The 57671-nt window shown below is 45.6% G+C and carries 33 protein-coding genes and 1 pseudogene (1 of these 34 running past the window's edge); 6 read left to right on the top strand and 28 right to left on the bottom strand.

Annotated features, from left to right (window positions below; all coding sequences use genetic code 11):
- On the bottom strand, nt 1-3218 hold the 5' portion of the coding sequence (locus tag DW896_RS12045; protein ID WP_119993284.1) for a glycoside hydrolase family 38 C-terminal domain-containing protein. The gene continues 412 nt to the left of window position 1, outside the view; 3218 of the gene's 3630 nt are visible here — the first part of the coding sequence; it begins with the start codon at nt 3216-3218; its stop codon lies beyond the left edge, outside the window.
- Nucleotides 3219-3549: 331 nt separating this feature from the next.
- On the opposite strand from DW896_RS12045, the gene DW896_RS12040 reads away from it, so the two are divergent.
- From DW896_RS12040 to DW896_RS12030, 3 genes and pseudogenes are all read left to right on the top strand, one after another.
- Entirely contained in the window at nt 3550-5499 is a 1950-nt protein-coding gene (locus DW896_RS12040; protein ID WP_005824831.1) for a glycoside hydrolase family 97 protein, read from the top strand.
- Between the two features lie 160 nt (nt 5500-5659).
- A complete protein-coding gene (locus DW896_RS12035; protein WP_117719963.1) occupies nt 5660-9727 on the top strand; it encodes a hybrid sensor histidine kinase/response regulator transcription factor in 4068 nt (1355 codons plus the stop codon).
- 22 nt (nt 9728-9749) lie between these two features.
- Nucleotides 9750-14006: pseudogene (locus tag DW896_RS12030) on the top strand (glycoside hydrolase family 2 TIM barrel-domain containing protein).
- Nucleotides 14007-14100: 94 nt separating this feature from the next.
- Here DW896_RS12030 and mutS read toward each other — a convergent pair.
- The 6 genes from mutS to DW896_RS12005 all read right to left on the bottom strand — a co-directional run bounded on the left by mutS (nt 14101) and on the right by DW896_RS12005 (nt 20132).
- The gene (gene mutS, locus DW896_RS12025; protein ID WP_009037481.1) at nt 14101-16716 is read right to left on the bottom strand and encodes a DNA mismatch repair protein MutS; all 2616 of its coding nucleotides are present in this window, start codon (nt 16714-16716) and stop codon (nt 14101-14103) included.
- A 708-nt stretch (nt 16717-17424) separates the two neighbouring features.
- The gene (locus DW896_RS12015) at nt 17425-18057 is read right to left on the bottom strand and encodes an SPFH domain-containing protein (protein ID WP_009037483.1); all 633 of its coding nucleotides are present in this window, start codon (nt 18055-18057) and stop codon (nt 17425-17427) included.
- Nucleotides 17994-18236, bottom strand: a complete 243-nt coding sequence (locus DW896_RS21715; RefSeq protein WP_227740984.1) for a hypothetical protein — start codon at nt 18234-18236, stop codon at nt 17994-17996. Before DW896_RS21715 ends, DW896_RS12015 begins: the two co-directional genes overlap by 64 nt.
- A 421-nt stretch (nt 18237-18657) precedes the next feature.
- Entirely contained in the window at nt 18658-19179 is a 522-nt protein-coding gene (locus DW896_RS12010) for a DUF3836 domain-containing protein (RefSeq protein ID WP_005824811.1), read from the bottom strand.
- A 184-nt stretch (nt 19180-19363) separates the two neighbouring features.
- Nucleotides 19364-19504, bottom strand: coding sequence for a hypothetical protein (locus DW896_RS21485; RefSeq protein ID WP_165852974.1), 141 nt, complete (start codon nt 19502-19504; stop codon nt 19364-19366).
- A 271-nt stretch (nt 19505-19775) separates the two neighbouring features.
- Nucleotides 19776-20132 carry a cupin domain-containing protein gene (locus tag DW896_RS12005; RefSeq protein ID WP_005824807.1) on the bottom strand — a complete coding sequence of 119 codons (357 nt, stop codon included), beginning with the start codon at nt 20130-20132 and terminating at the stop codon, nt 19776-19778.
- A 199-nt stretch (nt 20133-20331) separates the two neighbouring features.
- Here DW896_RS12005 and DW896_RS12000 point away from each other — a divergent pair, with 199 nt between their 5' ends.
- Entirely contained in the window at nt 20332-21597 is a 1266-nt protein-coding gene (locus DW896_RS12000) for a S41 family peptidase (RefSeq protein ID WP_009037484.1), read from the top strand.
- Nucleotides 21598-21682: 85 nt separating this feature from the next.
- On the opposite strand, the gene DW896_RS11995 is transcribed toward DW896_RS12000, so the two are convergent.
- The 3 genes from DW896_RS11995 to DW896_RS11985 form a co-directional block, all read right to left on the bottom strand.
- A complete protein-coding gene (locus tag DW896_RS11995; RefSeq protein WP_009037485.1) occupies nt 21683-22108 on the bottom strand; it encodes a DUF3836 domain-containing protein in 426 nt (141 codons plus the stop codon).
- Nucleotides 22109-22398: 290 nt separating this feature from the next.
- Complete coding sequence (locus DW896_RS11990) at nt 22399-23265, bottom strand: hypothetical protein (RefSeq protein ID WP_117964353.1); 867 nt, start codon at nt 23263-23265, stop codon at nt 22399-22401.
- A gap of 110 nt (nt 23266-23375) precedes the next feature.
- Nucleotides 23376-24074, bottom strand: coding sequence for a response regulator transcription factor (locus DW896_RS11985; RefSeq protein WP_009037487.1), 699 nt, complete (start codon nt 24072-24074; stop codon nt 23376-23378).
- Between the two features lie 171 nt (nt 24075-24245).
- Between DW896_RS11985 and DW896_RS11980 the strand changes: the two genes are divergently transcribed.
- Nucleotides 24246-24719: a metalloprotease family protein gene (locus DW896_RS11980; protein WP_227187434.1), complete on the top strand. Its 474-nt coding sequence runs from the start codon at nt 24246-24248 to the stop codon at nt 24717-24719.
- Nucleotides 24720-24721: 2 nt separating this feature from the next.
- Here the strand turns inward: DW896_RS11980 and DW896_RS11975 are convergent, their stop codons facing one another.
- The 18 genes from DW896_RS11975 to DW896_RS11885 form a co-directional block, all read right to left on the bottom strand.
- The gene (locus DW896_RS11975) at nt 24722-26947 is read right to left on the bottom strand and encodes a sensor histidine kinase KdpD (RefSeq protein WP_009037489.1); all 2226 of its coding nucleotides are present in this window, start codon (nt 26945-26947) and stop codon (nt 24722-24724) included.
- 136 nt (nt 26948-27083) lie between these two features.
- Nucleotides 27084-29168, bottom strand: coding sequence for a DUF2961 domain-containing protein (locus DW896_RS11970; protein ID WP_034529202.1), 2085 nt, complete (start codon nt 29166-29168; stop codon nt 27084-27086).
- Between the two features lie 11 nt (nt 29169-29179).
- Complete coding sequence (locus tag DW896_RS11965) at nt 29180-32791, bottom strand: glycoside hydrolase family 38 C-terminal domain-containing protein (RefSeq protein ID WP_009037491.1); 3612 nt, start codon at nt 32789-32791, stop codon at nt 29180-29182.
- 93 nt (nt 32792-32884) lie between these two features.
- Nucleotides 32885-34030 carry a DUF4185 domain-containing protein gene (locus DW896_RS11960; protein ID WP_005833955.1) on the bottom strand — a complete coding sequence of 382 codons (1146 nt, stop codon included), beginning with the start codon at nt 34028-34030 and terminating at the stop codon, nt 32885-32887.
- A 22-nt stretch (nt 34031-34052) separates the two neighbouring features.
- Nucleotides 34053-35996, bottom strand: coding sequence for a glycoside hydrolase family 172 protein (locus DW896_RS11955; RefSeq protein WP_005824777.1), 1944 nt, complete (start codon nt 35994-35996; stop codon nt 34053-34055).
- Nucleotides 35997-36118: 122 nt separating this feature from the next.
- Nucleotides 36119-36997 (bottom strand): Ig-like domain-containing protein, encoded by an 879-nt coding sequence (locus tag DW896_RS11950; protein ID WP_005824774.1) that lies wholly within the window; start codon nt 36995-36997, stop codon nt 36119-36121.
- 20 nt (nt 36998-37017) lie between these two features.
- Nucleotides 37018-38940, bottom strand: a complete 1923-nt coding sequence (locus tag DW896_RS11945) for a RagB/SusD family nutrient uptake outer membrane protein (RefSeq protein WP_005824772.1) — start codon at nt 38938-38940, stop codon at nt 37018-37020.
- 16 nt (nt 38941-38956) lie between these two features.
- Nucleotides 38957-42043 (bottom strand): TonB-dependent receptor, encoded by a 3087-nt coding sequence (locus tag DW896_RS11940; RefSeq protein WP_005824769.1) that lies wholly within the window; start codon nt 42041-42043, stop codon nt 38957-38959.
- A gap of 179 nt (nt 42044-42222) precedes the next feature.
- Nucleotides 42223-43416, bottom strand: a complete 1194-nt coding sequence (locus DW896_RS11935) for a glycoside hydrolase family 172 protein (protein WP_022400938.1) — start codon at nt 43414-43416, stop codon at nt 42223-42225.
- 31 nt (nt 43417-43447) lie between these two features.
- Nucleotides 43448-44896 (bottom strand): glycoside hydrolase family 125 protein, encoded by a 1449-nt coding sequence (locus tag DW896_RS11930; protein ID WP_117652553.1) that lies wholly within the window; start codon nt 44894-44896, stop codon nt 43448-43450.
- 101 nt (nt 44897-44997) lie between these two features.
- On the bottom strand, nt 44998-45423 hold the full coding sequence (locus DW896_RS11925) for a glycoside hydrolase family 97 C-terminal domain-containing protein (protein ID WP_229098466.1): 426 nt from the start codon (nt 45421-45423) through the stop codon (nt 44998-45000).
- A gap of 599 nt (nt 45424-46022) precedes the next feature.
- A complete protein-coding gene (locus DW896_RS11915) occupies nt 46023-47429 on the bottom strand; it encodes a DUF4185 domain-containing protein (RefSeq protein WP_117652552.1) in 1407 nt (468 codons plus the stop codon).
- 201 nt (nt 47430-47630) lie between these two features.
- A complete protein-coding gene (locus DW896_RS11910) occupies nt 47631-48812 on the bottom strand; it encodes a glycoside hydrolase family 172 protein (protein WP_117652537.1) in 1182 nt (393 codons plus the stop codon).
- A 28-nt stretch (nt 48813-48840) separates the two neighbouring features.
- A complete protein-coding gene (locus DW896_RS11905) occupies nt 48841-50481 on the bottom strand; it encodes a ribulokinase (protein WP_117652536.1) in 1641 nt (546 codons plus the stop codon).
- A gap of 11 nt (nt 50482-50492) precedes the next feature.
- The gene (fucP, locus tag DW896_RS11900) at nt 50493-51923 is read right to left on the bottom strand and encodes an L-fucose:H+ symporter permease (RefSeq protein ID WP_016272203.1); all 1431 of its coding nucleotides are present in this window, start codon (nt 51921-51923) and stop codon (nt 50493-50495) included.
- A gap of 25 nt (nt 51924-51948) precedes the next feature.
- Nucleotides 51949-53172 (bottom strand): DUF6786 family protein, encoded by a 1224-nt coding sequence (locus DW896_RS11895; protein WP_008662244.1) that lies wholly within the window; start codon nt 53170-53172, stop codon nt 51949-51951.
- Nucleotides 53173-53186: 14 nt separating this feature from the next.
- Nucleotides 53187-54974 carry an L-fucose isomerase gene (locus DW896_RS11890; protein WP_005824683.1) on the bottom strand — a complete coding sequence of 596 codons (1788 nt, stop codon included), beginning with the start codon at nt 54972-54974 and terminating at the stop codon, nt 53187-53189.
- A 77-nt stretch (nt 54975-55051) separates the two neighbouring features.
- Nucleotides 55052-56056, bottom strand: a complete 1005-nt coding sequence (locus DW896_RS11885; RefSeq protein WP_005824684.1) for a LacI family DNA-binding transcriptional regulator — start codon at nt 56054-56056, stop codon at nt 55052-55054.
- 230 nt (nt 56057-56286) lie between these two features.
- Between DW896_RS11885 and DW896_RS11880 the strand changes: the two genes are divergently transcribed.
- On the top strand, nt 56287-57351 hold the full coding sequence (locus DW896_RS11880) for a hypothetical protein (protein WP_117652535.1): 1065 nt from the start codon (nt 56287-56289) through the stop codon (nt 57349-57351).
- Nucleotides 57352-57671: the final 320 nt, after the last annotated feature.

The raw sequence follows: 57671 nt of genomic DNA, 5'->3' as shown, positions 1-57671 counted from the left end.
TTCACTCTCTCTGTGGAGCTTTCCGTCTGATAGCGATTGCACTTGTTTGCCGTACGGAACAGTTCGGAAGCGGGACAAACAGAAGTAGCAGCAACATCAGTCAAAGTGGCGGCAAAAATAACAATATCCTTATTATCGGGCAATACCACCTCAGTAGCCTTTTCTGGCAGGTCTATTGCGAACTTAAACATGTAAGTGAACTCATACGGCTGATCGCCTTCACCGGAATGGCGGTGCGTACCCACATAGGCAACTTCAGCATCTTTCAGATAACCTTCCGTATGTCCGGTGTGCCCCCACTGACCGATGAAGCCAGTATAAGAAGGAACAATGACTTCCTGCACATACTTGCCTACGCGGAATATCCCCTTCACATCTTTATCAGAAGCGGCAGCAGCAAGGATATAGAGTCTGTTATAAGTACAGTCGGCGGGCAGTTTCAGTACATTGCCCTTGCAAGCCATACCATTCAGCTCTTCACGTGTCTCCAATTTGAAAGGCACTCCATGCACATTCATCTCGGCAGGTATCAATTCAGCAGCATAAGAATAACCAGACTCAAAGTTGGCAGCAGCCTTGAACTCGTTCCAACTGAAGCACTTCTTATCATAAACAAGGGGCAATGGTTCGGCCACCGTCTGCACCTTTTTATTGGAAGCAAAACGTACCTTGTAGGTCTTAATGCTGTTTGGATTGACTGACACTTCCAAGCGATTTCCACTGAATGTAGCCTTACCGATGGTCTTTTCCGTACCATCTGCTTCTACAGCAGCCACAAGGTTGTCGGCAAAGACAATCGAGGCTTTCTGCGCCTGCTTGCCTGCGGCTTCATACACGCGTACCACATATTCATCTGAACTTTCGGCTTTCTTTAAGGCTTTAATAAGTACATTCCGGTTATCGGAAAAAGCCAATGAATAGCTCTTACCTAATTCGCCGCGATGCTTTCCAACAACGAACGCCTTGATGCGCTGGTTCAGCAACTCAGCATTCTCGCGGGTTTGAACTACGTCCAAAGCGCCCACATGACCTACCAAGCTGTAAGTAAAGGTATGGTGACCGAAGTCCTGACGATCTTGATAAGCATAGTTCTTTTTTGTCTTCGGAGTGTGCAGCAAAGTGAGACGCAGGGTGTTGTTATCAGGCTTGTCCCAGCCATATTTGCTGTCGTTCATGATGGAAACGCCATAAGAACCGTTAGCGTCCGTTAAATCTGCCCAATATTGAGCATATACTTCGTAAGCGGTCAAGATGTTGTTTCCTCTCTGCACGCTGCCTACGCCCAAGTCGTAAGTGGCCACCTCATTATTCAAATTGAGGGGAAACTCAGCCTTCAACAGAGCGTTGGTAGACTGCCAGTCCACTTCGTTAGTAAAGTCAATGCGGTGGGCCAATACACCTTCATACAAATGGATGTACTGGCGGAAAAAAGAATCATCGTGACGTTTCTCCACGCAGAGAGTCTTACGTAATGCACCGTTTTCGCAAAGAGTCACTTTCACATCCTCGGTGATGGAGATAGGAGTAGCGTCCACAGTCTCTTTCAATATCTCCCATGCCGGCCATTCGAATGACTTGTTTTCAGTGAAGAGGGCTAAACGAATAGCCTTACCAGCCTTTACCAATTCCTTGTTGATTCTCTTGTCGAACAGTGAAGTAATGTCACCGTTCTCATTCAATGTCAGTTTGTAGAACGAATTTTCAACACTTGCAGCTTCAACAGCAGACATCTCTTTTCCTTCGCCGGAGAGGCGGACATCGTAAACTGCGTATCCATTGGCGGGTACAGTGGCTTCTACTAACAAGCGGACCTTTCCATCAGTATATGAAACCAACTGAGAAACCACCAACTTGCCTTGTTCGTTATATACAGCCACACTTTTGGGAAAACGAGAAGCCTCCACTTCGATGGTCACCACATCTGTAGCCTTGAAGCCCGAAGCGTTATAGAGCACTACGGGAATCCCCTTGACACGAGTATCAAGCTTGCCTGCCACACTTCCCACAGAATGAGTCAGGATACAGGAGAACTGTTTCAGAGAGAGAAGTTCATCGTTCCAAGAAAATTCATAGGCACGGGGAATGCTGGTACCAGTCAAATCATCGTGGAATTGGTGGAATATGAAGCGCTGCCAAGACTCCGTCAGACTCTTGCCAGGATATTCGGCAACCCCCAAAAGGGCAGCAGCCACAGAAGCACGTTCAGCGGCATCACCCAAAAGTTCATTTTGACGATTATAGAGTTTCATAGCAGCCTGTGATGTGTAGCAGCCGGTTCCATGAACGTCCATCAGCAATTCACCGTCAAATACGGGGAGCTCGGGATGGCTGCCATAGGGCTGGTAATCCTTGAACAACTGGTCACTGGCTGCACTGATAATCTTCAACGGACCGTCTCCCTTGATACCTTTCTCCACGGAAGCCACAGAAGCGATGGTAGGTGAACCGCCCACATCACCTGTTCCATAGTAGCGGTAAACGGTATTCAGGGGAGTGCATTTGGAGAGTTCCATCAAATATCTATTTTCTGAAAGGTCTTCATTATCCCAACGACGACCGTAATCATATCCGTGAGCCAGCATGACGGACGCTCCATCCACTCCTTTCCACAGTCCGATGGTAAAGGGATGCTTGCTCTTACCGTAGAAAGGATTGTTACGCCAATCCAGCTTCTGTGAAGAGAAACCTATCAGTCCACAATGGGCAGCAACAGTAGGCAATGTCCAACCGAATCCGAAGCAATCGGGAAGGAAGATGTCGGTACTTTCTACCCCCAGCTCCTTACGATAGAACTCCTGCCCCAGCATAATGTTGCGAATAAACGATTCAACAGACGGCACCAAAGTGTCGGTAGCATCCCAACTGGCCCCACTCACATGCCATCGACCTGCCTTTACAAAAGCCTTCATCAGTTCGTATTCACGAGGATAATATTCCTTCATCCAAGCATATTTCACTCCACCTTCAAAATTAAAGATATAGTCGGGGTACTGGTTCAAAAGGAAAAGGTTCTGATTCAAGGTATTCCAAACATAATCCTTAATAGTAGTCTGAATGTCCCAGTTCCACTGCGTGTCCAAGTGGGCATCTGCCACCATGTACGCTTTTGCTTTCTTCGGTGCAACGGTCTGAGCCGATAATTGTCCTCCTGCAACGGCCAACATCACGGCTCCCGCTATCAGATGGGTCTTCCCCATCAGTATTCGTCTCTTTTTCATGGTTTTGTTATTATTGTTTTTTCGTAAAAGATAATGTCAATTCGATATAAACCACCGCATTCTTTGTTATAAATGTGCTGCCTCCTCTAACCGCAAACCGCTCTTTCACCTTCTCTCTTTAGCCTCCATCCGGCAACAATAGTTTTCTGACATGTGGAATGTTGGTAACAAAAATAGCCCATCCTTCACTCTCATACTGTACAGATTCGCGACATAGATATGTAAAAAGTCGTCTGTGGCATGATTTTATATATTTATGTCATAAATAGCATACATTTCCTACAGAATACAAACTACTTTTGTATATTGTAAAAATCCAAAAGCTAAGAACATGAAAAAACAATTCCTACTCTCGGCAGTTCTCTGCCTCTCACTGACCGCTTTCGGACAGAAAGTACATCAACTGGCCTCACCCAGCGGAAACATCCGCATCTCGGTGGAGCTGACCGATCAAATCCAATATGATGTAACCCAAGGAAATCAAACACTGATGGACAACTGTGTCATTGGTCTGGAAACTGCCAACCACCAGCTGGGCATCCATCCTAAACTAAACAAAGTAGTACGCCAAAATGTAAACGAGGAACTGACTCCCATCGTACCCCTGAAATTCTCTACTATAACCAACCGCTACAACCAATTGCTACTGAAGTTTAAAGGAGGCTATTCAGTAGAGTTCCGTGCCTTTGATGACGGATTCGCCTACCGCTTCCTTACTGACCTGAAAGGCGAGCAAGAAATAATGAATGAAATCCTCCGCCTGAACTTTGTGGATGATTGCCTGCTACATCTTCAGCAACCTGACGGCTTTAAGACTTCCTATGAAGAAGAATATCGCCACCAAACAAGCAGCGAGTGGAAAAACTCCAATCGCATGGCTCTGCTTCCCCTTTTAGCCAGCACACCCAAAGGTGACAAAATCCTCATGAGTGAAACCAATCTGACAGACTATCCCGCCATGTTTCTGAAAAACGATGGACAAGGCGGCATTACCGCCGTCTTCCCCCGTCTGCCTCTTGAATTCGGAGAAGACGGTGACCGCAGTCTCAAGATTCTGAAAGAAGCCAACTGCATAGCCCGTACCGCAGGCAAGCGCAGTTATCCATGGCGTTACTTCGTCATTACCGACGATGACCGCAAACTTATAGAAAACACTCTATCCTATCGCCTCGCTGAAAAGAATGTCATAGAAAACACCTCTTGGATTAAACCAGGACTAGCCAGCTGGGAATGGTGGAACGGAGCCACACCCTACGGCCCCGACGTGGACTTCAAAGCAGGTTGCAACCTTGACACCTACAAATACTTCATCGACTTCGCATCCCACTACGGCGTAGAATATATAGTAATGGACGAAGGCTGGGCCATGAACACCCGCAACCCCTATAAACCCAATCCCTCGGTAGACATACACGAACTCATCCGCTACGGCAAAGAAAAAAACGTAGGCATTGTGTTATGGCTCACTTGGCTTACGGTAGAAAACCACTTTGACCTATTCGAAACTTTCGAAAAGTGGGGTGTGAAAGGCGTAAAGATAGATTTCATGGATCGTAGCGACCAATGGATGGTAAACTTCTATGAACGCGTAGCACATGAAGCCGCCAAACACCATCTCTTCGTTGACTTTCACGGTGCTTTCAAACCTGCCGGATTAGAATACAAATACCCAAACGTACTCTCCTACGAAGGCGTAAGAGGTATGGAGCAAATGGGCGGATGCCGTCCCGACAACAGTGTCTATTTCCCCTTCATACGCAACGCAGTAGGAGCCATGGACTATACTCCCGGCGCCATGCTTAGCATGCAGCCTGAAGTCTACCATTCCGAACGTCCCAATTCTGCCAGCATCGGCACACGTGCCTATCAGATGGCACTCTTTGTTCTTTTTGAAACCGGCCTGCAGATGATGGCAGACAATCCTACCCTCTATTATCGCAACGACGAGTGTACACGTTTCATCACCCAAGTACCCCAAACATGGGACGAAACCATCGCTCTCGAAGCCAAAGCAGGAGAATATGCCATCGTGGCCAAACGCAAAGGAGAACAATGGTATATAGGAGGCATGACCAACAACCGCGAACGTGAACGGGTCTTTAACATCTCCCTTGATTTCCTGCAAGAAGGAAAAAATTATCTCATGACCTCTTTTGAAGACGGCATCAACGCTGACCACCAAGCCATGGACTATCGCAAGCAAGAACAATCCTTGAAGAAAGGCAACCATATCACAGTCCGTTTGGCACGCAACGGTGGATTCGCTGCGGTCATTCGCTAATCATATCCATACCTATCTGCTCCGTACAAATACATTTCTAAGGATACGGAGCAGATACAAAGCAAACTGTAAGCCTACAACTAAAGAAATATATTGCAAATATTGACTGTTTCCACCTTAAAATATATCTTTGCAACTTAAAATCAATACAACAAGCCACATGAAAGACATATACTGGAAAGGCCATACGATTTTATTGCTTATCAGCCTCTTATGCTGTTTTCCGGATTTTGTGTACGCTTACAGCCTACGGCAATTCTCCAATAAAAACGGTCTTTCCAATAGTGCCATCCAATCCCTTTACCAAGATAGCCAAGGTGTACTATGGATAGGAACATGCGACGGACTGAACGTGTTTGACGGCAACAATATCCACCTATATACGCCCGTTGATGTGTCACGCAACCTATTGTCAGGCAACATTATCAGCCAGATCGTAGAATCAGAGCCAGGCATACTGTGGTTACAAACCAACTACGGGTTAGACAGATTGGATACATACCGACAGACCTGCCGGACCTTTACCGAATTCAAGGACAACATCTTCTTGGCACGAAGCAAAAACAAGTGCATGTTAGTGCTGAAAGATGACGGAAATCTGTATCACTACCAACAAGAGAACCAGAAATTTCTCCAGTTAAACATCTCTTCCATGGATTTTAATAAAGTACTGTCCATGACCATTGATTCCAACAACCTGCTTTGGATATTCGCAACTGGAAACAACACTCGTTGCTATCGTCTGAACCACACGGGAAAAAGCGTGACACTGATTCCGGAAAAGCCATTTGGACATCACGGCTTGAAGCATGCCTTCATCGGAGAAGATTCAGCCTACTTCATTGATGAAACCTATGCCCTCTACGAATATAGTTTCAGCAACCGACAGTGTTACTACATTGCCGACCTGAAAGACGAAATAGAAAAACGAGGTGAAGTATCTTCCATCATCAAACGAGAAAATGACTTCTGTATCGGTTTCAAAAGCAGCGGCTTGATAGTACTGAAATATGAAGCAAACCAAAAGATTAAATACCGTATAGAATACACTGAAATACAGTCGGGCATCTTCTGTCTGATGAAAGACAAATTTCAAGATATCGTATGGGTAGCTACCGACGGAGAAGGGTTATACATGCTTTACAATGACACATTCACCATGACCAACACCCTGCTCAACACTCCCGCATATCAGGTGAACAACCCGGTACGCAGCCTTTACCTCGACCCACAGCAAACCTTATGGATAGGAACCAAAGGCAGTGGCATATTGCGTATACCGAATTATCTTGTCAACAATACACCCGAAAAACATGATCGTCTCATCACCGGTAACAGCACATTGACTGACAACTCCGTCTACTGTTTTGCACCCGGTGGAAAAGACCGACTTTGGATAGGTACGGAAAACGGAATCAATTATTATTCCTACTCTACCCACCAATTGAAAGAACTGGCGGTACAAGCCAATGGAACCAAAGTGAAATATGTGCACTCCATTGATCAAACCAATGACAGTACACTTTGGATTTCCACCGTGGGCGAAGGAATCGTAAAGGTGACACTAGAAAATCAGAGAAAAGATCCTATTGTGAAGCATGCTACACGGACTTTGGTGAGTAACGGACATATGGCATCAAACTATTTTTTCACCTCCTACCGTGAAAGCAGCTCTACGCTGTGGTTCGGGAACAGAGGGCTCGGAGCCTACCGCATTGATGTACGTACTGGAGAAATGGCACAGTTCCGCTTCAACAACTTGGTAAACAGCCAAACCGCCAACGATGTGTTCGCCATACACAAAAACGAGCAAGGCTACTGGCTGGGCACTGGATCAGGGCTTCTCCGCTTCTACTCAAACGAAGACGGAAACCCAGACAGCATCAGTGCAAAGCTCTACACCAACAGCACCGTACATGGTATCTTGGAGGACAACCGAGGCAATCTCTGGGTGAGTACCAATCAAGGATTAATGAGACTCAATCCCCAAGAACAGACCAAGCAGACCTACAACAACGGAAACGGACTGGCCGTGACCGAATTTAGTGATGGAGCCTTCTACAAAGACAATGCTACGGGAATCCTTTTCTTTGGAGGTGTAAACGGCTTCGTCACCGTGAAGCCCGATTCTTACATCACCACGGACTATATGCCCGAAATCAGCCTGAAAGGACTTTCCATCTTCGGTAAGGAATACAACCTGCATGACTTTTTACATTACAAAAACGGGAAGCCCGTGCTACAACTGGACTACAAACACAACTTCTTCCAGCTCAACTTCCGGATAACAGACTACATTAACGGAAACGACTATTTCTACTCCTATAAACTAAAGGAAGCAAGCGACCAATGGATAGAAAACGGAGTTTCACCCAATGCCATCTTCTCCAACCTTTCCCCCGGAGAATATACTCTGTTTGTGAAATACCGCAACAACATCAACGGTAAAGAAAGCCATCCGCAAGCCTTCACCATTTACATCGCTCCTCCCTGGTATCTCAGTACCTGGGCCTATGTGGGCTACTTTTTGTTAGGGTTACTATTATGTACAGGCATAGTCGCCTATGCATTCTATACCTACCGCCTGAAGCGGCAGCACATGATGAAGAAAATGGAACGACAGAAAAAAGAGGAAGTCTATGAATCAAAACTACGCTTCTTCACCAACATCACCCACGAGTTTTGCACCCCCCTCACCCTGATTCAGGGACCGTGCGAGAAGATACTCACCCACAAGGAGACAGATATCTACACGCACCGCTACGCCAAGATGATTCAGCAAAATGTGGAAAAGCTGAATGGTCTCATTGTGGAATTGCTGGAGTTCAGAAGAGTGGAAACGGAAAACAAAATGCTCTCCATACAGCCGCAACCTGTTTCCGAAAAGTTAAGGGACATCGCCGAATCCTTCGGTGACATGGCGGAAAACAGAGAAATGAACTACTGCCTTGACATAGCCCCCGAACTGACATGGAACACCGACCTGAGCTGCTTCAACAAAATAGCCGGAAACCTCATATCCAACGCTTTCAAGTACACACCCGACAAGGGGAACATCAGCGTAACATTGTACACGAAAAACGAACGTCTTATTTTGAAGATAGCCAATACCGGCAAAGGCATCACACCGGAAAATCTCGGAAAGATATTCGACCGCTATAAGATTCTCGACTCCGTGGAGATGAACGGCAAAAACTCAAGAAACGGACTGGGGTTGGCCATCTGCAAAAACATGGTGACCCTGTTGGAAGGAGACATAAACATCGAAAGCACACCGGGCGAACTGACCACCTTCACTGTAAGCCTTCCCTCGCTCCCCCCAAACGGACAAGAAGTACCGCAAACTGCATACGAAGCGGCTTCTCCAAGCATTCCCACCGAAGAAGTGCAAGAATTGCCCGAAAAATACACCCAAGAATTCGACGCAAACAAGCAGACGGTCATGGTGATAGATGATGACCCTTCCATGCTGTGGTTCGTATCCGAAATATTCACAGAGAAATACAACGTACTCTCTTTCAATAATGCCCAAAAGGCATTAGACAGCCTGGAGCAACGACAGCCAGATCTCATCATCTCAGACGTGATGATGCCCGATATAGATGGGTTATCCTTCACCTCCACCATCAAGCAACACAAGCTGTGGAGCCATATTCCCCTAATCCTGCTCTCAGCACTGCATCACGAAGACGACCAAGTAAAAGGACTGGAATCGGGGGCGGATGCCTATGTCACCAAGCCTTTCAATGTGAAATATTTGGAAAAGATGGTCTATCATCTCATCCGCCGCGAAGAAAACCTGAAGGAATATTATAGTTCGGCACTCAGCACCTTTACCTGGAAAGAAGGAAGCTGCTTGCACAAAGAAGAACAAGAATTCTTAGAGAAAATGACAGAAGTCATTGAAAAGAACTTAGCCAATCCAGACCTGCAAGTAGAACTTTTGAGTAAGGAAATGGGCTACAGCAGCCGGCAGTTCTACCGCAAACTGAAACCACTTACTGACAAATCGCCTGCCGACATCATCAAAGAATACCGCCTCTCCACGGCGGAACGCTTGTTAGTCTCCAGCAACTTCACCATCGAAGAGCTGATGGACCGCACGGGATTCACCAACCGAAGCACTTTCTATAAAGCTTTTTCACAACGTTACGGAATGCCACCCCGTCAATACTGCGAACAGCAAAAGAAGAACGTGAAGGAAGGACAGGAAATCACTAATACTTAATCATCTTATACCATCTGTATTTATGAAAAGAAGCTCTTTTTTGAGTATCGCATTCACCGGGCTGCTTGCTACCGCAACAGCACAAACTCACGAACAACCCGAATGGAATGACCTGAACATTTCGGGAGTGAACAAAGAAACGGCATGCCAAACCGCTATTCCCTTTGCCGACGAAGGACAAGCCCTACGCCTGAGCATCGAGGAATCCCCCTATTATCAAACTCTGAACGGTACATGGAAATTCCATTGGGTGGCCGATCCCGAAAAACGGCCGAAGGATTTCTTCAAGCCCAACTACGACGTAAGTGGCTGGGATAACATCAAAGTGCCCGCCACATGGCAGATAGAGGCTGTACGCCATAATAAGCCCTGGGACAAGCCTTTGTATTGTAATACCATTTACCCTTTCTGTGATTACAGTAAAGGAGTACAATGGCCCAACGTCATCCAACCTCGCCCGGCAGACTATACTTTTGCCAACATGCCCAATCCCGTAGGCAGTTACCGACGTGAATTCACTTTGCCCACATCTTGGAAGGGCAGAGATGTATTTATTCGCTTCAATGGAGTGGAAGCAGGTTTCTATCTTTGGTTGAACGGTAAAAAAGTGGGCTATTCAGAAGACAGCTACTTACCTGCCGAGTTCAATCTGACTCCCTATTTACAAGAAGGAAAAAACACATTGGCAGTTGAAGTGTACCGTTTCACCGATGGAAGTTTTCTTGAATGTCAAGATTTCTGGCGGTTCAGCGGTATCTTCCGCGATGTATTCCTATGGTCAGCACCACACACGCAAATTAGGGACTTCTTCTTCCGAACCGACTTGGACGGAGATTATCGTAATGCTACAGTTTTTTTGGACGTGGAAATCACCGGTAAGAAAAGTTCTGCCGAACTCATAGTGAAGCTCTCCGACACAGAAGGAAAGGAAGTGCTATCACGCACTATCCACGCCACAAAAATAGGTAGTACCCATCTGGAATTCGATGTGAAGAACCCACTGAAATGGACAGCCGAAACACCCAGCCTCTACAACCTGACCCTGACCCTAAAACAGAAAGGAAAAGTGACAGACCTACGTAGTGTAAAGGTAGGCTTCCGCGAAATAGAGTTTGCCAAAAACGGACAACTGCTGATTAACGGCAAACCCACTCTTTTCAAAGGTGTCAACCGCCACGATCACAGCCCATTGAATGGCCGTACCGTCTCCAAAGAAGAGATGGAAAAGGACGTACAACTAATGAAAGCGCTGAACGTAAATGCTGTCCGTACCTCCCATTACCCCAACAACCCTTACTTTTACGACCTATGCGACCGCTATGGCATCTATGTATTGGCAGAAGCCAATGTAGAGTGCCACGGCGAAATGCGTCTCTCACACGAGCCACAGTGGGAAAAATCATTCACCGAGCGCAACGAGAACTAAGTGAAACGTTTCCGTAACCACGCTTCCATCGTAATGTGGTCCATGGGCAACGAATCGGGAAACGGAAACAACTTCTCCACTGCTGAAAAGGCCATCAAACGTTTGGATACTACCCGCCCCACCCACTACGAGGGAAACAGTTCCTTCTGCGACGTGACCAGTTGCATGTACCCAAGTGTGGACTGGCTGGAAAACGTAGGCCGTGAACGATTGGAGAAAATACAAAAGGGCGAGATCGTGAAACCTCACGTAGTATGCGAGTATGCCCATGCCATGGGAAATTCCATAGGAAACTTCAAGGAATACTGGGAAACCTACGAACGCTATCCGGCACTCATCGGAGGTTTCATCTGGGATTGGGTGGACCAAAGCCTGCGTATGCCCACTCCCGACGGCAAAGGCTTCTACATGGCCGTAGGCGGTGACTTTGGTGACAAGCCCAACGACGGTAACTTCTGTACCAACGGCGTCATCTTCTCCGACCGTACATTATCTGCCAAATCCTATGAAATGAAGAAGATACATCAACCCATCCGCATAGAAGCATTAGGGAATGGCAAATATAGAATCAGCAACAAGCGATTCCATGCCAATATGGAAGACCTCTACGGGAGATACGAAATAACGGAAGATGGAAGGACCGTCTGCTCAGGCAATCTGGAAGATTTGAAGCTGGAAGCACAGGCAAGCAAAGTCATCACCCTGCCAGACATACCCGCAACGAAGGTACCCGGAGCAGAATACTTTATCAATTTCAGTTTCTGCCAAAAAAGAGATACCGAATGGGCAAAAGCCGACTACGAGGTAGCCACCGAACAATTCAAGCTATCAAGCAGCGAGAAACCTATATTCGTACCCGAAAAAGGAAACATCAATCTAAACGAAACTGCCGACGCATTGGTGGTGAAAGGTGAACGTTTTGAAGCTGTCTTCTCCAAGGAAGAAGGAACTTTATCGGCATATACATTGAATAATATCCCCCTGATAAGTAAAGGACTCGAACTGAACCTCTTCCGTGCTCCCACCGACAACGATAAACAGGTAAGTGGCGATTGGCAACGCAAAGGCCTTTACCAGCTGCAAGCGGAAACCGGCAAATGGGAAACCCACCAAGAAGAGGACAGAATAACCCTGCACATCCGGAACTGCCACAAAGGTAAACTCGGTTTTGAGTATCGCACAGAAATAGAATACACCGTAAATGCCGACGGTTCCATCATGGTGAACAGCGTCATCATGCCGGTATCCGACGGCGAAATCATTCCGCGCGTGGGCTATCGGATGGAACTGCCCGAAGGCTTCGAGCGTATGCGCTGGTATGGACGTGGCCCATGGGAAAACTACACAGACCGCAAGGACGCCACTCCAATAGGCGTATACGAAAGCACAGTATCGGACCAATGGGTGGACTATGTAAAGCCTCAGGAGATGGGCAACCACGAAGAGGTGCGCTGGATTTCCATCACCAACGCCGACGGTATGGGCTTCGTGTTCGTGGCAGGCGGCCAAATGGCGGCTTCCGCCCTGCATGTCAGAGCGCAAGACATGGCAGACCCCGACCATCTGCAAAAACTGATTCACAAATACGACATCCCGATGCGCAAGGAGACAGTTCTTTGCCTCGATGCCCACAACCGTCCCCTGGGCAACGCAAGCTGCGGCCCTGGCCCGATGAAGAAATACGAACTGCAAGCAGCTCCCGTAGCATTCGGCTTCATCATGATGCCTCTGGAAAGAAGCTACACGCAAAGCGAGCTTACCAGGAAAGCGCGTGTACAGATGCCTGCCTGCATGCCCGTAATGGCAGAGCGCGACAACAACGGCTATCTGCAAATGAGTACCGGAACTCCGGAAGCCACCATCTTCTACAGCCTTGACGGCAACGGATACCGGGAATACACGGCACCGTTCGAGTTCATCGACGGTGGAAAGGTACAGACATACGCTGTTTCCGAAAAGTTGGGCAAGAGCCTTGTCACCACTGTGGAACTACCCATATTCGTAGACCACTCGGCATGGAAGATAGTCTTCTCCAGCAGCGACAGCCAAGGAGAAGAGGCGCAAAACGCCATCGACGGAGACCCTTCCACACATTGGCACACCCGCTGGCACGAACCCGTTCCGGAGTTCCCTCACAGCATTGTGGTAGACATGGCTTCCCTGCTGGTAGTGGACAAGTTCATCTACACGGCGCGACATTCCAATGACAACGGCCACGTCAAAGACTACGAGCTAAGCTTCAGCAAAGACGGAAAGAATTGGGAAGGCACCGTCAAAGGCACATTCTCCAATCTGACGTCCGCCCAAACCATAACATTGGAAACACCCGTCACCGCCCGTTACTTCAAATTCATCCCCTTGTCCGAAATGCACGGCAGGAAGTGGGCTTCGGCAGCCGAACTGGACGTAAGCATCCTGAAAAACATCAGCGGAGCATCCCAGAGACAGACAGTGGTCTCCGCAGACAGCGATGCGGACAACAGCATGAAGCTGGCGGCAGACGGTAACATAAACAGCTATTGGCACACGGTACACAACCAGTTCTACATAGCCCCCTACCCCCATGAGGTGCATCTTGCCCTATCCCAAGAAGCCACAGTAAAAGGCATCCGCTACACTCCGCGGCAAGACAGCGAAGAAGGACGGATAGCTTCCTACGAAGTATATACAAGCAAGGACGGACAGAATTGGGGCAAACCGATTGCTTCCGGCACTTTCGCCACGGGCAAAGCAACGCAAACCGTAGAATTCGCGCCCTGCCGGGCACGCTATGTGAAACTATCGGGATTATCGGCGCATGACAAAGGTCAGAAGGCTGCCGTAGCAGAACTGGAAATAATCCTGGAAGAATAATCTTAGAGAAAAAACTATTAACCATGGAGTTTCAAGGCTTGTGCAAAAACTTGTACAAGTCCTGAAATTCCACGTTTTCTCCTATAAGTAAAAATCACTTTCCCTTCACTATCCGCTTAATATCATTCAGCTTGTTCAGCGCCTCCAGCGGCGTCAAGTTATTCACATCCAGATTCAGTATCTCATCGCGTATCTGGCACAGCACCGGGTCGTCGAGCTGAAAGAAGCTGAGCTGCATACCACCGCGTGTCTCTCCCACTTCCACCATCGGTTTGCTGGAAATCCCCTGCTGGCGGTTGTCTGTTTCCAGTTGTTTCAGAATGTCATTGGCACGCTTCACGATGCTTTTGGGCATACCCGCCATTTTGGCTACATGAATACCGAAGGAGTGTTCGCTGCCACCGCGCTCCAATTTGCGCAGGAAGATGACTTTGTTATCTATCTCCTTCACCGAAACGTTGTAGTTCTTAATACGCTTGAAGCTTTTCTCCATCTCGTTCAACTCATGGTAGTGCGTGGCAAACAAGGTGCGTGCCTTCGCCTTTGGATGCTCATGGATATGCTCCACAATCGCCCAGGCGATGGAAATACCGTCGTACGTAGAAGTACCACGTCCCAGCTCGTCGAACAGCACCAGGCTGCGGGGAGAAAGGTTGTTCAAGATATCCGCCGCCTCGTTCATCTCCACCATAAAGGTAGACTCGCCCACGGAAATATTATCGCTGGCACCCACACGGGTGAATATCTTATCCACCAAACCGATATGGGCACTCTCCGCAGGCACGAAACTGCCGATTTGAGCCAGTAGCGTAATCAGCGCCGTCTGCCTCAGCAAAGCGGACTTACCCGCCATGTTGGGACCCGTAATGATGATAATCTGCTGCGTCTGGCTGTCCAGCATCACATCGTTGGCAATATACTTCTCGCCGATGGGGAGCTGCTTCTCAATGACCGGATGCCGTCCCTGATGGATTTCCAGCACATCGTCGTCGGCAATGACGGGGCGTATATAGTTGTTCTCGCGCGCCGCTGTGGCAAAGGAGAGCAGGCAGTCCAACCGTGCTATCTGGTTCGCATTGATTTGAATGGCAGGAATGAACTCGCTCAAAGATTGTACCAGCTCTGCATAGAGTTGTGTTTCCAGTACCAGTATCTTGTCCTCCGCGCCGAGAATCTTCTCCTCGTATTCCTTCAATTCCTGGGTAATATAGCGCTCGGCATTGGCAAGGGTCTGCTTGCGTATCCACTCTGCCGGCACCTTGTCCTTATGCGTGTTGCGCACCTCGATGTAGTAGCCGAAAACATTGTTGTAGCCTATCTTCAAACTGGGAATCTCTGTCAGTTCGCTCTCGCGCTGCTGTATCTGCAACAGATAATCCTTGCCGGAGTAGGCAATCCGGCGCAACTCGTCCAGCTCGGCACTGACACCGGATTTGATGACACCTCCCTTATTAATCAATAACGGCGGGTCATTGTCTATCTCCCGGTCAATACGGTCGCGGATAGACTGGCAGATATTCAACTGCTCGCCTATATGATTCAAGCTGGCATTATCGGCATCCATGCAAGCTGCCTTGATGGGTTCTATCGCCTGCAAAGCCACCTTCAACGCCACCACCTCACGCGGAGAGACACGCCCTACCGCCACTTTGGAGATGATGCGTTCCAAGTCGCCAATCAAATGCAACTGCTCTTCTATCAACTCTTTGAAATCGGGCTGGCGGAAAAAGTATTCCACCACATTCAGCCGCTCGTTAATCGGCTGCACGTCCTTCAACGGGAATACCAGCCAGCGTTTCAGCAGGCGGGCACCCATCGGGCTGATGGTCTTGTCTATCACATTCAGCAGACTACTGCCACCGTCGTTCATCGACCCCATCAACTCCAGGCTGCGCACCGTGAACTTATCCAGGCGGACATACTTATTCTCCTCGATGCGTGCCAGCGAAGTGACATGCCCTATCTGCGTATGCTGCGTCATGATGAGGTATTGCAGGATGGCTCCCGAAGCGATGATACCGTTCTTGAGATGCTCCACACCGAAGCCTTTCAAGTTCTTCACCTCGAAATGCTTCAGCAGCTTTTCGCGAGCAGATGTCTCGGTAAACACCCAGTCGTCCAACTCGAAGGTGAAGAACTTGCTGCCGAAGTTTCCTTCGAACATCAGCCGCTTGCCACGCTCGAAAAGCACCTCTTTGGGGGCAAAGTTGTTCAGCAGCTTGTCCACATAGTCGAAAGGTCCTTCCGCCGTCAGAAATTCGCCCGTAGATATGTCCAGGAAAGCTACACCGCAGGCACCCTTACCGAAATGCACGGCAGCCAGGAAGTTGTTCTCCCGGTAGTTCAGCACATTGTCGTTGATGGAAACTCCCGGCGTCACCAGCTCCGTGATGCCGCGCTTCACCAGTTTCTTCGTCAGCTTCGGGTCCTCCAACTGGTCGCAGATGGCCACACGCTTGCCGGCACGTATCAGCTTGGGCAGATAGGTGTCGAGCGCATGATGCGGGAAACCCGCCATTTCGATGGTTTTCCCCTTGCCATTGGCACGTTTGGTCAAGGTAATACCGAGGATTTCGGACGCGACGACGGCATCGGTGGAATAGGTTTCATAGAAGTCACCACAACGAAACAGCATGACAGCATCGGGATGCTTTGCCTTCAAGTCGAGGAACTGCTTCATCATCGGGGTAAGGACAATATCTTCGTGCATACAAGTCTTTAATTTTTAATTTCCAAAGCTTTGAGCCAAGAGAGCAGGAAATCGTCAAGTAAGACCCAAAACTTAATGTGACAAAGATAATTCTTTTTTAGAAAACAGCCACGGAGAGGCTTCAAAACCTTAGCAAGCCTTAACAAAGAGACGCATTTTCCTAAAACATGTTATAAAACAGTCTTTTTTATTTGCTTTATTTGGAGATAAGCAAAAAGTTCGTACCTTTGCAATGTGTTTTTCATAGTATTAGATTTAAGGTTAACAAAGGTTGGAGTACAGCGGTACTCCTTTTTTTATGCCCATACCTTTCGTATCTTTCCCCTTTTCCCTTACAAAAGTACATATTCACTCGGCGAAACGCCCTTTATCTTCTTGAAAACCTTGTTCATGCGATCCCAACAAGGATGAGCAACAGTTGTCTCCCATTTACTACATTCCCTATTTAAGCAACAATTCCTGCAATACTGCATTTTAAATTCTTGCTTACTAAAACTTATTCGTCCGACAGCCGTTGAATTATCGTCCGACAATTGTCGGACGATAATTCAACGGCTGTCGGACGATAATTCAACAAGTATCGGACGAATAAATCTTAGCAAATAGAGAGATAGATGGCTTACCGCTTGATTTATTTGTGATTATCCGCGCACACAATCAGTACCTCCCCAAAAGAATCAAGTTGCCAATGGGGTCTCATAGAGATTGTCATTGCAACTTCAGGAATGGCAACGTATTTCCACCGGTAGACAACGGCAATTTCCCGTCCCATTTCTCCACAGCCTTTAGTTGAATCAATTCCGGCGTGATGCTTTGTTGAAGGATACGGTTGGCATCTGCCTTACCCTTGGCGGCAGCTACTACCTTTTCCGCCTCGGCTATAGCGGCTTTCTTTTCATTCTCCACCTTCAAGGCATTCTGCACAGCAGTATTCTTTTCGTCAATGGCAGCTTGCAGCACATCGTTGGGTTTCACGGACGACTGTATGTTGGTAAACGTAAAGCCACGGGTACTGAGACGCTCCTTCAGTAATGCCTCCACCTCCTTCTCGAAAGCCGGACGGTTGTTGATGAGCGAATCCGTCTCATAGAGTCCTGCCACGTCCTTATAAGCGTTCTTCACTTCCGTCAGGATAACACTCTGTTCCAATTCTTCGGTAGTCTTGCGATAGCGTAGAAAAACTACTTTGGCATCCTCCCGCTCAATGAAGTATTCTATAGTAGGGTCTGTCTTGAAGATGGTTCCCTTCTTGTCCTGAATGTCGAAAGGTTCGTAGTCTACAATCTGCGCAATGCAGGATATTCGAATAGCTGCTTGGCAAAACGGTTGTAAACCACCCATCCGGTCTCCACCTTGGCATCATCTACTCCACGCTCACTACCGGCCAGATTGACGATGATGCCCGTCTGTCCCGAATCAATACGCTCCACGGCAAACATGACCAAGAACAATACTATAATTCCAATGACTGCGACTCCTGCCGCGCCTACTCTCACTGTTGATTTGTTTGTGACTTTCATGGTGTTTTCTGTTAGTTTAATGAGTGAATAATGCTCCAAAGATATTTATAATTGTTTGTTCAAGAAAGGCAATCCGTTATTTTTGGAAGAGAAGAAGGCCTCCCTCCCGCACACAGTGTAGAAAGGAGGCCCATAGTCTCTATATTTTCAGAATTTACTCAGTCACGATACGACCTGCCAACAGTGATTTCTTCAGATAACTTTCAGCACACTATAGGAATTACCCTCACTCCCACTGGACATGGTGCTGATTTCCTTTGCCACTTCTTTCAGTCTTGCCGGATTGCTGTATTTATATATAATTGTAGGATATACCTTTTTACAGAATTCTGTGCCAAATTACTTAAACGTTCGTGTTTGCGAAATAATATTGCCATAATGTCTTGGTTTTTAAAATAAATAGAATAGAAATCGTGTTTTCTTATTTCTCTGCCAATAGCTGCACAGATTCATCCGTCATGTGATGGTCTGCTGTCAAGCTCCAGTCATTGTTCTTTTCGTCCCATTCGTAACTGAGGTAGCGCAAGACACTGCTGTCGGTCTGCCGATAGACGGCTTTCTGCTTGATGTCGGTGTAGGCATTGCTTTGCTCGTTCCAGAGGGCGTATTCCACAGTGACGTCGTCCGTATAGAAGAAGTTAAGACTGTGGTGCTTCTCAAAGCTTTGCGTGGATTCGTTCCATTTCAGCACTTCTTTTTGGGAGATGCGACCGGAGTTGTCGTAAATGTAATTGTACTTCAGGTGGCGGTGCAGGAATTTCTGATTCTCCACTTTGAATACGGTTTGTGTTTCCACACGGCCGTCGTTGGTTTCGGTATTATAGGCAAAGTTGTCTGTACGGTTAACGGCTGCTGCGCTTACTACGTTTACTAAAGAGGTCATTGCGATGATTGCTGAAATTACTAAAGTCTTCATAATGGTTCTATTTTTTAAGTTATACATTTTGTTTCAAGTTCTTGTCTTTGGGGGAGTTGTTCCCTTTCGACATTGCAAAGATAGGAGGTGGTAAAAAGCTTTTAGGTTATCGTTACGTTAATGTTAGGTTAACGGAGATATTTATTACTTTTGCGCCCAAAACAAGAACAAAATGAAAACACGTTTCCTCTTATATCTTTCCTTTTCCAATCTATCGGAGACGTAACTGGATAGGCATACAGCAGACTGTCACCACATCTACTATTGAGAAGTACCATCTTTCTTCTATGTCGTCCCAAACGGTTCGGACTTTCTTCGCTTCGAAAAGCTTGATGGCATTATGCTGGGGCATGATATTATGTTTTCAATTCTTAGTTTTAAGCTCTTTGATTGGGTCCTCGTTATGTGACAGAAACAATGCTCTTTCTTCAATTTAATCATAATTTCTGTTTTATTGCATCAGTTGACATAGTCTGTTTTCTTAGGTATAGTACAAAATATATGATTATTTTGACTTAAAACAAATCGCAGTCAATAAATCACTGCACATCATATGACAATAGGGAATAGCCTGCACCACAGACCATCCCCTATCACCTTAATTTTACTTGTGTGACTTCCTCTTACTTCACCACACCGTCCGTCATCGTAAAGCCTTCCAGAGAGCCGGCTTTCACCTGAATACAAATCACACTAATGGCGCTGTCTGCCGCAGCCGACAATTGGCGTTCTCCTGCCGGAGCCACGCGAAGCCAGTCACCCGCCTGCAGTTCTACGGTTTCTCCGTCAACCACCATGGTGCCGCGTCCGGAGAGGACGGCATAAATTTCTTCATTTTGCTTGTGCGAATGCACAAAAGGTACTCCTGCACCAGCCGGCAAATTGCTGATAGATACTTCTGCACCAGTCAGATTCAATGAATCGTGCAACTCGACACGTGCCTCGCCTGCGGGCACATTTACTTTCTGATAGTTCTTCATAATCACTTCTCCTTAGTATGTTTTGATTTACGGCTGCAAAGTTAGCCAACTACCAGACATCGTACAAGAAGGCACTTGAAGCTCAGTTAGTTACCTCCATGTTACCATTATTGGCAAATAAGGAGTTAGAAAAATAAGATTAACAAAAATTATTACTATTTTTGCCGAAAAAGCAAATATCGACTAAACTCTATAAAACATGAAGATTCTGAAAAAAATTTCAAAAGTAATAGTCATCGTAATGGCTGTACTGGCAACCATTTGGTGTGGTTTGTATGTTTATGCCAACTATTTCTATAATGACAAGCAGATTGATGTAGAAAACTTCTACATCGCGGAACTACCGTTAACCCCCTCGCAGTTTGAAGAAGATTTCAAAGAAATACACCAGATTGTCATGGAGAATTATTCATTATACCAAGCCAAGCATCTGAATATGGATTCATTGTATCAAGCTTGTGACGCCCGCGTTCGCCAGGCGCAGACCACCACAGACTACGGACTGATAGTGCAGGAATACATCTCTGCCTTACAATGCGCCCACGCCATTACCTGCTACAAGAGGTACACAGCCAATCAGCGCGTAGCCTTTATAGAGGATTCCTTGTTCGTTGACAAACCCAGTGACTATCTGACAGAATACGGCTTCCAGGACAAAGACCGGATTATAGCTATCAACGGACTCCCCTATAAACAATGGATTGAACAGAACGAAAAATATACCGAAGCATCTACCGTCCCCCACAGACGGCTCCGTACAGCCTATGATGCGTTCCGTAGTTATGCAGACACCCTAAGAAACTATACACTGCTGAGAGGGGGCGATACTCTGACCGTCACCCTTCCCTTGAAACAAAGGGACTATTTTCCGGATAACGAAGAACAAACTGTGGAGAGCAGGATATTACAAGACAGCATTGGTTACCTTACCATCAAAACCATGATGAACCCCGTCATGGAAGATTTCAAGGCGGTCTATCCCAAAGTCAAGGATTTACCATACCTCATTATAGACGTACGTAGAAACGGCGGAGGAAACAGCATGAATGGAGTAGACATCTGCAAGTACTTCATCCGCGAAGCACAACCACACTGCGTCAGCAAGAGCTACATCATGCAGCCCGAAGCCGACGCCTATAAAGGTAAAATCTATCTGCTGACCGACACATATACGCTCTCTGCTGCCGAGAGCTTCACACTCGACATGAAGGAAAGCGGAAATGTCACCCTCATCGGCGAAGCTACCGGAGGGGATACCGGCAATGGCCCCCGTCCTTTCTGTACCAAACAGCGGACCTATTTCCGTATCCCTACCCGCCAGCCGGACGTCTCTTCTAAAGGTTTCCCCATGGAAGGTATAGGCATACTGCCCCATCATCAAGTATCCCAAACCGTAGCAGATTTCATGAAGGATGAAGATACAGTGCTGAATTATGCTGTCGGACTGATAACAGAGAAACAATAATACATTTCCTCAACGAAAAAGAGCCAAGTATCAAAGGAGTGTCACCTCACGATACTTGGCTCTTTTGTATTTGATATATTATCCTTTATTTGGTACTTGCCAACATCAAAGCCGCATTGCTGTCATTCAGTTCGTAAACGGTAGTTTGCGTATAGCTGTCGTAACCATTAGTTCTACTGTTCCAACGGGCATAGCTCAACTCAACTTCACTGTCAGTGTATTCAACATCCAGCTTGAAATAAGGCACCCAGGCTTCCTTTACGCTATCCCACTTGAAAGCTTCCTTGCTCGTCACACGGTTCTCACTGTCATAAGTGTAAGTGTAGCGGAGGTGACGGAAAAGGTGTCCGTCCTCATTGCGGAAGATAGTCTTGGCGGTCATCAGTTCTCCGGTCATCTCCTCGTTTTTCACATAATCGGCAGGAGTTGTCGCGCTTGCAGAAAAGTTCATTACACTTGCCATTACCACTGCCATCATTACCACTGCTTTTGAAAATACTGTTGCTTTCATAATCGTTATTTTTTATTGTTATTACTTCTTTCTCTGAGGAGGTTGTTGTTTCATAACCGCCTTCGCCTATATATAGTCAATCTGCGTGCCAAAGAATTAAATCACTGATTATCAAAGAATAACTATTTTATAGTAATGTCCATTTTCGGACAACTGTCCGCACAAAAACGAACAGCAAAACAAAAAATAAACGAAATATCATGAAAGTATTTCTACATTAGCAATAATATTATGTAACAGTAGTAAATTGTTTGATGATTGTCCCTACAAAAAGCTGATTTATACTTATCTTATCTCAATGGCGGCATCTGAAAACGTGGTGGGGCAATAGTCGCTCCGCCACTGCCCCCTCTATTATCAAAGACGGTGTTACGCAGAATCTCATACAAGATTCCACCTACATCCAGACTTAATTTAAACTTGTCGAAATTATAATAGGGAATCACAACGGGAACCGTCTCCCAACGACCGCGATAAGCATCGTAATAACGTTGTACTCCAACTTCCATACCAAAACGTTCGGACATATCCAAAGACATGGTGGCACCGTAGCGGTGGGTATCCATCCCGTAAGTATTTCCTATGGCATACGAACCGAAAACCTTAAAAGCTACACGGTCCGAAGCCTGATACCGCAAAGCTCCCGAAGTACTGAAAGCCTGCCCGGTGGAATGAATCATATTTATCTTCATGGCATCTACGCCAAGCTGGAGCGTCAGCCTTTGGTTAAAGGCATGCTGATATCCCAGGGAAGCATTGTTGAAACGTCCGATACCCGGTACGCTGGTCTGCCCACCGGAACCGAATAACATGCCGTGAGGAAACTGTCTTAATACACCGCTTGTACTGTAATCTCCCCGAAATAGCAGGGAAGGATTGGTCTGATAAGGCAGACGAAGAGACTCTTTCAGTGAAAAATCGGGCAGGGAATAGGAGTGCTCCGGATGAAACATGGAAGAAGGGGCAGAGTTTTCAGAAGGAAGCTCAAAAGGAGAGAATAGAGATTCATTGAATTCCGGCTGTATCTGTATACTGTCACGAATGAAACATACACTGTCTTCCTGCGCAAAAAGCAATTGCGGCACAAAAGCCAACAGCAGGCAGATTCCCAAACGGCCACCAAGACAAGAGATACTGACTTTCCGTTTTCTACGCATATACCCTCCTTCTTTATATTCATATAATACTGCTATACAAAAATAACGAAAATAAACCAGAAGAACAGTACATGTACTGCTAAATTATTGCAATATAGAAGGATACATTATTAATTTTCTATCAGTATCAATCCTACTCCTTTCACTGTTTTAATGGTTACCGACTCGTCTTCCGAAAGAAATTTCCGAAGTTTCGTCACAAATACATCCAGGCTGCGGGAAGCAAAGTAATCATCTTCCGTATTCCAGAATTTATCCAAGATAGCTTCCCGGCGGATAACGTCTCCCCGCTTCTCACAAAGCATCTGCAACAAACCTGTCTCGCGCACAGTCAAAGTCTTGTTTACACCCGAAGCATGTTTCAAAGTGGCATGTGTGGCATCCAACACATATTCCTTGCCTATCTTGTAGCATTGACTCGTGTCTTTCGATTTTTCGCCTTTGGAAAGCTTCAATAAGGCGTGGACATGTGCATCCAGTTCTTCGGGAATGAACGGTTTCTTTATATAGTTATTGGCACCGATTTCATAACCTTTTACCACATCTTTAGGAGATATCAGGGCAGAGGAGAACAGAATCGGAGTTTCCCCATCTGTCTCGCGGATACGCTTCACCATCTCGTAACCGTTCATAACGGGCATTTCTATATCAGATACTATCACATCAGGATGTTGTTCTTTCCACTGTTTCAAGCCCTCCTCGCCATTGGCGGCAGCAATCACTTCATAACCGCCTATCATATCTTCCAACCCGCCCTGAACTATATATCTCAAGCTTGCATCGTCTTCTACCAACAATAACTTTATCATAATGCGTTTATTATATATTGCAAAAATAAGGAAAAGAATGAATGCAACAGTCATATTGCTATAAAATAAACGAGGAAAACAACGCCTCTTAACCTAATATTAACGTAGCGATAACTTATGAAGCATGTGCCCCACTCTACCTTTGCAACATCAATACAAAAAATCCACACTATGAAAGCAGATATTTCAATAACAAAAAGCCGAAAAGGGACAGAGATAGTAGTTTCGGGCAAGAGGATTAATAAATACGGCATCATAGCTGCCATAGTATTTGCAGTACCAATGCTGATTCTGTTTCAGTCGATACATGGAGAAACAACCAGCCATCTATCGCTGGTCAGATTCTTCATGTGTATATTGGCAGCTGTCCTGGTAAATCTATTCCTACATAAACTGTTGTTCAGATTGTTTTCGCCGATACGCATGTGGCAATATCGCACCACATGCCTGCTGCCCTTCCTGCTACTGGGTATATTGCCCCTTATATATGGTATGACAAGTGGCAATTATGATGTCACACGATTTGGAATATTACTGGCTGTCATGAGTTTCGACGACCTTTACATCCTCTGGCAATTACGCTCATTCGGCGGAGACTCCTATATTACTGACAAATCAGAAGGATTGAATTTCCACGTGTGGTAAATTTATACAGTCTCAATAGGAAAGTAGAGTGTAAATTCACTGAAGCGCCCCTCTTCACTTTCCACTTCTACCCTGCCGCCATGTGCCAGCATCACCTGCTGTACATAATTCAGGCCCAGACCAAAACCTGCAGCACCGCCCCTTCCACTTCGCCCGACTGCTGCAGAACGTTCAAAACGGTTGAAGATAAGAGACTGGTCTTTTAAGGGAATACCCAATCCGTTGTCACACACCTTTATCTTGCAGAAGCCTTTCTCCGATTCGCAAATAATATCTATCTTTACCTCTTCATGGGAATATTTAATGGCATTGTCCAGCAGATTGCCCAACACTTCACGCAAACAGAAGGCATCGGCATACACCATTTCACAACGATGATAAACGGTCGTAAATTCTACCCTTTTGCTGGTTTTCAGAGAAATTTTGGCAATCATATCATCAAGTAAAGGCCGCAAAGGCACCTCTTCCTGATGGAGTTCCAAATGTCCCTCATCCAGCTTGGTAAGTACCAGTACACGATTGGAAAGGGTAAGCAGATGCTCACACTCTTCCATCATCGCCTGCCGGTATTTCTCTTCTTTTCCGGGCTTACCGGACAATTTGCCGCTATTCAGAATATGAGCTCCCATCAGGATGGAACTCAGAGGAGACTTCATGTCGTGTATCATAGCATAAGTAAAATCCTTCTGGAATTGCTCCAAATGCCGCTGTGTACGCAAAACTTTCACCTGGCCGAGAATACAGTCCAACACCACCAAAAACATTACCCAAAGAGGCAGAAACAGATACCATACGGAACTTATGACGTAGCGATACGGATTCTTCACCACACCTTGTATACAAAGGATGCTGTCCTCCTTCAACGGTATAAACCGGGAAGAAATATCCTGATATTTTGCCGAGGCATATCCTGCTTCCACCACTGTACTATCGGAGGGAGCGTAGTACTGGCGGATACCACTCTTATAGGTCATTCCCAAGGCTTCCAACCTGGAAGCAAAAGCAGAATCGAGGTACTGCACGGAGAGAGGAAGTTCCATTCCGCTTTCATTGATGCTGCGCTGCATAATCAAAGCAGAGCGTAGTCGATAATTCAAATCGACCGGATTGTACATATGTACCACTCCAAAGCGGTTCACCTTATACTTCGACTGCTCTTTCTCCAGAAATTCCCTTTGCTCCTTTGCAAAAGGCGATTCAACACTCTCTTCCCATTCATCCTTTCCATCCCTATCAGTCTGTTCGTAGAGCAAAGAAAGGCGGCGTTTCAAGACCTCGTCATAAAAAGCCGCTTCAAAACAATCATTTACCTGATAGGCAGTTTCTTTGAAAGAAGCACGGTACAGATAGACAAACCAGACTACCATCAGCAGACAGCCGGCAATCAACCCGACAATCGAAAAGACTTTAAAAGAATATTGCTTGCGCACCTGCCGCTGCCGTTCGCTTTGCTTAGCTCCCGTAAGCGTATGTTCTGTCATGTCCAGCAAATGTTGCCCCGAGGCTTCTATATCTGCCCACCGGCTCTCCGATATCTGACTACGTACCTCACCTATCGGCAACCTCATCTTCTCTGCCAGCACATAAAAAGCAGACCGCTGCTTCTCAATATCATTACCTTGTTTAAGTATGGAATCCATTTGCCTGGCCCAACTGTACACCAGAAAAACAACCAAGAGAAGCGTAGGAAGGAACAAAAAGACTATATCCTTGACAAGCGGTATAAAAGGAGAAAACATGACAGCTTCAATGGCCTCTCCTTTCTTCTCATTCAACCAGGCTTTTTCCGAAAGAACAGACTTGAACCGTACATATACCGAACGCTTGCTTCTGTCCGTCGCAGGACGGATATTTACAGTCCGGTCTATATTTTTCCATTTCAGTTTCTTCTCTACCAACCTCGCCATCACATCTAATGGAATGGCGACATGATATACATCTTCGAGAAAGGAAGCTGCCTGCTGATAGTTTAAAAACATCTCATCTTCGAAAGACCTGATACTGTCTTTGGATAGATACGAGTAAAAAGGGATAGTCATGTCAGGAAACGGTAAATTATTAATCTCGTTGTCCACCGTTTCGATAAAAGCCAGACGGAAACATTCGTTCAGTGCGCGTTCCGCCTCTTTCTTGGTATTGTCGTAAGCATACATCATACCACCAATCTGCACCACAATTACCAGTAGCAGCCCTACAATAGAAAGGATATAGAGTGAACGAAGTTTCATCTTACCTATTATTTTGAGGACAAAGATAGCATTTTATCATAGAAAAAGAACTGATACAAAAAAGATAGCCTTGGACTTTTATTTATCCAAAGCTATCCATACAAGTACAATCCCTGCGATAGAGACGTCTACAGAATTATTTGCGAAGAGTCAACTTATCAATCCCAAAGAAACCGGTATCATGTCCCGGAGCCAGTGCAATCGACTCAATCTGCAACTCATTCTTTCCTTTTTCCAAATTGACCCGCCCAAGATTCACCAAAAGCAGAGACACTTCTCCATTGGTCAGACTGACTTCCGGAGTAATCACCTTATCATTTACACGAAGGGCAAATGTACCATAATCAGGCGCCACAGTGAACTGTATTTTCGCATAATAAGTTCCTTCCACTTCACTGTCAAAAACCAATGACAGCTTATCTCCCGATTTAAACTCTTTCCAGTAGAGCTGCATACCCTCACTCCACAAGGGGTGGAAGTTGGTCTGCAATTCAACGGAACCCATATGCCCCGGACGAGGCTGCATGACTTCGCCCTCCACAACCAGACTCATCCCTGAACCGAAAATATCTGACGGTTGGTTGGCAACCCGTTCGCGTACATCGCTCACAAAGGGTTTCGGCTGTATTTCGCCTCCGGGAAGCATATACCAGAAGGTTATCGGAGCATAATTAAGGTGTATATTCGACCAATCGAATAACTCCATGTCAAAGCGCAGGCTCCGGGTAAACGGAATCGCATCCAAACTACGAACACGGGTATTCTGCGCCAAACCTATGTGAGCATAACAACCATCTCCTATGGGTTGGGCAACAAAAGGATGGTTTATCCACGGTTCATAGCGCCCCCAGGCATAGCCATAATAATCTTCTGTACCCGTTCCAAAGTGTGACGGAAAGGTTTCACCGTCCACATACACCTTTTCATCTCCTTCTCCCCACCAACCCAAGTTGGGGTTATAGACAGTAACCGCATCTCCCACATACACGCCCCTACCCTTAAGATCGGCAAACGTAAGGTCCTGGGCAAACTCATCGCCCCGGGCATGGATATGCGTAAACTGCTGCCATGTGGTACCAAAATGCATGGAACGCTCATCCCACTGCCACTTTCCACTAACTGCAGCCGCCTTGGATATTTCCACCGGCTGTTCCCCATAATTGGTCAAGGTAATCGTACAGTTCCGCTCGAAAGGCATCACCCACCATGCACTCATCACGTCATCCTGCACGGCCCGCGTATACCACGTACCGGTTGCAACGGGATAATAGCCTACCCCGAAAAACTCACCGACCGGAGCCCAGACAGTTAGTTCCCCATCAAAGGCAATGGACAAGACCGTAGAGCGAAGTGCTTGGCGACGGTCATCGGCATCAATCCGCATCGAAAGACGACGAATGGCACGAGAGCCGTCAATCGTAAAACTACGGCTTTCACCCGGAGCCAGAGAAGCCGCCAGATTGAGCGTACTTTCTCCTCCCGCAAGCGGAGTATCAATACCAGGTGCTCCTTCCGACAGCTTCTTATTGACAGCAGCTATCAGCCGGGCATTCTTCTTCAACTCTTTGGCCGAGAAAGAAACCACCTTGACCGGAGAAATATAAGTACGGTAATTGATGGCATAGTATACAATGGTCTTACTTTCAATTTTCCCCTCCGGAGTAATCTTCAAGTCCGGCGATTCGATGGTCACCTTGCACCTTTTGGCGTAAGGTATGGGCAAATACAAATTATGCCCCCTTTCTTCCATCGGAGCCTCATCGGGCACTGAAGTTGAAAGAGGTTCCCCACAAAGGACTTGTCCGCTCAATATATCACGTACATTGCCTTCAATTACCGGTTTTTCCTCATTGTCTATGTAGATGCGCAGAGTTCCTTGCCCCCGGTTTATACCGGAGAAAGTCATCCAGAAACGAACCATGGCGCCAGGACCTTCGGCATCCATCATCACATATTCTGTCCTCCCCCCGTTCTCTTCCTGACGGATAAACTGTCCCTGGTCGAAATTACCAAACCAGGCACGCTTATCCGTCATATTATGCGAACTACGGTCGTAGCTGCTGAACTGCTTGCACGTATAGGTATTTTCGGGCCAACGCGCCAGCGCGGAGCGGTCTGTCATCTCATGCAACAATGTCTTAAGAGAGATAACCGGGTCGGCCATAGCCAAACTGCTATAGAGAAATATCAACTGAATTACAAAAACTAGTTTTTTCATCATAGCCGATTATTTTAGTAAATCTCCATCTCATTGATGCGTAACACCTTTCCTCCTGCATGCTGCATAGGACGGGTTATCATCAAGCGTACATAGCGTACCTGCGCCGGAGTGTCAATCATACGTGATACGACATTCTGCCGGTTTCCATCTATATTGTCAAGTGTCTTCCATTCTTCAGTCTGGCTGTTTCTGCCTTGCAGGAAGCAAGCGGAAGTAATGTACCCTTTGTCCTCACGGCCTGCATTCACCAGTTTCCAACCGCTCACAGTTTTCGCCTCACCCAAATCAAAATCCACATAATTCAACGCACTTCCCACTTCACACCATTTGGTATCGACATCCCCGTCAACGATACGTTCGGGCTTCTCATTATCATTAAAATAGCCGGAATAGGCGATAATCTTCGCACCCTTCAACAGGTTTTCTTTTTCCACCTCCACACTGTTCAACTCCATCTCATTGTCACGGATGGCTGTATGGAACAAGCTAGTGGCAACCTGGACGGGTTTCAGAGTTTCCTCCACCAATGTGGCAGCAAAAAGAACAACCTTTTCATTCTTCGGAAGTATAAGGCTGGCAGCACCTGCCGGAATATCGACACCGAACTTGAACATATAGGTAAACTCATAGGCCTCATCGGCTGTAGGAGAGTGGCGGTGAGTTCCCACATAAGCCACTTCGGCATCCTTCAGATAACCTTTGGTATGTCCCGAATGTCCCCACTGTCCGACAAATCCGGTATAGGAAGGTACAATGACCTCACTCTTGTTCCCTCCGCACCGGAAAGTGGCGGCATAGTCCCCGTCCGTAGCAGCAGCCAGGAAATACAGTTTATTATACTTTTTACCTTCCGGTAGAACAATAGTATCACCATTGCATGTCATTCCGTTGGCGGCATCTTTCTCACCGAGTTGGAAAGGAATCCCGTTTACAGCCAGGGATTCGGGCAACAGTTCTGCCGCAAACGAATAGCCCGACTCAAAATCAGCTTCACCGCGAAACTCGTTGAATGATGAACATTTATAGTTATAGGACAGCGACAAAGAGGCATACTGCAATTGATAGGCGTCTTCACCCGATGACTTCAAACGTACCTTGAATGTCTTTACAGAATAAGGCTTTATACTTACAGACAGCCCGTTTCCACTGAATTCGGCCGAACCGATACTCTTTTCAGTGCCATCCGCTTCGCAGGCACTGGCAATTTCGCCTGCAAAAGAAAGTACCGCATCCTGCACCTTCTCACCGCCCATCTCATAGACACGCACTACATACTCATCCGAGTTCTCGGCTTTCTTCAATGCCTTGATAATGACATTGCGGTTATTGGAAGAGACGAAAGAGAACTCCTTACCCAACGTACCCTTGTGTTTGTCGGTACGGAAAGCTTTCAACCTCTGGTTCAACATCTCCGCTTTCTCTATGGTGGCAGCCTTGTCAAGTCCGCCGGCATGACCCACCAGACTGTATGTAAAGCAATGATGACCGAAGTCCTGGCGATTCTGGTAAGCATAATCCTTGTCTGTTTCGGGGGTATGCAGCAGAGTCAGGCGGAGGGTGTTGTCGTCCGGTTTGTCCCAACCGTATTTGCTGTCATTCAGGACAGACACACCATAGTTTCCACTACGGTCAGTCAAATCGGCCCAATACTGTGCATAGACTTCATAGGCAGTCTCCGTATTGTTGCCCCGCTTCACGCTTCCAAGTCCCAAATCGTAAGTAGCTTCCGTATTTGCTATGTTCAAGGGGAATTCGGCCTTCAATAAGGCATTGGACAACTGCCAGTCCACCTCATTGTAGAAGTCTATGCGGTCAGCACGGTTGCCTTCATACAAGCGGATGTATTGCTTGAAGAGTGACTCTCCATAACGTTTCTCGATGCAGAGTGACTTGCGCAGCTCACCATCCTCCACCAATGTCATCTTCACATCCTCTGTGATGGAAACCGGTTCCCGGTCTATGGTCTCCTTCAAGATTTCCCAAGCAGGCCATATGTAGGACTTGTTCTGCGTGAAAAGCGCCAAACGAATGGATTTACCGGGTTTCACCAGCTCCTTGCCATTCTTCTTGTCAAACAGTGAAATGATGTCTCCCTTCTTATCCAACGTTATCTTGTAAACAGAATTCTCCAATGCATTGGCATTCACAGATACCCGGGCATCAGCCGACAGACCGGATGTGCGGACATCATATACCGCATAACCGGTAGCAGGCAAAACAGCTTCCATCAAGAGTCTGGCTTTACCATCGACATAGGACAGTAGTTGGGCGGCCACTTTCCGGCCATTCATATCATATACGGTAATTCCTTTCGGTTTCTTTGGCAAGGCAAGTTCCACCTCTGCCATATCGGCAACCTGGAATCCAAGCGCATTGTAAAGCACCACCGGTATCCCTTTCACCCTGGTATCCATCTTTCTTGCCACAGCGTCAATGGAGGAAGTAAGAATACCGGAGAACTGCTTGAGGGAAATCAACTCGTCATTCCATGAGAATTCATAAGCCCGCGGTATACTTGTTCCCGTAAGGTCATCATGGAACTGATGGAAAATGAAACGCTGCCAGTTCTCAGTCAATGCAGCTCCGGGATAGGAAGCTTGGTTCAGCCATTCGGCTACAACGGAGGAGCGTTCCGCTGCATCCCCCAAAAGCTCATTCTGACGGTTGTACAGCTTCATGGCAGCCTGGGAAGTATAACATCCGGTACCGTGAACATCCATCAACAGTTCACCGTTGAACTTGGGCAGTTCCGGATGGCTTGCGTAAGGCTGGAAGTCTTTATATATCCGGTCACTCGTGGCACTGACAATCTGCAACGGACCATTGCCTTGCAGGCCTTTCTCTATGGCACGTACAGACTCCAATGTAGGTGAACCACCTATGTCTCCCGTACCGTAATAGCGGTAGACCATGTGAAGCGGAGAGTGGGTAGTCAATTCCAACAAATTCTTGTTTTCCGACAAGTCTTCGTCCTCAAAACGCTGGTTATAATCATATCCATGAGCCATCATGATGGTAGAGCCGTCTATACCTTGCCATAGGCCGATAGTGAAAGGATATTTGTCGTTGCCGTAGAACGGCTTGTTGCGCCACTGCAACTTCTGAGAAGAGAAACCAATCAGTCCGCAATGGGACGTAATGGCAGGAAGTGTCCAGCCAAAACCGAAACAATCCGGCAAAAAGATGTCAGTGCTTTCCACACCAAATTCCTTCCGATAATAATTCTGACCAAGCATGATGTTACGAATCGCAGACTCTATGGAAGGAACCAGCGTATCAGTGGCATCCCAGCTGGCTCCGCTGATATGCCAACGGCCGCTCTCTATGAATTTCTTCATCTCTTCGTATTGCGCCGGATAATATTCCTTCATCCAAGCATATTTCACACCTCCTTCAAAATTAAAAATATATTCCGGATACTGCTTCAGCAGAAACAGATTCTGGCTGATCGTATTCCACACATAATCCTTGATTGTGGTCTGGATATCCCAGTTCCACTGTGTGTCCAAATGTGCATCAGACACCATGTAGGCTTTCGGCTTTTGTGTCTGCAACGCATTCTGAGCATAAACTCCGCCCCCTAACAGCAAGGCGGAAGCCAATACTGCAATCTGTTTTCTCATTTTCTGTTTATTTATTACATTTATACTTCATACAGCAATATTCCATCATTCACAAAGGATGGATAACTAATACTTAACAATGACCGGAAGGACTCACTCCAACTTCATATCGGCACACATCAGGAAAGCATTGTATGGCCCCCACATGGACATGATGAACCAAAGCTGGTCATCATTGTCTTTCAACGGATGTATGTAAGCGCAATACAAAGCTGGATATCTGTCCGCTTCTGCCAATACTTTCGGCTCGCTCCACTGGACGAGATCCTTCGATGTACAATAAAGAATGGCATGCCTTTTGGTCAAAGGAGTCTCGTCATGATTCGGATCATAATTATAAGTCAGAATCCAACGCTCAAACTTCTTGTGCCATATCAGCGACGCTTCTCCTACGGGACCTCTCAATACCGGAGTAGCGGCAGCCTCATTTCCACGTATCCACTCTTTACTTTCACCGTTCCAGTATTCATAGGCCTTCATATCCAGAAGATCTTTCTCAAGGAAACGCGCCAGATACGCAGCATCACCACGTCCGGCCTGTGTGCCAAGCATATAAATCCATCCGTCACGTTTGGCATAAGCCACTTGCGAAAAATGACTGTCGGGAGAAAAAGTCACCTCTTCACGTCGCTCCCATGTCCGACCGTCATCATTGGAAGTATAGACAGAAGAAAAATTGGTAAGCCAGCGTCCATGAGGCGCTCCCCAATCATAAATGTTCATGATATGGACACAATCCGTTTTCCCGGCACGAATGGCACTCGTGGGGATGGAAGTCTGGTATACCTCCGGATTCGTCTTACCGCCTGCACATACCTCAAGCGCCTTACCATCGGCATCAAGCAGCATTGAATCTATTTTAAGACCGTCTGTAAGCTCTGTATCCGATGAAAAAGCCAGTACGTTGGAACGCCAGTTGGAACCATTACCACCATTTTTATTCACGACAAAGCCTTCTCCACTGGTATCTCCGAAAAACATGCCCACACGGTTTCCATCCATATGCCACATTAACCCCAAATCCGTTCCATATACATCAAAATCAGGTCCGGTATTATTGGGATTCAGCAATGTATCTCCCGGCAAAGGATCACCCGTGACACGGGATATCATGCGTACATTATCAATACACAGCGTTTTTTCACTATCAGCATCCTTACAAGCCATATTGCCCGTCAAACTACAGGTAACAAGCCCGAACAGTAAAATTTGTTTAGTTCTCATTCTTATCAATTCCATATACAAGTACACATTCCCACATCTATTCCTTTATTCTTTCCAGGATAATCAGTCCCAGTTCAAACTGGTCCCCACCGTTATTATTTCTCACATGGAAAGTGACCGAATTGGTTTGTTCCGTCAAATTGATGTCTCCTACATGTACTCTGTCTTTAGACACTTCTTTGTCCTTCTTAGTAGAAATCCATCCGGACAGTTGCTTCTGGCGTTGCCAAACCTGGAAGTCGGCACCATTCGGTTTCTCGAAATAGTTTATCAGCACTTTATATTTTCCTTCGGGCACATCGTTCAGCATGATGCGCACTACTCCTCCATGCTGGGTGGTCATACGGATTCCACGCTCATTTGTTACCTGGACACCTCCACCAAGACTCAGCTGCATCAATTGAGGGAAATAAATATGTTCTGTCGGCTGATATACAGTGCGTAATTCAGCAGTAGGTTCTTCTCTGCCTTGCAATGGCTGGGCTGCATAGAAGAATCCAACAGATGTATAATCTACCGGGAAATTATTTTTTACTTCACCATGTTCCATTCCATGATAGATTTCCTTCTCATAGGACATTTTGTCGGCCAAGAAGAAACGGTATCCACCGGTTCTGGCCATCGGAAGTGAATAATCCAGACAACCATGGAGAGGGAGGCTGTTTCCTCTGTCCCAACGATCCAATAAAGCATACCAGCCACCGTTGTAATAGTCTTCGGAACCGGTGCCGTGCAGACGCATTTTATTATCTACGTAAGTGCTGTCGTCCCCTTCGAAGAACAAGGTCATTCCCGGACGCAGGCCTTGTGCCTGATGGATGGTTCCTACATAATGTCCTTTTCCTTTTTGTGCAGCAAACTTATGGAAAATGCCGAGAGGAGTTTTCTCTCTACGCCATACAGAATAGAACTTACCCTCTTCCTTCACATTACGCTTATTACTGTTATAGTACACTTTAACGTTTACAGAAATAGGAGATTGCTGAATACCTTCTCTCTTTTTATAAATCATCTTCATAGAAGCTGACTTGTCAAAAGGCATTGGCAGATAGCAGTAGTTGGAAGTACCTTGCTTACCCATTAAGATACTCCGCATTGCTCCTTTTCCATAGGCATATCCAAAAAAATCAGCAACGGGGGCATAAATAGCCTCCACCTTCTCATTATCCCATTTAGCTGAAAGAATCACATCTTTGTATAAACCTTCGAAAGATGTTCCGCCATCAATCGACATACCTACAATACGTCCCGGTTCTGCCATCTCAAAGAAAGAAACTTCTTCTCCCGGACTCAGTGTAAATACCTTTTCTTCCGTCTGTACACCAGCTGATTTTCCAAAGGTATAATTCGTTACAGCAGGAGACAAGTCAGCCCATATTCTATTCACCTCAGCCAACAAATCCTTATCCTGCTGTGAGAATTCACCGGTATAGGTTTCCACCTTCTTTTCCGGCAAGTTACGGTATTGTATCTGAATGAATTCCAATTTAGGTCCATCGAAAACAATTTTGCAGGACTTTTTGTACGTAATGGGCAGATAACAATAAAAACCACCAATTTCATTACCACAAACGGGCTTTGTAAACGGATAAACCTTACCGGAAAACAAATCCGAGAACTTTATTTTCAGACCGGGCTCTTTCTGTCCATCAAAATAGAAATAGAGCATATTGTCCGTCGGTGTAGGAGTCCAGATTCGGTTGATGACTCCGGGGCCTTCCATCTCAGCAATCACCAACTTATCACCTTCCTTACGAAGGAAAGAATAAGTACCCGCAAAACCATCATCATTGCCTCCGGTACGGTCGTAACTCGAGAACTGCTCCACATAAGAGCCAGTGCGATACTCCGGCAATTTATCCACTCTTTTCAATAACTCCAGCTCATCCGTCCATCTGTATGGATTCTGAGCCACGGCATACGAGCCTGCCAATAGAATGGCAGACAAGAAAACAGAAACTTCTTTCAAATTAATTTTCATAAACTATTTTACTATATGTTTTTTAAAAAGGCAAGGAGAGAATGCCTGTTTAAACGGTATCTCTCCTCACTGACAGTATTATTTCAATAGAAAAGATTATGGTCTATAAAACCACATCAATTCTACTCTTCTGAAAGTACCATGGTATTTACGCCAAAGAATTTGGCCCATTGTACATTGTTCGGGCCCGGTTTCATTTCGATATAAACAACACCTTCGTCATTAGGCTCAATACCCTTAATCTCTACCGTTCTATCGAAATTATCGTCATTAACCAAATAAGCAACGCCATCGTTCTTTCCGATTACATGGAACTCGGTTTCAGTTCCACGGTCATTGATGTGACCATAGAAACTGAACGTATATTTTGTTCCTTGAGAGAGACCTGTCACCTTAAATCCACTGAGCGGAATAGCAATACCGTCGCTGAAAAACATATCCTCAGAAGCTGTTTTTGGAAGACCCAAATTATTATTCAAACCGCGAGCCAATTCTCCGGAAAACGGTTTGTCCACCTCGATGCCGAAAGTAGTAGGACGACCTCTATGGTCGAGCATATTTACCAATCCGGGGTCTCTGGGATTCCTATAGTTGTTAAACGGAGCCGGAGAATCAATGACACCAAAGTCAATGTAACACGTCTTAGGAGTCTTGGTAACAGTCAAGTCGCTAAAGTAGCACAACTTGCCATCAGCCGTTTCTACCTTGATGACCGTTTTTCCAACAGCAACAGGTGTAATTACAGCTGCATTATTTTCCACACCTTCAATGGTAGCCACATCGGAGTTGAGGACACTCCACTTCAACTGATAGGAATCGCCTGCCAGGTCATCAACAGAAGCGGTAACTGTGGCAGTTTCGTCAATCTCCAAATAAACCGATGATTGGTCAATACGTACAAACTTACGATTGGACAAGTCCACACTGTTATCATCCGAACAGGATGTCAATGCAGCAAATGCCAATGTCATCGCACTAAAAATGAATTTTATTGATTTCATACTTGTTCTCTAATTATTTATTAATATCCGGGAGCTTGTCTCAAATTGGGGTTGATGTCCATCTGAGCCTGCGGAACGGGCCATAAATACATTCTTTTGTTGAAGGTACGGCTCTTGTAGTAAGTTCTCTTATAAAAAGCCTTCGGATTGTTCACATCATCGCTCTTCTCAGAACCGTCATGATTCATACCATAAAGCTTGCCGCCCAGGTATTTGTCGGCAATCTTCCAACGACGGAGGTCATGGAAACGGATACCTTCACAATTGAACTCTACCCGACGTTCTTGCTGAATGGCGGCACGCATTTCTTCCTTACTCAGCCCTTCCTTCAAAGCGGGAATTCCGGCACGTTCACGAATCAAGTTCACATACTTATATACATCGGGAGTGGGAGCTGGCGAAGACTCGTTCAATGCTTCCGCATAGCCCAAATACGCTTCAGCCATTCTGTATAAGATACCCGGCTGATATACATACTTTCCATCTCTGGGAAGTACATCCAAAGAGATTCGCTTACGGACATTATAACCGTTCTGCGGAGAGTCGAAAGTCATATCCGTATCACGGCCTCCTTGAAGGAAGTCCACACGACGGTTATCAACTCCCAGCCATGCGCCATTATAGATGACGGAAACATAGAAGCGAGGCTCCCGGTTGCAATACATGTTGTAGGTACCTTCTTCTGTTACCGGGCTTACACCGGTTTCTTTATTGGCAAGGTTCGAAGGTCCACCGCCCGGCCACTTCGTGGTTCTATACTCTGTATTGGTAGAGAATCCGTTTTCCACATACCCCGATTCCGGGTTGATAATGGGCGAACCATCCTCGTTATATCCCAATATAGGCATTTCACCGTTCTTCATATAAAAAGCGTCCACCAGTTCCTGAGTAACACCCATAGCGGCATTTCCACCGATACCTTTCGGCAGATGATGAGCCTGCCAGTAGTTCAGGTCCACATTTTCGGGGCGTCCGAAAAGAATCTCCTTGTTGCCTTCTGAGAAGCGTTTCAACGACATGTTGTAGTAAGACATGAAGGGGTCGATACTTCCATCCACATTATACTCATAGTACAGCTTATGTCCGGCCGCTTCGGCTGCCTTTATCAAGTCGAGATGAGCTTTGGCAGCCTTTTCCCATCTTTCCGGCTTGGCTTCGGCATCAAAGAGGAATTCTCCTTCCGAATTCTTCCAGTCCTTGAGATCCGGATTGCCGTTGAACAATGGACTTGCGGCAAATAACAGTGTTTTGGCACGTATTGCCAAAGCCATGATAGAGGTAGCCCTGCCCCAATCGGTATTATTGGGATAGACAGCGGGCAAATGCTCTGACACTTCCAGCAGCTCTTTGTCAATCCAATCTACCACTTCGGCATAGGGTCTTTGGGGAGTCATCATCTCCGATTCGGGCGCATCGACGGAAACAAGCACACCGGGAGTAAACGGTATGGCACCATACAACTCAATCATCAAAGAGTAATAGTAGGCTATCAGGAAACGGACTTCGTACTTCATCTGGTTGACATAAGATTCCTTCAGGTCTTTTTCCGGAAGTACTTTTGCCTCTTGCAAGAAGATAAGGCCGGAACGTATGCGCTTGTGTAATTCTACCCAATAATAGGGGTCCCATGTTGAGATAGGACTCCAGTTTCCGGTGGTGTAGGCATACACATTGCTCCATCCATACGGCGACCAATCTTGGGGAATAGTGATATCATCGCCCATAATGTTATAACCTTGTGCCTTGAAATACCCCCACATGGGGCTGGGAATGGATGAATAAACACCTGCCAACCAGTCCTCAGTCCTTATCTTGTCCGTGAAAATCATCTCCATGGTAAGCTGGTCGTCGGGAGCCTTGTCCAAGAAATCGTTGCAACTCGTTGTCAATGCCAGGGTGCACGACAATAAGACAGCTTTTGCTATAGATTTATATTTTTTCATTTTCTTCGTATCTTAATTAATTGTTGAAATTGATGCTAAAACCCACTGATACAGATTTCATCTGTGGGTATCTCAATCCATCGGTAGTTTCCAGTTCGGGGTCCCAAAGCTTGAAGTTGGAGAACGTCAGCAGATTGGTTCCTCTTGCAAACAAACGGCAGCCGCGGATGCCAATTTTGGTAGTCCAACGTTGCGGAAGGGTATATCCAAGTTCCAGATTCTTCAAGCGCAGGAAACTCATGTCACGCAACCACCATGTGGAAGCTTGTTCATTGTTTGCCACAGCCTTGTCTCCCATACGGGGCCAGAATACATCTTGCCTCGGATTTTCGGGTGTCCAACGGTCGTCAATGTTCGAATAGATGTTACCAGCACCTAAGGAAGAACCCGGCAACCAGGTCTCTCCGCCCAAGAGCTGGTAGGTTTTACCTGTTCCTTGGAAGAATACTCCCAAATCGAACGACTTATAGCTTACTGTAGCTCCAAAACCATAGACAATCTCGGGAATACGTGTACCACCAATGGCTGTTTTATCTACTGCGGTCACTTCACCATCCCCGTTCAAATCTTTGTATTTAATGTCACCGGGACGTAGGTTACTCATATCACTGAACTTCTGTGCCGGAATTCCTTCCTTAAGCATACCGTTTTCATCGAAATCATCTTCCGTAAAGAGCCTTTCGGCTATCAAGCCAAACAATTGCCCTATAGGCTTACCGGTTTGCGAACGGTATGTACCCAAGATGGCGGCAGGTTCGTCTATTTCCACAACCTTATTGTGTGCGTAGGTATAGTTTGCCATAGCGGAAATGGCCCAATCGCTATTGAACTTATGGTTGACATTCAAAGACACATCAAATCCCTGATTCTCGACCTTGCCATAATTGGCCCAAACAGGGCGGTTGAATCCGGCAGAACCAGGCACATTCTTACGCTGCATGAAGATGTCATCGCGCTTTTCCTTGAACACATCCACTACGAGGTTCACGCTACCATTCCATAGACCTAAGTCGATACCGGCATTCATCTTGGTCACGGTTTCCCATGTCAAGTTGTTCACACCGATTTCGCCTTCCGAACGTCCAAGGCGATAGATTTCCGCATCTGTACCCCATCTGTACGAACCGGTATTGACAATGGTAGAAATATAGGCGAAACGTCTGTTACCACCAATGTTACTGTTACCGGCCTTACCCCAAGTAGCTCTCAGCTTCAAGTTGGAGATGACATCGGAAACCGGCTCCATGAATTTCTCGGAAGATACAATCCATCCCAACGCCACGGCGGGGAAGAAGCCGAAGCGCTTGCCTTTGGCAAAGTTCTCGGAGCCGTTGTAACCGAAGTTCAGCTCGGCAACATAGCGGCTGTCGTAAGTATAAGAGAATCTTCCGGCTATGCCTTGGGTACGATAGGGAAGCGCATCACCATTGTCATACTCCTTCTGGTTGTAGAGGAACATGGCGTTCACATCGTGCACTTTGCCGAAAATGCGGTTGTACGAGAACATTCCTTCCAGATAGATGGACTGGTCGCCCCATTCAGCTCCTTTTGCATAGCCCAGGAACTCTTGTCCGGTGGTCTGCACATCAGTGATGATGTTGCCCTCTGCATCGCGTGCGGTGGCGGGATTGTAGTAATAGGGGTTCTTGGAACGTGTTACGGAAGTTGCCGAGAACTTGTCGAAAGAGAAGGTTCCTTTGAACTTCAATCCCGGTGTAACGAACTTCAAATCTTGTTCCAACGATACTAAGGATTCAATCTTATTATGATTTAGTTTTTCGTATCCACGCTGCGTGGCCCACGCCCAAGGGTTCTCCTTGTACATCACACGTGGAATGCGCCCATCGGCATAGATAGCCGGATGCACGTAGGGAGGTACACGCATGGCTTGATAGAAAATGCCCTGGTTGGTTTCCGTGTCTCCCGGAGGAGCGTTACGAGTTTGCAGGAATACGCCCACATTGGCGCGGAACAAGGTAGTGGGAGTCACATTCACATCTACATTGGAACGTACCGTATATCGGCTCACCTTCAGGGAAGAGTCCCACTCCTGGTTTTTGTCGCGTTCAATGATACCGTTCTCATTGTAATATCCTGCCACCAACGCATAACGAAGAATGTCCGTACCACCGTTGACACTAACGTTCGCCTTTGTGTTGTCTGCATGGTCTTTGGAGATAACATCCCACCAATTCACATCGGGATAGAGTTCCGGGTCGGTCTGGTTCTTGTAGTTCAGCAGGGTGGCTTCGCTTACAAACGGGTTTCTACCCTGCTCGGCATACATTTCGTTAATCAGTTCCAGATACTTCACACTGCCGATGTAGTCGGGTATCTTGATGGGTTGCGTAAAGGAGTGTTCGAAGCGGACGTTCACCTGCGGCTTTCCAATCTTGCCACGCTTGGTCTCAATCATCACTACACCATTGGCACCGCGCACACCGTAGACGGCACTGGCGGCAGCATCCTTCAACACGGAAAAGGAGGCGATTTCTTCAGGGTCGATGTCGTGGAGCGAACGCTCGACGCCGTCCACCAATACCAGCGGATTGGTATTGCCAGTAAAGCTACTGATACCACGAATCCAGAAGTCGGAGTTATTGAACCAAGGGTCACCGCTACGCTGAACCGCAATCACACCGGGAACCATACCCGCCAAGTTGTTACTAAGCGAACGGCTGGGAGCCGCGGCAAGTTTGGCCGGCTCTATATTGGTAATGGAGCCGACCACAGAAGCTTTCTTCTGCGTTCCGAAGCCCACTACCACCACTTCGTCAAGGGCTGCCACATCTTCTTCCAAAGCTACATCAAGCACTCCTTTGGAGCCTACCGCTACCACTTTATCCTTAAAGCCAATATAAGAGAATTTTAATGACGGCTTATTACCTTTCAACGTAATCGTATACGTACCGTTGATGTCCGTCACCACACCATTAGAAGGGTCTGCCGCCTCCGTCACATTCACACCGATGAGTAACTCACCTTGTGCATCCATCACACGTCCGGTCACCTTCTTAGGCGACTGGGCAAATGCCGAGATACTGATGCACAACAGTAGCATCAGCATCCAGCCCGCAAATTGCTTTTTGGGAATATTCTTCATTTCGTACCTTTATTAATGATTTATTGAATTTGCTGCTCCGTAGAACTATTTTTCCATAGTCGTGCCAATATAGTGGCACAGTTTTGCCAATATAGAGACACAGTTTTGCCAATATAATGGCAAAACCCCGGATATAAATATCAGCCTATGAACGTATAAAAAAAGAGCGTTACAAAAGTTTACTCGTTGCCCCACAGAGTGGCTTTGTTACCCTTGGACTTACGCCAGGCATCCCGCCAACGATGTATATCAACATGGTTGATGAAAGGTTTCGGAGCACGCTGTGCCTTTGTAGGAGCTTCGGGAAGAGCCACAGCCGAATCTTGGTACCAATAAGCCACGGTAGACAAATCCAACGTCAAGTTGTTGTTGGAGCCATGTTCGATGGTTCCCTTCAGGCTCTTTTCAAAGAAAATGGGATCTTCAATGAAGAATCGGTAAACGTGGGTACGACCCAGCCAGCCTATATCATTGTTCACACGGGGATAACCGAAGTAAGGATGCGAGAAGGCTTCTTTAGGACACCAGGCCGTATTGAAGAAGTCTTCCGTACCTGTACCTATCAGCGAGGGAACCTTTTCTCCATCAATGAACCACATGTCGTCACCTTCGCCATACCACATGGGAGTGGGACAATGCACATAGTAATTGATACCTACAAAGTGTCCCTTGCCTTGGGTTTCCATGAACACATAGTTGCGTTCGCCGGTGGTGTTCGGCTTCTGGGCACCGGTAACTCCCCACTCCGTCTCGCCTTCGGGAAGTGCTTCAGTCAGGTTGTGGTTATACCAGGCATGAAAGCGGCCCATGTCCTTGGGAAGCTTCGCCATCTCCAGATAATCCACGTAGAAGTAGAAAGCATCTATGTTGCGGTCGCTCTGGTTCTCAATTTCAATGCGTGCGCCCTTCTCGAAAGGCATAGCGAAATAGCACGACAGACCGGTACCGTTTTCAGGACCGGCCGAAAGAGGCAAGGATGCGTAGTTGTATCTCTCATCCCAGCCTTGTCCGAAGAAAGGGCCGATGGGAGACTCTACCGAAGGATAATCGTTGCCGTCCCAATACATGCGAATGATAATGTCGTTTCTGCTCAAAGTGGGAGGTGGAGGCGCAATCGTCACCCAAATGTGGTTGATGACTCCCGTTCCCTTGATGTCTGCAATGATGCGTTTCTCACCTGGTTTGAAGGGCTCCAAGTGATCTCTGTTACCTCCGGTAGGATCTGTACTGGAGATTCTTTTGTTTTTTACACCCGACTTCAACTTTGCCAAGTCAAACATTTCGTTCGTCATGTTCGACTGTGCAAAAACAGTAGGAAAGTACAATCCCAGAACAAGGGAGAGTAACAAACTGAATTTTGTAATTCTTCTCATAAATTTTTGTTTACATTGATTAATTAGATGATTAATATTCCAATAAATATGGTTTCTCATTGAATGTTTTCCACAGCAATTCTCCAAACAATGTATTGGCCCATGCAAACCAGCTCCTTGTGAATTTCTTGGGGTCATCCTTGTGGAATGACTCGTGCATGAACCCGGTACCGGCATGCGTTTTCTGGAGCATCTGGATACATTGCTGTAACTCTTTATCGTCTTGAGCAGTCAGGGCTTTCATTATCAGGCTCATCGGCCATATCATGTCCGTACCAATATGATGTCCTCCTATCCCTTCAAAATAAGAACCTTTAAAGAAATAAGGATTGTATTCCGACCACACGAATCTTCTGGTATTGGCATAAATTGCATCATCACTATCAACACCACCCAGATAGGGTAACGCCAGCAGATTAGGGACGTTGGCATCATCACTAAGATAAGCCGATCCAAAGCCATCTATTTCAAAAGCATAGATTTTACCGAACTTCGGATGATTCACCACGGCATAAGTCTGCAAAGCATTATAAACTTCTTTACTCAACGCCAACAGTTCATCAGCCAGTACATTGTCTTTGGTTATCTTTTGAACCATTTCGGAAGCCTGCCTCAAACTGGCCACCGCAAAGAAATTGGACGGGACGAGAAAAGGAAAGATAGTGGCATCATCACTAGGCCTGAAAGTAGAGCAAATCAATCCGACCGGATTTACTTTATAGCCCACTCCACCCATAGGAACAGCATCTATAGCCCATTCCGAAGTTCTGCGAAAGCTATAAGGCCCGTTACCATCTTTTCTCTGCTGTTCCTTGCAGACCCTTAAAACGGTTTCTATCGCCTTCTTCCATTGCGCATCGAAAGGAGAAGCATCATTTGTCTTTTTCCAGTATCCATATGCCAGGCGAATGGGATAGCAAAGCGAATCCAACTCGTATTTACGCTCATGAATACCCGGTTTCATCTCCGTATGGTCGCTGTTCCATCTTGTATACTTCGTATCATCATCATAAAAGGCATTGGCATACGGATCCTTCAATATAAAGGAGGTCTGCTTATTGATAACGCCAATTATCAGTCTTTGCAGGTTCTTATCTTCAGACATGAAATCCAAATACGGATATACTTGGGCAGAACTATCCCTTAACCACATGGCATCAATATCACCGGTAATCACATATGTATCCGGTCGGCCATCCTTTTCTGAATAAAAAACGGTTGTGTCCAACGTATTCGGAAAACAATTCCCAAACAGCCAGCCCAGTTCTTCATTCTTGACCTTCTGTTTAAAAGTAGTAATGGCCTTTTCAATGGCAGGACTTTTGAAGTTCCTTTCCGATATAGGCTTCCTTACTGTTGGAAACGACGAAAAAGAGGCAGCTGTCGAAGCTACGCCTGAATTCGCAAACATCAAGTTTTTATTCAGCGCATATCCTGCCCCCAAAAGGCCCACTCTCTTTATAAAATTTCTTCTGTTCATGTTATAAATCCATTGACTAAAAATATTATCCTGGAACAATCTTCTTATCCTAACAAACTAACAACTGATTGAAATACAATTTCAACTGATAAACATCACCCTTATAACCTTCTGATATGTAATAGCGCTCCTCCATCCTTTGCCAGATTCAGTTCAATGATATCCTTCCTTGTAACTTTCCGTACCTGTCTGTCCAGATGGTTTGGATTCCGGTCCACATCCTCTGCATCGGTATAGATCGTTGCTTGGTAGTCTCCCTCACTAAGGAAGTCCAATTCCAATTTCAGATTCCTTTCCGCACCGTTGTTTAGCGAGCCTACCCACCAGTCCGAACCGCTCCTGCGGGCCACCGTGACATGCTCATTCATCCTTGCCAGCGGAACTCTTATCTCATCCCACGTTCCCGGCACGGTACGGAGCACCTCGAACCCCGGTTGACCTTCATAAGCCTTTGGCGTATCGCACAACGAGGTGAGATGGTTTTCCAAAACCACATACATGGCCAACATATGGCAGCGTGTGCTCATTACATGAGGATTTACATATTGGGTAAGTAGTTTCTTGATCACGCTCAAACAGAACGTGTTCGGATACATGGTTATTACACATTCCGAGAATAAGTGTATTAGAGGATGCGTCCATATCCATATACCATCGTACAGGAGTCCCCTTCTGCATAATATCCAAATCGGGGATAAGAATAAGAGTTTGATGATCGTCTGCTACGATAAGGGCAGGAGAACGGAATACATGTTGATCGATGACATTTCTATCAGTAGGAGTAAGATGTGGCGCCCAATGGAATGAAGGTAAAAAATCCGGCTTTACCGCTATACGCCAATCACCTTGTTGAACAAAGTTTTTAAGCGAAAAAGAAAGGTTTATGTACAAAGTGTTGTTATCTATCACTTTCACATGGCTTTTTCCTCTCTCAATTCCTAATAAATCATACTGTATAATATCAATAGCTTTACTAAAATTCTTCGGAAAAACACCCTTATTCAACTCAATTCTCTCTTGTGCATCCCAATGCTCTTGAGCAAAGATGCCTATGTTGGACATTATCATCCAAACAAAAGTTATAATTAATGTGCGTGTGTTCATGATATTATATTTATCAATATAATTAAAACTCTCCCATATCAGCCAATTCAGCCTTCATTAAAAAAACATTATAAGGCATCCACATTGACATCGTAAAATATAAATTATCACCAGTTACCGACAACGGATGAATGTAAGAACCATACAATTGGGCATACTCTCTACCATTAGCAAGCTCATAGGGTTCACTCCATGGGCCAGTTATGTCTTCTGCCGTACGCATAGTTATATTATATCTATCTGCATTGAAATAAGCAATTATCCATTTCTTATGTGTTTCATTATATATAAAAGAAAGTTCACCAACCTTATCTTCTATTAATACTGTTGCCTCATTTTCATTGCCTTTTATCCATTGATTAGTAGAAGCATTCCAATATTCATAAGCTGTCTTATTCTCAATATCTGTTTCATGAAATCGTGCTAATTTAGCATTGCTATCCCTCCCCGTTTGAGTACCTATCATATAAACATATCCATCTTTCTTAAAGTACCCTACCTGACCAAAAAAACTATAAGATGAGAAGGTTATATCTTTACATTTAGCCCATGTCAAACCATTATCAGCCGACTTATATATTCCCGAATAATTTGTAACCCATCCTGTCCAATTTCTCATATTAAAATAATGCACATAATCTATTCCATTAGCACGAATAGCAGCTGTTGGGATAGAAGTCCAATCACCATTACCTGACGAATCTTTTCCTCCATATATTATCTCGCGGGCATACCCTTTATCATCAGTAACCATATTGCTGAATGACAATCCATCTTCTAAATCATTATCCTCCGAGAAAGCCAGCACATTACTACGCCAACTCCCTCCGTTAGGTCCAGGATTAGCCGGATTAGGCTTAAAGTCATACCCAAAAGTATCACCAAAGAAAATTCCATATTTTCCGGGCTGCATCTCCCAAATAATGCCAAGATCTGTTCCTCCTACATTCCATTTTGTCGCAGTATTATTAGGACTTGGAAAGTTTTCTCCATTTATTATACTCCCTGTAACACGAGCTATACGAGTAACATTACGAATAAAAAAACCCCAACGGTTATCCACATTCAAAGAGAGCTCTTTCGACATATTACCATCTTTGTAAAAGGCAGCCAATACTAGCCGAAAATTCTGTGGATCTGTTTTTTGAATGGTATAATTGAAAATATAATCAGACGTAAGTTCGCTTTGATTTATCTTAGCTGAATAGCTGTCACCTACACTCTTTCTAACCAGCAAATAATCTATGGCATCAATATCCTTAAAATTCAATGTTGTTGATACAATTTTTGTATCCTTATTTGGAATCAAATAAGTATCCAAAGGTATAATTTCATCAATAGGAATATAAGTTTCAGTTTCTTGTTCAGAAGTACAAGAAACGAATAAAAGTATAAACGAAGAGAATGCTATAAATAATATGTTTTTCATGTCTATTGATTCATTTTTCAATTTATCGTAACCCCCCGATGCAGCAGTTGCAAGAGGCAAATTATCCCCTGCATACACTGCAAATGATAGCATTGATGCCAATGCTATGAAACCATTCCTCTTAAAAGAAATCCTCATAATACTTTGATTTAATAGTTAATAAAAAAACAACGTAATTTTAAATATTGGGTATACCCAATTTTACCATCTTGGAATTTCCAAATCGTCCTTGCTCGGCAAAGCCGGGAATTTGGCATGCGGCTCGGCCTGGTACCAGAAAGTGGTCGACGAGATATCCGACTTCTGGTTGTTGTAGCGTCCGTCATGACGCCATCCCAAATCCTGTATCGTGACTTTCAGGTCCTTGTCGAAGCGTACCGGGTCAAGGATATGCCAGCGGTACAGCCCGAAAGCGGTCACCGCACGGTACAGCCCGTCGGGACGGATTACCTGGTGCATACCGGCATAAGGGGTGGTGAACTCCTGGTACTGGTGCGTCTTCTGGTTCTCGAAATTGTACGAACCGCAGAAGTAGTCCTCAGCCCCGGTTCCGCAGATAGTCGGATATTCCTTGTCACCGTCCATGTAGAACTTGATTTCCCCTTCACCCCACCAGCAGTTGTCGTTTACACGCCACGCCAGGTAGGTACCCACGTACTGTCCCTTGCCCTTCACACCGTCAATCAGCGTGTGCAGTGACCCCTGGGTCGGGTTGGAGCGGCGGAACTGCGCGTGGAAGTAGGCCTCGTCCTCAGGAACTTCTGTCAGGGTGTAGTTGATTTGGTAGTACAGACGCATCTCCTCGGCAGTGTTGATGTTCTCCAGCGTGATACGAGCTTTCTTGCGGAAAGGCATCTTCCAGTAACAGTTGAAGGCGCTGCCCGGATTCACGCAGACGGCCAGTGAGGATAGCTGTGCATATTCATTGTATGCGCTGCAGAAGAAGTCACCCACCGGACATTCGACGGAAGGCTCCTTCTCGTCGTCCCAGTACATTCTCAGGATGGAGAAGCGCCAGTTCCCGGTCGGTGTCATCCAGATCTGCTGGATGGCTCCCGGACCCTCGATTTCCGCAATCGTGATTGTCTCTCCCGGTTTCACGATGATGAAGGGGTTTACCTTCCAACCCTTGCCCAGGTCCTTGGCCGCATGGTGGGCGTTGGCCACATTCCGCTGGTCCTTGTCCCTGACCGGGTCGGCCATGCCGCCCTTGCCCTTCTCGCCCGTGAAGTTCTCGGGGCTAATGGAACGTGTCTTCGCATCGGACAGTCTTGACAGGTTACCCATGTTCATGTCCAGACCGTTGAACGGGTAGTTGCTTTGGGCGTAAACACTCACGGTGACCATGCATAAGGCCGCTAAAATTAATGATTTGATTCTCATGTTTTAAATAGATTAATGGTTTGTATACTTAGTTAATGGTTTCAGCAAGTTTTGCCAGTTCAAGATATTTCTTGTATAGTTTTTCGTAGATGAGGGCTCTTTTTTCATCCGGCCGGTATTCAGCTTCGATGTCCGACCCCATGTGCCTTGTCGCTTCATTGATATCCTTGTACACCCCTGCGGCAACTGCCGCGAACATTGCCGCTCCCAAGGCACAGGTCTGTTCCGAGCGGACCACACGGATAGGCATGTCCAGCACGTCTGCCAGCGTCTGCATCACGAAGGGCGCCTTCTTGCTGATACCTCCGATGGCATTGACCGAATCAATGCGCAGCCCCTGGCCCTTCATATGCTCCACAATACGGCGGGAACCGAAGGCGGTGGCTTCCACCAGCGCACGGAATATTTCCGGGGCGCTGGTACCCAGTGTGAGTCCCGCAACGGCACCCTTCACGTTCTGGTTCGCATCGGGGGTACGGCGGCCGTTCATCCAGTCCAGGGCGACAACACCGTCCTCGGAGGGTTCCATGTCCTGGGCCTCACGGGTGAGTTCCACCAGCATGCCGTCCAGAACTTTCTGCCTGGCCTCTCCTCCGGGGATATCTTTCAGTGTCCATGCCAGCATCTTCCTGAACCAGGCGTAGATGTCTCCGAAAGCCGACTGTCCGGCTTCGAAACCGATGAATCCCGGAAGCACCGAACCGTCCACCTGGCCGCAGATTCCCTTGATACAGCGTCCGCCTACCTCGTCTTTGCCGGCAACCATGATGTCGCAGGTGGATGTTCCCATGATACGTGTCAGTATCCCCGGGGCGACGGATGCGCCTACGGCTCCCATATGGGCGTCCAGCGCCCCCACAGCCACGGCGATTCCTTGGGGAAGTCCAAGCCTGTCTGCCCACTCGGGTGTCAGTTCCCCTGCCTTGGTGTCGCTGGTGTGGGTTTCTGTGAACAGATGGGGGAGCATTTCCTTCAAGGCCGGATTAAGTTCTTCGAGAACTTCGCCGGAAGGAAGACCCCAACTGGCATGCCACATTGCTTTATGTCCAGCAGCACAACGGCTACGAAAGATCTGTTCCGGAATAGTATTACCAGTTACTAATCCGGTCATCCAATCACAATGTTCTACCCAAGCATAAGCAACATCCTTTATAGCGACGTTTGTGTTAATAATATGTAAAACCTTTGACCATACCCATTCTGATGAATAAGTACCACCTTCATAAAGCAAATAATCAAGGTTGCGTTGATTGATCAGTGCGTTGATTTGCTCAGCTTCTCGAACAGCTGTATGATCTTTCCAAAGAATAAACATAGCATCCGGTTCTTCTGCAAATTCAGGGCGCAAAGCTAATGGCATTCCTGCCTTATCGGTTAAAGCAGGAGTACTACCAGTTGTGTCAAAACATAATCCGCAAATAGAAGTAATTTCTTCTTCCTTCAAATCAGATAAAGCTATATGTACAGCCTCTGTCATGGATTCAATATAATCCAATGGATGTTGGCGATAACGATTGTTGTGTGCATCGCAGTAAAGTCCCGCTTTCCAACGGGGGTAAAAACTTACCCCCGTAGCCATTTCACGGCCAGTATATGTATCCACTACCAGTGCACGACAAGAATCCGTACCAAAATCAAGACCGATAACGTATTTCTTGTTTGATTCCATAGTCTAAAGCATTATTTGGTTGTCAATTCTTGTTTTCTTGCAATGAAGAACCCATAATAGGCAATCACTGCAAAAGCAACGGCCGGTACAACATATGCAGCCATAATACTACCCGTCTGGTCGGAGACAATACCCTGAATTTGGGTCAGAACGGCAGCACCGGCAATAGCCATTACCATGAATGAACCTCCAATCTTAGTATCATCCCCCAAACCTGTAAGACCAAAACCATAAATGGTCGGGAACATCAATGACATACAACCAGAAATGCCCATCAGGCAATAGACGCCGAAACTGCCCTTGCCGAACATGGCACCCAAACAACACATTACAGCAAGAAGCGCAAGTCCTATCAAGAGTTTATAAGCTTTCACATATTTCATCATGGCAGTACATACGAATCTCATTACTACAAAGAGAATAAGTGACATGATATAGTAAGTAGCTGCAGCCTGTTCTGCTGTACGTGGCAGCAAATCATTCAATCCAAGCCATTCACAACAATTATAGAATGCGGCAGCTACCGGTTCCACTCCCCGTAATGCATTTACAACAGCATCTGCAGAAGCAGAATCTCCTAAAGAAGCCAATACACCGTCAAAATTCAGCTGTACCATAGCATAACGGATCACGAATGACCATACGGCTATCTGTGCACCAATATTGAAAAATTGTGCTATTACACCCCATACATAATTCTTATTCTTTATAAGACGACGAAGAGTGGCACCAAACTCTATTTTTTCACCTTTTTCACTAAGATTAGGCATTTTGGTAAGCCGAATAGCAAGTAAGAGCACCAACATCACCAGACCAAGTACCACATAAGCAGTAGTAACAGCATTCAATTCCTGCCCCTGGATGGCGGCCAGCTCCTCAGCCGGAAGTTGGGCACGCTCTGTCGCTGTCATTCCATTCAGTTGTGAGAGGATGAAAATCTGACTGATCACCACTCCCGTAATCGCTCCGAACGGATTGAAGGCCTGAGACAGATTCAAACGGCGTGTCGCGGTACTTTCAGGACCGATTGCCAATACATAAGAATTAGTAGACGTCTCCAGAACTGAAAGTCCGGCAAAGAGAACAAAGATTGCCAGCAGATACATAAAGAAGCTGAAATCAACATTCACTCCCGAGCTAAGCATGGCAGGATAGAACAGTAAAGCCCCAAATGCATATAGACCAAGCCCCAGCATCACGCCTGATTTATAAGTGTATTTCTTGATAAACAAGGCACCGGGAACAGCACAACATCCATATCCCAACAAATAGCACACTACCTGTATCCAAGCTGTTTTTGAATCACTCATACTCATGATGCGCTTGAAAGCTGCAAGCATAGTATCTGTCAGATTATTCGGCACAGCCCAGGCAAAGAAAAGAGTAGTGAGCAGAATGAATGGGAAGAGGATTCCTTTCGGTATTATTTTATTTGATTCCATACGAATTCTCCATTATATAGTTACCCTATTGAAACTTTGTTTTTATTACATTCAAATCCGCTCCAAATAAATCTTGCACGATAGGAACCAATTGTTCATCCTTACCTTGTATATGAATCACCTTTTGCGTATGGACCAATGAGGCACCGGGAGCCAGCTCCGCACCGGGAGAAGACGTTTCAATTTCATAGAAAGGTCCCATTATAGAACCGTCTTCTACCGGACCGTCATTATAAGAGTTGATTACATCGCCGGCAAACGGATCTTCCTGAGGTCCCCATTGGCCATTTACGTAGACTGAAGGAGTTTCGGGAAGACTACACCACAGGATTGTGAGTACGCCTTTCGACGAATCATAACTTCCGCAAATATCCGTTGCCCGTGAAGCCGGCAATCCCAGCTTGGAACGATAGAGCCCGTCAATCTTGAAATAGATAATACCATTTTCCTTTATCAGCCTATCCGCCGGTATCTTACCGAAATATTCATCATTCACAATTGTTCCTTCCGCATCTTGCTTATAAGGAATGAATACAGTAGTGGTCGGTGTAGGATTAAAACAGCCGAGCATCCACACAGATACAAGACCACCCTCTTTTGTCCATGCCTTGTCACCTGTATTGGTAATCTTATTCTCACTCTTGTAAGCTACAATTTTCATATCATTTGTAAGCTGGATATTAAAATCGGCAGCAACTTCACCAGCATCCATCAACGATACAGTACGGTCAATATTCATATCAAAAGTAGTACCGGAAGCATTTGTCAAACGAGTATCTTTCACAAAACGGATACTACTGTTGTCTTGCGACTTTATGTCAAAAGCTTCAGTATCAAGTACCGGAGGAACTATCCAATTATCATAAACCTGCTCTTGTCCTTCCTTAAAATAAAGTGAGAACGGACCACCTTCCGGACCAAGCCAGAAACGTTCCTCACCTCCTACCGGATTAAATTGAGAACTGACTTTGCCTTCATTTATGAAACGATAATTAATCCAGCCGTAACTATCACCTTCATCGCCGGAAGCAGAAGTAGTCATTACACGGCCTTGCCATGCAGGAATAACCATCACTTTAGAATTCCCATCAGCAGATACCAATTCAGTATATTCAATGCCGTGGTCCTTTAAGAACTGGGCATCATAAGCATAACTTCCCATCTTGATTTCTTTTTGTCCGCCGCATGATACAAGTATTGCAGTTGCACCTACCAGCAGAGTGTTTTTCAGTTTGGTTGATTTCAACATAACGCCTGTTTCCTTTATTTATAGAGAGGTCCATAATTCTTGCAAGCTCTATAGTCACTGCCTTCCATATCCTCGCCAAAAGCGGTCCATGCACTGGGACGGAAAATATTTTCCTCAGAAACATTGTGCATGCATACCGGGATACGAAGCATGGAAGCCAGAGTAATCAAGTCAGCACCGATATGACCATAACTGATAGCGCCATGATTAGCCCCCCAGTTATTCATAACAGTATATACATCACGGAAATACCCCTTACCTGTCAGACGTGGAGCGAAGAAAGTGGAAGGCCATGTACGGTCAGTACGTTCATTGATAGCCTTGAAAACATCCTTATCCAAATTTACTGTCCAGCCTTCGGCAATCTGCAATACCGGACCTTGACCTTTTACGAGATTCAAACGGCACATTGTTACCGGCATTTCACCACGAGTCAGGAACTGGGAAGAATAACCACCGCCACGCATATATTCGCGACTGGCCGGATGCCACTTGGTTACAGAAAGACAAGCTTCCACTTCCTCTTCCGTAATTTCCCAGAAAGGCTTCATTACCGGTTTATTGTCACGTGTCTGACAGCCTGTTCCATCAAGCGTACAAGAACCGGAGTTGATCAGGTGAATGAAACCGTTTGCCGCCTTACCTTCCAATTTCTTACCCGTTACCCGTTCTATGGCATTCGGACTCCAATAAGTACGCACATCCGCAAATATCTGTGCAGTATTGGTCAATAGATGATTGAAGAGCATTGAAGTACAATTCAACGTATCATTTTCCGTAGCGAAAGTAAATGCTTCACGGATACCGTTCCAATCGAAAGAAGTATTCAGTATAGCTTCTGAAAAATCACCGTCAGGCTTATAATCCGTCCACTGGCGCTGTCCCTGGAAACCCGCAGCAATCGCATTGTGTCCCATTGACTCTTCCTTGAACCCCATTTCAGCCAATTTGGGATTGCCAATCATCATATCACGGAAAATAAGAGTCATTTTTACCACGTATTCCCAACGGGCATCTTTCTCTTCACGGGAATATACCAGATGTTCCGGATTAAAGTCTGTCCCTTCATTACTCTTGCAATACTTTTCTGTCCATGCCATGGCACGTGCGAACTCTTCATGGTCATAAATGCCCAACTGGACACGACGTTCTATCTCACTGGCATCCACATACTCATTACGCATGCCCAAATACTCTTGGAAGAAATCAGGATTGGGAATAGAGCCTGCAATGCCCATGGATACACTGCCGATTGAAAGATAGGATTTCCCCTTCATTGTAGCCACAGCTATACCTGCACGGGCAAAACGCAACAATTTTTCCTGTACATCTTCCGGTATCTCCATATTGGTCACCTCCTGTACATCACGTCCGTAAATGCCAAAAGTAGGCAATCCCTTCTGTGTATGGCTTGCCAATGCTGAAGCCAGGTAAACCGCACCCGGACGTTCTGTACCATTAAAGCCCCAGATGGCTTTTGGCATTTCTCCGTCCATATCAATAGTTTCGAATCCATAACACCAGCAAGGAGTTACAGAAAGTACAACACCGACTCCACTATTACGGAATTTTTCAGCCGCCATGGCAGCTTCAGCCACTCCACCAATAGTTGTATCTGCAATGACGCACTCTACGGAAGTGCCGTCACTATGACGTAAGACAGAAGAATAAAGCTCGGCCACTTTATGGGCCATGGCCATAGTCATATCCTCCAATGACTCACGGATACCTCCACGACGACCGTCAATAATAGGTCTGATACCAATTTTCGGCTTTCCACCGATTAATCTTGAATTTCTCATGGTTCAACTGATTTTATTGAGATTAATATAAAAATTAACTAAATCGATTAAGCTATCATGTAAAAAAAACAGCTCTCCTAAGGAGCCATTTCAATAAATTCTCCCTCGGCAAGCACAGACTGCACTGTATTACCGTTAATAATGATATCTATCAGTATTTCAAGTGCTTTCTGTACTAAAACATCTATAGGCTGCTGAATATAGGATATAGGGGCATCAAAAAAGTCAAATACCGGATTACCGTCAAAACCCACTAAACCTATTTTACCAATAATTCCCTCTCCCATGTCCTTTATTGTATATAAACAAGCCAATGAAATCATGTTGGTGGCAAAAAGAAAAGCGTCTACACCGCCATCAATCATTTTAGGCAACAAACGGTCTGCGGACTTTCTGGGAGCATCCTGCCTCAAAAAGACCACGTTAGCCAAGTTTCTCTTACCGGCTTCATCCATAGCCTTTTTATAACCACGGATACGCTCTTTCATATGGATAAGGTTGACATCATAAGCCACCATACAAGGAGCGTTATAGCCTGCATTCAAAAGATGTTTGGTTGATATATAGGAAGCATTGAAGTTATTCAACGCCACATAGCTGACATTGATTTCCGGAAAATAGCGGTCGAACAAAACAATAGGGATATTATTGTTCACAAGTGAAGCGATGGATTTCTCAGAATTGTCACAAGGAACAATGATGAGTCCATCTACCCCTTTATTAATAAGGTTACTAACAACACGGGTCATCTTATCCTTATCCTCATCTGAACTTCCAAAAAGTACGGTATATCCCCGTTTGGTTGCCTCATCTTCCAATACACGCGCTAATTGAGAAAAAAATGGGTTGGAAATATCAGAAACCACTAATCCTATTGTTTTTGTTTTGCCACTACGAAGACTTTTGGCCGCAAGATTAGGCTGGTAGTTCATTTCATTGGCAATTTTCAATATGCGTTGGGCAGTTTCTTCTCCCACGCGATACTCTTTCTTTTTCCCATTCAAAACGAACGAAACCAATGCTGTTGAAACGCCTGCAGCTTCAGCAATATCCTTCAGCGATATTTTTTTTAGTGACGACATATATTTGTGTAACGTTTTTGCTATATAATAGTATTATACTTTTAGGTTACCTCTTGAATCAGTAGCACTTATCGTATTCTCACGATGCAAATATAAACATAAAAATTAAATCTGCAAATTATTTTGCTAATTCGTTATAACATTTTTATATTTGCAGTACCAAATCATGCTAAAAACGATATGAACTACCATAAACGACACATAAAAATTAATTTTAAACTTTTAAAATCATGAAAACCAAGATTCTATTTACACTTTTATTCTTTGCATGCAGAATACACTACCTTTATGGACAGACTAACCTACAAATAGCTCCGGAAACTTTAGCAACTCCGGAAAAAAATGGAATATGGTTACAACCTGCTCAAAATACAAAAGCACAACCCATTTGGGGATTTGCAAATGGTATCCGAATAGGAATTGCTCCATTAGGAGGTCCACGTGGGCTAATTCGTATCTATACACCTTATTTAGAACATGATGAATTTGTTGTTACCAATTTCATTGCTTTTGAACCAATTGATAAAGCAAAAAATAATAGGGGGCTCTCAGAATTGGAATGGAGTCAACTTGATAATGTTCGTGGAAAACGTTTTTGGAGTGGGAATACTCCTGAAGCTCCCTCATTCCCAAATCAATATTATCCAGCTCACGGAGTAATAGCAAAGGAAAATGGAGTTGAAACACTTACTGTGTATTTCTTTTGTGAAACTTTTGATAATGGTGCGGATATCTATGTCCGGACTAAATTCACAGAAGGAAAGCCTTATGAGTTTGAATTAACTACGTATACCACGGAAGAGTCAGATGAGCTAAATCGTTTTATACTCACAGCTACTATGGGAAACAAAGCAAGACTTAGGACATTACATCTCGCAGATGGTAAAACGAAAGAAGCCGGCCAATTATGGCCGAGCTATAAAGATTCTAATTTCACAGAACATAACCATACTCCAGTGGCAGAAATGATAAAAGATAAAAATGGAGGTGTATGGTTTATAGCGTCACCTGATGAGAAAGACCCTACAAAAGCTGTATATGCTGAAGATACACATACACATTGGAAATATACTGGTAAAAAAGCAACGCAATATTGGTATTGTTCCAATCCAAGTAATGAGTTAGAAGGAGTTGTGAATGGTCGTTATACTTATTGGGCAAGTAAATCTCCGATACCTGGTGGTATCGCTTATGAGAACTTTGAACTGACTGAACCATTTCAGTTTGGTCAAAGCTATATTTTTGGTATCACACCTCTTTCACCGGAAGAATTAATAAACCACATTATGAAATAAGAACGGACTACTTTTTGGGTAGAACTTCTTTTCCTCCTTATTTATCCCCTCTTTTGTTCTTAATTTATAGAACAGAAAAGGATAAAAGGTGGATAAAAATAAGAAAAGGATAAATTACAAAACTTACTAAATAGCTTATTACTCTAATGAGAGCAGCAGAAAATAGATACTCTATTTCTACTGTTCTCATTTTTTATATATATACAACTTTTCATAGTATAAAATCTCAAAACAATCTTTTAAAGTCAACTTAAGAGATACTTCTTAACTATTGTTGGGGTCTTCCTTCCGGCGAAGTTCTCGAAGAACTTAATCCGGCC

This window comes from Bacteroides sp. AM41-16 (assembly GCF_003603495.1).
Taxonomy (GTDB): Bacteria; Bacteroidota; Bacteroidia; order Bacteroidales; family Bacteroidaceae; genus Bacteroides; species Bacteroides uniformis.
This window is presented reverse-complemented; position numbering and strand designations above follow the sequence as displayed.

Bases quoted from the DNA above. Each gene is read 5' to 3' on its own strand.
- DW896_RS12040 (WP_005824831.1), top strand. From the start codon at position 3,550: ATGAAAAAACAATTCCTACTCTCGGCAGTTCTCTGCCTCTCACTGACC.
- DW896_RS12035 (WP_117719963.1), top strand. From the start codon at position 5,660: ATGAAAGACATATACTGGAAAGGCCATACGATTTTATTGCTTATCAGC.
- mutS (WP_009037481.1), bottom strand. From the start codon at position 16,716: ATGCACGAAGATATTGTCCTTACCCCGATGATGAAGCAGTTCCTCGAC.
- DW896_RS12015 (WP_009037483.1), bottom strand. From the start codon at position 18,057: ATGGGTGGTTTACAACCGTTTTGCCAAGCAGCTATTCGAATATCCTGC.
- DW896_RS21715 (WP_227740984.1), bottom strand. From the start codon at position 18,236: ATGAAAGTCACAAACAAATCAACAGTGAGAGTAGGCGCGGCAGGAGTC.
- DW896_RS12010 (WP_005824811.1), bottom strand. From the start codon at position 19,179: ATGTATAACTTAAAAAATAGAACCATTATGAAGACTTTAGTAATTTCA.
- DW896_RS21485 (WP_165852974.1), bottom strand. From the start codon at position 19,504: ATGCCCCAGCATAATGCCATCAAGCTTTTCGAAGCGAAGAAAGTCCGA.
- DW896_RS12005 (WP_005824807.1), bottom strand. From the start codon at position 20,132: ATGAAGAACTATCAGAAAGTAAATGTGCCCGCAGGCGAGGCACGTGTC.
- DW896_RS12000 (WP_009037484.1), top strand. From the start codon at position 20,332: ATGAAGATTCTGAAAAAAATTTCAAAAGTAATAGTCATCGTAATGGCT.
- DW896_RS11995 (WP_009037485.1), bottom strand. From the start codon at position 22,108: ATGAAAGCAACAGTATTTTCAAAAGCAGTGGTAATGATGGCAGTGGTA.
- DW896_RS11990 (WP_117964353.1), bottom strand. From the start codon at position 23,265: ATGCGTAGAAAACGGAAAGTCAGTATCTCTTGTCTTGGTGGCCGTTTG.
- DW896_RS11985 (WP_009037487.1), bottom strand. From the start codon at position 24,074: ATGATAAAGTTATTGTTGGTAGAAGACGATGCAAGCTTGAGATATATA.
- DW896_RS11980 (WP_227187434.1), top strand. From the start codon at position 24,246: ATGAAAGCAGATATTTCAATAACAAAAAGCCGAAAAGGGACAGAGATA.
- DW896_RS11975 (WP_009037489.1), bottom strand. From the start codon at position 26,947: ATGAAACTTCGTTCACTCTATATCCTTTCTATTGTAGGGCTGCTACTG.
- DW896_RS11970 (WP_034529202.1), bottom strand. From the start codon at position 29,168: ATGATGAAAAAACTAGTTTTTGTAATTCAGTTGATATTTCTCTATAGC.
- DW896_RS11965 (WP_009037491.1), bottom strand. From the start codon at position 32,791: ATGAGAAAACAGATTGCAGTATTGGCTTCCGCCTTGCTGTTAGGGGGC.
- DW896_RS11960 (WP_005833955.1), bottom strand. From the start codon at position 34,030: ATGGAATTGATAAGAATGAGAACTAAACAAATTTTACTGTTCGGGCTT.
- DW896_RS11955 (WP_005824777.1), bottom strand. From the start codon at position 35,996: ATGAAAATTAATTTGAAAGAAGTTTCTGTTTTCTTGTCTGCCATTCTA.
- DW896_RS11950 (WP_005824774.1), bottom strand. From the start codon at position 36,997: ATGAAATCAATAAAATTCATTTTTAGTGCGATGACATTGGCATTTGCT.
- DW896_RS11945 (WP_005824772.1), bottom strand. From the start codon at position 38,940: ATGAAAAAATATAAATCTATAGCAAAAGCTGTCTTATTGTCGTGCACC.
- DW896_RS11940 (WP_005824769.1), bottom strand. From the start codon at position 42,043: ATGAAGAATATTCCCAAAAAGCAATTTGCGGGCTGGATGCTGATGCTA.
- DW896_RS11935 (WP_022400938.1), bottom strand. From the start codon at position 43,416: ATGAGAAGAATTACAAAATTCAGTTTGTTACTCTCCCTTGTTCTGGGA.
- DW896_RS11930 (WP_117652553.1), bottom strand. From the start codon at position 44,896: ATGAACAGAAGAAATTTTATAAAGAGAGTGGGCCTTTTGGGGGCAGGA.
- DW896_RS11925 (WP_229098466.1), bottom strand. From the start codon at position 45,423: ATGAGCACACGCTGCCATATGTTGGCCATGTATGTGGTTTTGGAAAAC.
- DW896_RS11915 (WP_117652552.1), bottom strand. From the start codon at position 47,429: ATGAAAAACATATTATTTATAGCATTCTCTTCGTTTATACTTTTATTC.
- DW896_RS11910 (WP_117652537.1), bottom strand. From the start codon at position 48,812: ATGAGAATCAAATCATTAATTTTAGCGGCCTTATGCATGGTCACCGTG.
- DW896_RS11905 (WP_117652536.1), bottom strand. From the start codon at position 50,481: ATGGAATCAAACAAGAAATACGTTATCGGTCTTGATTTTGGTACGGAT.
- fucP (WP_016272203.1), bottom strand. From the start codon at position 51,923: ATGGAATCAAATAAAATAATACCGAAAGGAATCCTCTTCCCATTCATT.
- DW896_RS11895 (WP_008662244.1), bottom strand. From the start codon at position 53,172: ATGTTGAAATCAACCAAACTGAAAAACACTCTGCTGGTAGGTGCAACT.
- DW896_RS11890 (WP_005824683.1), bottom strand. From the start codon at position 54,974: ATGAGAAATTCAAGATTAATCGGTGGAAAGCCGAAAATTGGTATCAGA.
- DW896_RS11885 (WP_005824684.1), bottom strand. From the start codon at position 56,056: ATGTCGTCACTAAAAAAAATATCGCTGAAGGATATTGCTGAAGCTGCA.
- DW896_RS11880 (WP_117652535.1), top strand. From the start codon at position 56,287: ATGAAAACCAAGATTCTATTTACACTTTTATTCTTTGCATGCAGAATA.